Origin of the sequence: Levilactobacillus paucivorans (assembly GCF_001437125.1) — a bacterium.
Taxonomy (GTDB): domain Bacteria; phylum Bacillota; class Bacilli; order Lactobacillales; family Lactobacillaceae; genus Levilactobacillus; species Levilactobacillus paucivorans.
Map to the genome: position 1 here is coordinate 1 of NZ_JQCA01000032.1, position 45,196 is coordinate 45,196.

A 45,196-nucleotide genomic window follows, 5' to 3' on the forward strand; every position below is an offset into this window, starting at 1 on the left:
CATAAATGAAACCCCCAAAATTGGATTTTTCTGTCCAACCTTGGGGGTTCACTTTAAGTAGTGATTTCTACACTGCTTGACGGTTTAACTGTTAAAAAGAGTTTACTTCAAATCTTCCTTGTCGAAGAAAGCGTCGACAACCCGTTGGCTAGCATGGCCGTCTTCCCAATTGTTAAAACGATCGCTGAAACGTTGGTAAGCACCGGCATATTCCTGTTCAACCTTAGGCAGGTTGTGCAGGGCCGACAACACATCGTCATTGGTCTTCAACAGTGGTCCTGGGAGATCTTTTTCCATGTCGAGGTAGAAGCCTCGCAAGACACTCCCGTACTTTTCGTAATCGTAAACGAAGTACAGAATCGGGCGTCTCAGGATGGCGTAATCGAAGAACACACTGGAGTAGTCGGTGATGAGTACATCGGCAATCAGGTACAGCTCGGCGATATCGTCGTAGCTGGATTCGTTATAAACGAAGTCCCCGAAACCGGTCGTGTCCAAGTGTTCCGTGATGAAGTAGTGGGTCCGTAAGACCAGTACATATTCGTCACCGAGTTCGCGCTTCAGACGTTCGATATCGAGCTTCAACGTGAACTTGTAGTCCCCGACACCATAGTAGTCATCGTCACGCCACGTTGGGGCGTAGAGGATGATTTTCTTGTCGAGCGGAATTCCCAACTGTTCCTTAATCTTACGAGCCCGGTCATCTTTGTCCGGGACACTTAAGATATCGTTACGTGGGTAACCTGACTTCAACATCTGACCTTCTGGATACATGAAGGCGTGTTCGAAGACGTCGACGGAGAATTGGTTAGCGGTGACCAGGTAATCCCATTGACGGGATTGAGAGAAGAAGATCGCCTTGTACATTGGATTGGCACTGGCCACGTTATCCATATCGAAGACCAAATGCTTCAATGGAGTTCCGTGCCAAGTTGACAGGAATTTGGTTCCAGGACGCTTGACGAACCATTGTGGTTGACGCATGTTGATGACCTGGTACTTAGACGTTGCCAGGTAGTACATGTAGCGCCAGCCAAACCGTTTGACCACGATGGTATCTGGTCGATCGGCCGGGGTGTCTTCGACGTCGGGATTCATGATCCAAACGTGCTTGAACTTGCCAGGATAGTTTTCCTGCATGTAGTTGTAAATGGCCTTAGGGCTATCCGAAAAGTTACGACCCAAGAAGGATTCGTAAATGATGACCCGTGGCTTGATGGGCATCTTGGTAAACCACCAGATGTAAGACAGACGGGTGAGACCCCGGCCGTGATGGTGGAGCACCCGGTTCAATTGCCGTAACCGCACTAGGCTGTTGATTCGGGATTGAGGGCAGGTTGGGCGTCGCCGGATGTGGTGCAAGATTTGCCGACTGAGGAGGGAGACGTCGCCATATGCGGCGGCATCCGTGTCCTTCAGGTAGCGGTGCAGGTCGTTCATCAAGGCTGGCACGTCGTCCACCGTGACCGGTGAGCTGGTAGCCAAGGCTTGATAGAGAAACCGGTGCATCCGTAGCAAGGTATAACGACTGAAGGCAAAGTGCAGATCATCATTCTTGATGAGATCCAGACTCGCCTGCCAGGCGGCTACCCGTTGTTGCCAACGGGTTCCAACCTCGAGTTGGTGAATTGAAGGTTGGTTGATCGGGTCGTTGTGCTTGACCCGGATGTAGTGAGGCGTGGCTAACCGCAGATACGAGCTGGTTAAGGCCATGACCTGAACTAGGAAGGGAAAGTCGGGGTAGAGTTGGTTGTCAGGCATGAATTGAATGTCATGATCCTGAACCAATTTACGGTCGATCACCTTACCGGTCAGTTTAATTTGACGGTTAAATTGATCCCAACGCGTGTCACCACGCAATTGAACGTACTTGTGTTCCAACCAGTTCAACGCACTGGCGTCAACCGCTGGAGCATCTGGCAATTGTTGGGTGACAGATGGATCGAAGTTTAAGGCAAAGTTCTTAGGTGCCCGCCGCTTGGCACCGCCCCATTTGGGCAGGGTGTCCAAGGCTTCCGTCTGTTCCAAACTATTGAGGAATGACGACTGGGGTTCGTAAGTGGGGTATTGGTTCAAGTCGCCCAGGGTGTCGGTAGCGGGATTGATCGCTGCCATTTCTGCCAGGGCACTGGGTACCAGGAAGTCATCGCTATCCACGAAGACTAACCAGTCACCGGTTGCCGCAGCCACGGCCGCATTGCGGGCCGCACCCATGGTGTTACCATCAAAGGACACTTGACGGACCTTGAACGGCACCTGCCACTCTGATTCAGTGAAGTCGAGGGGCGCGTTGAGCGCGATAAGCCACTCGAAATCGTGAGTCGTTTGGTGGACTAAGTTTTGCCGTAGGGCTAATAGTTGATGTAGTTCACCCGTTTGACAGGGTGTAATTAAACTAAATTTCATGACAACCTCCTAATAAAACAGCCGATGTGCCATCTGTGGTGACACCATCCGCAAGAGCCCTAACCGCGACCAAACTTTGGTTGGTGGGGTAATGAGTTCTTTAATCCGACTCAGGAGCTGGACATGATTGGCCGCACTGAGATTTTTTTTGCCAGCAGTGTCTAACAGAGTATTCAGCTGACGCTGGAAGTACTCTGTGAAGACGGGTTGCCACATGACACCCAATGATTGTACGTCGATGTGTTGGAGCTCATCGAGCCATTCGACAGGGGTGGCTTCCGCCCAGACTTGTCGTTGAATCGTTGGCACGTGGAGCCGTAAGACGTCTTGGCTGAGCTGGAGCACATGAAAGGCCTGCGCGATGGAAACTAGGGGCAGGTCGTGATCCAGTAACGTGACGGGTAACAATAACCCGGTTGGACGGATGCGTTGGGTCAGACGACCCACACTTTGTAAATCGGTTTGAATGCTGTAACTTTGACGGGCCCATAACGTCATTTGGCGTTCAGTGGGGGTCGTCGGTGTGGCCGAGGTTAGATTTTGAAAGGTCAGTTGAGTCGCAGATGAATCGTGTTCGGCGAGATAAGTTGAGATCTGTTCGTCAAGATCCTGCGTCGTTTCAAAGGCTGACAGACTGATCGGACTGCCGGGATGTTGCGTTGCCAGTTGATCCCATTGTTGCAGGGCACCCGGTAAAACATGATCCGTCTCGCGTAGATTAAGGAGATAGTTGTGGGGTGTCGAGGGCAAATTCAGGTCATTGACTGAGAGATGCCAGCTGGCGGCTTGGGCCTGTTGTTCGGCCGTTAGCGATTGTTCAGTTGGTAGTTGTAGATTCAGCGTCGTGGCGGCAAAGTTTTGGTTGGCGAGTTCCTCAATGAGGGAACTGAGCTTGGCCCAGTCCAACTGTGCTTGCGGCACGATGTTAACGAAAACGTGCATAATTTTTCCTTCTCCGTAATGTATGTAAGTTTAGTAGACAGTAATTTGGCAACGACTCCTATTATACCGAGATCTGGGAGGGTTGCCACCTAAAAATGCAAAAAGGTGAAATTCTTAACCCTAATATTGAAGGGTTTTAAACATCGTCGCGGCTTAAGAGTGTGATCGCCTCACCGTTTGCTTGCCGGCGATCGATGTTGTCTTCTCCCCAGACACAGAGTTCGTGGAGAATTCCTGAGAGGCTTTCACCATAATCCGTCAGGGCGTATTCAACCTTAGGTGGGACCTGGTGAAAGACGTGGCGCGAGACGATATTGGCAGCTTCTAACTCGCGAAGCTGTTGGGTCAACATCTTCTGCGAAATCTGAGGGATGGCCCGGGCTAGTTCGCCGGTCCGCATGGTGCGGTGACGCAAGTGACATAGAATGATTGACTTCCATTTGCCACCGATGATTTCCATGGTAGCCTCGACGCCAATGTGATAGGTCTTGGTGGGCATAAAACAGTTCTCCTCGTTGATGGTTACTTTTTGGTAAGTAGGGCACTTTAAAGTGGGTTCTTGTTCCCTAGTTATTAGCCAGTATAATCAATATTTATCACGTACGCAATCTGAGGAGGGTATTATGACAAAACAAAAACAAATTTCAGCAACCTTGACGTTACTAGCGCTCGCTGTGAGTGCCTTTGCCATTGGGTCAACCGAGTTCATTAGTGTCGGGTTGATTCCGATGTTGATTCAAAGCTTCCACGTTAGCATGGCGCAGGCCGGATTGACGGTTTCCGTCTATGCGATGGGAATCATGATTGGGGCACCCGTCATGACTCTCCTGACCGGTCAGATTAACCGTCACACCTTAATGGTCATCATCATGTTACTCTTTATCACCGGGAATCTGGTGGCGGCCTTTGCCCCAACGTTTGCTGTTTTGCTGGCAGGACGGGTGATTGCTGCTCTGGCTCATGGGATCTTCATGACGGTGGCCTCGGTGATCGCGGCCGATGTCGTGGCACCTTCCAAACGGGCTTCGGCAATTGCCGTAATGTTTACCGGACTGACGGTAGCCACGGTTACTGGGGTGCCAATGGGCACCATGATCGGGCAACTGGGTGGCTGGCGCTGGTCGTTCATCTTTATTAGTGTAATTGGGTTAATTGGCTTGATCGCCGACTATATTCTAGTGCCACGCGAGTTGCCATTACCAAGTAAGGCGACCGCAAAGGGGCTGTTACGCGTTTTGGGTAACCCACAACTCTTATTAGCACTCTTAGTCACGGCCTTGGGTTATGGGGGGACTTTCGTCGCTTACACCTACTTGTCACCTTTATTGGAACAAAAGATGGGCTGGTCGAGCAGTGCCGTCGTGGTGATTCTGGTCGTTTATGGTTTGATGGTGGCCTTAGGGAACACCCTGGGTGGCCGTTGGGCGAACAAGAAGCCCTTGGCAGCTTTATTGAAAATGTTCATGGGACTCTTCGTGACGCTGTTGGTCTTATCTTTGACGGCAAGTAGCCACTGGTTGGGTCTCCTGACCGTTCTGGCGATGGGTTTCTTCGCCTTTATGAACGTGCCTGGCTTGCAGTTGTATATCGTCCAGTTAGCGGAGAAGTACACGCCAGCTGACATTACGATGGCTTCGGCCTTGAACATCTCAGCCTTTAACGTGGGGATCGCTCTGGGTTCTGGCATCGGTGGTCAGGTCACAAGCCAAGTTGGGTTAGGGTGGACACCGTTCTTCGGTGCCGTGATGGTGGCCATCAGTATTGGCCTTACGGTCGGCCTGATTCGCTTAGCTCGTCCAGCCAAGCGATTGGTAAAAAAGTTTAATCGTTAGAGAGAATGAATGATTTAAGAGGTCCTCGACAGGTTGTCGGGGGCCTCTTTTTGGTGGGTGATGATTCGGGAGTCGTCATATTTCGAAGAAATCCCTGCTAAAGGTGCGTGGGAGAAGCGTTGTCCAGTTAAGGGCGAGGTAATAGGCAACGCTACTCGTAATATTAGTGATTTTATAGTGGATTGTGGCTGAAGACTAACGCGGGACACGATGTTCCAAACTTTTCCAGTATACTTTCAGAATCTAGATCAGAACTGGGGGGCTTACTTTGGGGCGTAAGCAGCTGTATCAATTATTTCTATTACTTGTGATCTGCGGTTGGGGCCTGATGGTCAGCAATTCAGCGCAGGCGGCCATAACCCGAGACGATGACATGCTCGCAGCAATTGCGAGTGCGCCGCCGGGATTTTCACTCGACCGGGGCTTTAGTCCCGGTCGATCATACGGTGCGGCAGACAGGTTATTGGATGGTCCCGCCATACCGAAACAGATTGCACAGTTAACCAATGATAATTTCAATCAGATGTACCGTCAGGTGGGGGTATTGTGGTCTAAGGTGCCAGGGACGCAGAGTCAGCCGCGGCGCATCCCGTTGACCCGTGATCAGCACTGGTCATTTTGGTTGTACTTTGGTAATAAGGGTGACAAGGCTGCGGATGGGATGACCTTTACGCTCCAAAATGCGGCGACCGGCACGGATGCGCTGGCGAGAGGTGGGTCCGGTCAGTCGCTGGGAGTTTGGGGCGGCGATACCAACGCCAGTGGGGATACGTCGTACATTTCTCAAATTGCCTTGCAGAAGAGCTGGACATTAGAATTTGATACCCACGTTAACAACGTCGTCAATAGCGTGAGTCAGGCCAATTACTTTGACTATGAGGCAGTTCCGAGCCAAGGCCCACACATTGCCAGTAATTATCCTGGTGAGAAGGGGAGTTATCAGATCTTTGGCAGTCGGGGGCATTACTATTTTGGATTGAAACACCGCCAGCCTAAGCTTATGGCTAATCCTTCGAATGGCCGTTGGCATCATGTGACCATGGATTGGCAGAAGGTCAAGAGTCAAATGACCTATGCCTACAACGACCGTGATCCACAGACTGGGCAGGCGCTCACGCCGGAGGTTCAGGACAGTATCTCGATTGACTTGACCAAATTGGGGACACCGGATCAACCAGCAACCAGTGCCGTCTGGGGACTGACTGGAGCTACGAGTTCAAGAGGTGAGAATAACTTGGCAGTGGTTGACCAGGAACCTGGGCAGATGCGTTTCGATGTTGACCAAGACACTCAGGTAGTCACCGCGGACGGGCAACGCCAACCGGTTCATGAGGGCGATCGGATTCCGGGAGATGCGGAAGTGTTCTACCATTTCAAGGCAACTGGCCAACCAGACGGCTTTCGGACGAGTGATACGACCGCGGTCGTTCTAAGTTCGGCACCAGCGCTTAAATGGTTGGCGGGAAGAGTCCAGCAGCCTGGGCAGTCAGCGCCACTCTATGCGTTTAATGCCGCGGAGTTGGCAGAGCCGCCGATGTCGCATGCCATTGGACAGGATGTCTTCACTAAGGATCAACCGACCGTCGAGACCGAGCTACAGGCCAAGGGGCAGTCGCCGGAGGAAGACACCTACGTTGCCCCACAGACTGCGATTTATTACGGCGAAAATCATTATGTGGCGGTCAGGTCCGTGGGTTATTATTTGAAACGTAAGCTGAACCTAAAACTCGAGAAGCTGGGCACACCTACCGCGGCGGTGGTGCCACAAGCGGATGCCGAAATAGCGGGTCGCTTAAGTAACAATGGCCGGACGATCCAGCCAGACGCTATGGCCGATTCTAGACTGAGTTTTTCGGTTAACGGCAAGTCATACACATTTACGCAGCTTGATGGGGCGTGGACGGGGACGGCCGGTCAGTTTAAATTGCGGGTACCGGCCGCACTATTGCATCAAGGCAAGAATAAGCTGACCATCGCGGCAACGAACCGTGATGATGTGGCCCCAGACCTCACGATTCCAATTATCCAGCTCTCTGGAGACCTAGTGTTTAGCGCCATCTCGCCGGAAAATGGTTTTGCCGGTCAGCTGACCGGGACGCAACAATTGATTAGCAGAGACAACGGTTGGAAATTGCGAGTGCGTGATGAACGAGCTGGCGAGAATCGTTGGAAACTTCAGGCAAGCTTGGCGGCGCCGCTACGAGATGAACGGGGGCATCTATTGCAAGGTGATATGGTGTATCAGGCTGGACACGAACAGAAAGTCATTGGCACCGATCCGGTTGTGGTTCACGAGCAACAGACGCACGGTTTGGGTGAAGAGACCGACGTGATCGGTGGCTGGCACCAGAACTCGGGAATGCTGATCCAGGTGCATGGTGGCGCGACGGCTGGCCGGTATCAGGGCGAACTCCGCTGGCAACTGGCGGATGCTCCCTAGTGTTTGTAATGGTTGGGGGAAATGTGCTTTGAATTGACTAGGGCGCACGGTGAAAATTTTGAAACTGACTTTTGTTTGACATATGTCGACACTTAAAAATTTGACTAGACGGTTTTAAATAACGAGGTCCCTAATTACCATTTTGACGGTGATTAGGGATTTTTTTAACAGGTCGTTCGGATGGAACGACGGTCATTCGACATGGTTCCATGCTTCCCATTATCTATTGGTTTTGTCATTTATGATCGGACACTGGGCACGATAGTCAGAACAAGACAGTCAGTCTTACTAGTCGCAGAGTTATTAGTAGTGGCCAAGATCAGTCAGATCCGGCGTAATCCCTGACAGCCGCAAGCGGGCTGTTTTAAGCCAATTTGGAGAATAAAAACCACGCCATCAACGAGTGATAGCGTGGTTCGGTAGATTATAGATTAAGGTAAATCGTTACCAGCAGCGAAGTAGACGTCGTACCATTCCTGCTTGGTCAAGGTAACATCGGCACCAGCCGCACTGTCCTTGATGTGAGCAGGAGTCATCGTTCCCAGTAAGACTTGTAAGTTGGCAGGGTGGCGTAGAATCCAGGCCACGGCAATCCCGTTCTTGGAAACACCATACTTGTCAGCTAACTTCTGTAATTCGGCATTTAATTCAGGGTACTTCGGGTCATTGATAAACATCCCAGCGAAGAGACCGTATTGGAATGGCGACCAAGCCTGAACCGTCACATGCTTACGGCGGGCGTATTCCAACATCCCCAAGTCATTGGAGGTTGGCTTGTCGTCCATGTTAACGTGCAGACCAGCGGCAACCATGCCCGCGTGAGCGGCACTGAATTGAAGTTGGTTAAAAATTAACTTTTGGTCGACGGCTTCTTGTAACATTTCGAATTGTTGAACGTTAAAGTTAGAAACCCCAAAGTGACGAACCTTACCTGCAGCCTGCAAGGTGTTGAAGGCATCGGCAATTTCTTCGGGTTCCATCAGTGGATCTGGCCGGTGAAGCAGGAAGGAGTCGAGGTAGTCGATCCCCATCCGTGACAAGATGCCATCAACCGCATCGATCAGGTGTTGCTTCGAGAAGTCATAACGCTTACCGAAGACCAGGTCGTCGTGACTCCGTTCGGGGTCGACGATGATGCCACCCTTGGATTGAATGTAGAAGTCGTCTCGGGATAGTCCGGAAGCCTTCAAGGCCCCGCCAAAGACTTCTTCAGACTTACCGTTGACATAAATATCTGCGGAGTCGATGTAAGTAATTCCGGCATCGTGAGCGGCTTCGAGGGCGTTCACTGCGGCTGGTTGATCGAGAACACCCATCCGCATGATTCCTAAGGCAACTGCGGAAGATTGCCAGTTTGTCCCACCTAAACGTAATTGTTTCATCAATAAAACTCCTTTATCAAACAGATTTACAAATCCACTAATAATCTTACCGCAGATTACCATAGATTTCGCGTGAAAGCCCTTTATTTATCAGAAAATGGTTGACTTTGTTCGGAGAACCGTTATAGTTAATTACACAAGTAACTAACCAACACACGTAATCAAACTTAATCTAAAGAGTAAGGGGATTTTAATCATGACAAGCAGTAACGCAGTGGTCGACGTACACGGCCTGGAAAAAACGTATGGAAAAGTCAACGAACGGCAGTATCAGGCCTTGAAGGGGCTAAACTTTCAGGTGGCCTCCGGTGAATTTGTTGGGATCATGGGCGCCTCTGGTTCCGGGAAGACCACGCTGCTGAACATGCTGTCGACGCTAGACGTCCCCACCAAGGGTGATGTGATCGTTAACGGTCACGATGTGACGAAGATGCGGGGAAATCAGCTCGCAGACTTTCGAGCACAAGAGGTCGGCTTTATTTTCCAAGACTTTAACCTGCTAGAAAGCCTAACAGCTGAAGAAAATATCGGTTTGCCACTGGCGTTGAAGGGGACCTCTTCCAAGATTATGGATCAGGCCATTCACGAAGTGGCGGAGACCCTGTCCATCGCTGATCTTTTACAGAAATATCCATCTGAGTTATCTGGGGGCCAAAAGCAACGGGTGGCGGCGGCCAGAGCGATCGTGCATCACCCTTCAATCCTGATGGGTGACGAACCCACGGGTGCCTTGGATTCTACGAGTGCCAGAGAGTTGTTAGATCTCTTGACGACCATCAACCAAGAACAACACATGTCGGTCTTACTTGTCACCCACGATCCGTTCTCCGCCAGCTTCTGTCAACGTATCCTCTTTATCAAGGATGGGTTGATTGGTTCAGAGATTCGGCGTGGCGATCAGGACCGGAGTGCTTTTTACCAGCAGATCTTAAATGAGCTGGGCACGTTTAACGAGTAGGGGGGAAACACATGTTAGGAAAATTAGCGCTAGCCGGAATTAAGAACCGGCGTCGCGACTATCTGGTGCTTCTGGCCGGATTAACCATGTCCGCGGCAATCTTCTATATGTTTGCGAACCTCGCTACCAACAAAGCCTTCGTTAAGGCCAATGGGGTGGTTGGCCAATCCATGCTCATCTTTGGTTTCGGGGCCGTTCTCTTGATTTTGATTACCATTGTCTACATTATGTATGCCAATAGTTTCCTACTTAGTATGCGGCAACATGACTATGGCCTCTTCATGATGTTGGGCGCTAAGAAACGGCGGATTGGCCAGTTGGTCTTCCTGGAAACGTTGATCTTAGGAGCGGTAGCGACAGCTATCGGGATTGTCCTGGGACTACTTATGAGTCGCTTCCTCGTCGGCTTCCTGCTAAATGCCTTGGGATTACATTTAGCACACCTGGAGTCCTTCTATTTGCCGGCGATCATCGCGACGGCCGTGCTGTATGTGGGCCTGTTTATCTTGGCCTCGCTATTCAACTTGGTTAAGTTGACGCGGACCACGGTTCTCAAGCTCCTGCATACCGATGAACAGGCCAATCAACCACAGGTTAAGCCCATCCGGCAGATGATTGCCGGTATCGTGGGGATTGTGTTATTAGCTGCGGGTTACTGGGCGTTAGCCAATATTAAAGCATTTCAGATAGCGGCTATTCCATTTGCCATCGTGACAATTACCTTGGGAACTTACCTGTTATTCAGAGCGACGCTGTTGACCATCATTCGGTGGTTACGCCAGACCAAGTGGGCTAAGAAGCACCTCAATGGGTTCCTGATGGGCCAACTGAACTTCCGGGTCTACAACTACACACGGATGTTGACGATTGTTTCTCTGCTCTTTGCCATGGACTTAGGTGCCATCACGGTGGGGTCCGGTTACCATCGCCAATTACCAATGATGGCTGATAGTCTGGGATCTTATACGGTAGCCATTCATGATAAGACAGCTAAGGAACAGCAGTTGATTAGCAAGCTGGACGTGGCACATCAAGCCACTTACACCCAGAAGCGCCAAGGGAAGACGGTATTTTACAATGCCGCAGAGTTCAAGCAACAACCTTATGAATTCAACGAAGGCGAAATGACCCCTAAATATGAAAAGAAGACGGCTGCACAGATGAAATCGACTGACCTTAACAGCCTCGATTTCTTGAACCTAGCTGTATTGGGTCAGAACAATCTGTACGCGCCGAAGATGTTGAGCGCGACCAAGTTTGCCCGGCAATCTGGGAAGACTGTTCCGGTGACGACGATTCGCGTCAAAAACATCGAGAAGGATCGTACAACCTTGAAGAAACTCAACCAGTTAGAACTGGCGCGCTTCCCACATGCCAGTGAACTGACCGTTGGGAATTATCAGTCTTACGAACTCATGCTGGCCTTCTTCGGTGGTCTCGAGTTCATGGGCTACTTCCTGGGAATTGCGTTCCTAGCAATGTTGGCTTCCTGCCTGATGTTTAAGATTCTCTCCGGTGCTCCCGGCGACAAGCGACGTTACCGGATGCTTTACAAGGTTGGGGTCCGCCACAACCTGATGCGTAACGGGATCGCAAAAGAAATTGGGATTTTATTCATGATTCCTGGTATCATGGGAGTAATCGATGTGTTGTTCGGTCTCCAAATGTTTAAGCCGTTGATGCCCAAGCCCATGAGTCCCTATCTGGGAATCGGGAGTACGTTTGCCATCTTCATCGGGTTGTATGCGATTTATTATCTCATTACGCTCGCCCTATATTGGCAAATTGTGTTGCCTCAGGCTCCGGCCCAAGCTCAAGCGGAACACAAGTGAGTTCATAAAGAATGTGGGAATGAAAAATGAAATTTAACTTCGATAGTCCGGAACCAATCTATCTGCAAGTCGCAGAACAGGTGGAGGAAGCCATCTTTACCGGAATCTATCGGGCGGGGGAACAGGTGCCGTCCACGACTGAGATGTCCAAAGAATTTCATATTAATCCGGCGACGGTTTTAAAGGGGATTAACCGACTCGTTGCGGCAGGTGTGATTGAAAAGCGCCGTGGCGTAGGGATGTTCGTCACCCCAGACGCCGAAAAGACGATACGTGAGAAGCGGCGGGCAGAATTCTACGACCGCTACGTCAGTCGTTTCACGAGTGAGGCCCGTAAACTCAATCTGTCGGAAGACGAGTTAATTGAATTGATTCGGCGCGGCTATGAAGCTTGAGGGTGTTAGGCGGAATTGACTGCCTGCTGACGCACGTTTCGACAATCTAAAATCAAAGAGGTAGGGGTCTGAGACAAAAGTCTCAGACCCCTATTGCGTTCCGAACGTTTATAGTTGAAACGACCGGCAAATGGCGACTGATTCCGCTTAACTCCGGTAGACAAGCAATCCAAGGCTGGAATTATTCATCTATCGACGTTAAGGCACATTGACTAATCGCCACTTGTCACACTCGTCTTTCATTTTCACCAGGGTGGGGGTTAAAGTCGGTTTAGTTTACAATTCTCAATTTTCCTCGTATAGTAGATTGCGTACAATTGATTAGTGCATTCATCCAAGAAAGAGGGAACGACTCATGAACATTACAATTAAGGACGCCGCTCAGGCTTATCTGGCGGCTCACGTTCAGCCCAATATGACGCTGTTACTAACCACGGATGACGGGTCCAATCGGTATTCGACGGTCGGGGGGACTTGTGCCATCGGTGACAAGTTCCAATTTGTCGCCTTGACCGAGGATGATGCTAACTATCCGTTAACTGTTGACAATAATGCCGGTTTGACGATTCGAACGAATGCTGACACGGCTCTGTACCTGGGTAATGGTTTAATCTTGGATCGGGTCTTTAATCAGTTATCATTGCGAGATGATACTGGTGTGCTGGACAGTGCCGTGGGCTTGATAACCTATACGGCGCAAGAGAAGTCCGACTTGGACCTGAAGCGAGAGATGCAGACGTTAGGTACCCGAATTTGCTAAGAAATTTGATGAGGTCTGGACAGTCGTCCAGGCCTTTTTAATTTGCGCTAAGTGTGCCCCCTCAGATCGATCGACTTGTCCCAACACTATTGCCAATTTAGTAGGCGTGCGCGTATACTTTAACTACGTAAATGTTGCGGGAGGGGATTTTTTTGACGAAGAACAATAAATTTTGGCGACTAGTTGTGGGGCTCGTTAGTTTAGCACTGCTCCTAATTGTCAGCCAAGTTGCCACGCCAGCTCAAGCGGCAACTAATCATAATGGGGCCGACTTTACCACGTCGGCTAGCGTAACCAATGGCCCAGATTTTAAACACAAAGATACGATTAAAGTTCAATACAACTTGGACTTTGGGAACACGCCGATTAAAAGTGGCGATACCATTACCCTGGATTTTCCAGAGAATCTGAAAGGGAAGACGCCAGGGGATACTTTCAAAGTCTATGATGAAAAGGGTGTTGTGATCGGGGAAGCGGTTGTTTCCGATACCGGAGTGGTCATCACCATGAATGATAAACTCGAAGGAAAAACCAATGACAAGTTGACCTTGAATCTCGACACGAAGTACCGTTACGAAGATACGGGAGAAAAAGATGTTAATTTCCCACTCGAAAACAATGGGAGTAGCACCTCACAAATTAACGTTGTCTCTGATGAAGCTAACTTGTCAAAGAAGGGCGTCATCCAAGATGATGGGACCATCAAGTGGACCATTTTGGTTGACCGCCGCGAAGTTGATCTGAAAAATCTAAAGATTAGCGATACCATTGGGAGCAATCAAGAATTGATCCCGGGTGTGACTGTCAGTGATGGTGAATGGTCAACGACGACGAGTTATAAGCGAAAGAAGCCAGCCTTGGTAGAGGGCAAAGACTATGACGTGAACTACAAGGACAATGGCTTTGATATGACCTTTAATGACACGGTAGATCACTTGATTGTGATTGACTACTACACCAAGATTACCGATCCGGCACTGATTGACTCCGGCTATAAATTTAAAAACAACGCCGTGATGAATTGGGGCGGTGGCGTCAATGGTGGGCCTAACTCCGAAGAAGCTAACGGCAATGTCTCATCTTCTAATGGGAACAGTGGGTCCGGTGGTGGGGACCACGTCGATCCCGATGGTAACCATGAAACCGACGAAGGAGATCCCGATGAAGAGACTGGTACCGGGACGGACGACGTCGATGGTGGTTTCGTTGAGGACAAGGTGACGACGGATAAGGACAAGAAGACACCTGCCAAGACGAGTCCAGCCAAGCCTAACAAGAAGGTGGTCGCTAAGGCTACGACAACGCAAACCGCTGGCAAGACGACTGCTAACAAGAACACTAAGTTACCACAAACGAATGACCGGAATGGGTGGTTCGTCACGGTTGCTGGATTCTTAACTTTGATTTCACTGAGTGCTGTTTTACGGCGTCGGTTCTAGTCATTGAATTGAATGAATTTCGAAAGCCTGAGCAAATTTGTTCGGGCTTTTAATTTAGAATGATTATTAAGTGGAAAACGGCACAAGCTCTGTTATACTCAGGGTAAAAGGAACGGTCGAGGAGGATGCGTGGATGAAACGATTACGACAATACAAGGAATTCTGGGCAGTGATAACGCTCGGAGTCATCGCATTAGGACTCCAATTTGGGTTACAGCGCGCTAACCTGGCTCAGATCTTAATTACGGCGTTTGGGTTACTACTGGCACTGCTGATGCTTGTGGAAATGGTTCAGACCCTACGTTCCGGAAAATTTGGGATTGACCTGTTGGCGATTACGGCGGTCCTAGCAACCCTAGCCGTCGGCGAATATTGGGCGGCGCTGATCGTGTTACTAATGTTGACTGGTGGGGACGCGCTGGAAGACTTTGCGGCGCGTAAGGCCAACAGTGAACTTCAGGAGCTGCTAAATAATTCGCCCCAGATTGCTCATCGAGCCGGGGACGAATCCTGGGAAGACGTTGCTGTCGGTGAAATTTCCGTGGGCGATCGCCTCCTGGTTAAGCCTGGTGAGGTGATGCCCGTGGACGGAACATTGCTGACGGGGCCAACCTCGGTCAATGAGTCCTCACTGACGGGGGAAGCTCGGCCAATAGACAAGCAAGTCGGAATGACCGTGATGTCCGGGAGCTTGAACGGTGAGGCTGCGGTGGAACTTAGAGCCGATCAGACGGCCGATAACAGTCAGTACCAAAACATCGTCCGGCTGGTTAAACAAGCCGAGGAACGGCCGGCAAAGTTCGTTCGGTTGGCCGACCGGTATGCAGTGCCCTTTACCCTATTAGCTTATGTGATCGCGGGGATTGCCTGGGCGGTGTCAAAGGACCCCGTGCGGTTTGCCGAAGTCTTGGTCGTCGCTTCACCTTGCCCACTGATTTTAGCAGCACCGATTGCTCTGATCTCGGGGATGAGTCGGGCTAGTCGAAATGGAATTATCGTGAAGACTGGGACGACGTTAGAAAAGTTAGCCAAGGTTAAAACGGTGGCCTTCGATAAGACCGGAACGATTACCCAAGGACGTCTTGTGGTGGATCGGGTGGTGCCCGTCACTGCGCTCAGTAGTGATCGACTCCTCCAGTTCGCGGCGAGTGCTGAACAGCACTCGGGTCACGTCTTGGCGCAGTCGCTAGTTGCCGCTAACCAGGAACCACTTCTAGAAGCCAGTGGGGTCAATGAGACCACGGCTCAAGGAGTGGCGGCGACGATCGACGGGCAAGCGGTCCGCGTCGGTAAGCGCAGCTTTGTCACCGAAAATAAAGTGGAACAGCCGGACCAAACAGCGGTATACGTAGCCGTGGCTGGTATTTATCAAGGGTACGTGAGCTTCACCGATCGCGTTCGGCCTGAGGCACAAGCGACTATGGGCGTTTTGCGTGACACCGGTGTGGAACACCTCCTCATGATTTCCGGGGACCGCCGTGCCGTAGCGGAAATTATCGCTAAAGAAGTTGGGATCGACCAGGTTCACGCGGAGTGTTTGCCGGCCGATAAAATTAAGGTGTTGGCGGATCTCCCAGTCGAACAGTTACCAGTCGCGATGGTTGGAGACGGAATTAACGATGCCCCATCACTGGCAACGGCCGATGTTGGCATTGCCATGGGAGCACACGGTGCCACGGCGGCCAGCGAGTCCGCCGATGCGGTGGTCCTCAAGGATGATTTGACGCGGGTCAGTGTGGCCAGAAAGATTGCGCAGGATACGATGCGGGTGGCAAAACAAGCCGTCTTGATTGGAATTTTTATCTGTACCGGATTGATGCTGATTGCTAGCTTTGGGGTGATTCCCGCCATCGTTGGGGCTGTCTTTCAGGAAGTTGTTGACACCGTCACCATCCTCTATGCCTTGCGGGCCCGAGTGGATCGCTAGGCACCCACTTGGAGAGAACGTTACTTTCCTAAGCCAGGTCGATTGCGGTATGATAAAGCTGTAAGTGGTTTCAATTAAATCGAAGAGGAGCCTGAAAGATGACAAAATCTATCTACACCGATTATTTCTTTGATGAACCGGCTTATAACACCCACGATGGTGGCTATGTTCCTTTGGAAGAACCCACCACGCCTGAACAACCTTTGCGGATTCCACCGTTATTGAAACCAGATAAGGAAACCGCAACGGATACTTACTACACGGTCGAAGCCCAAGCAGGAGAAACACAACTCCTACCAGGCAAGAAGACCAAGACCTGGGGCTACAATGGGAGTCTGCTGGGTCAAACGATCGTCTTCGCTAAAGGCAAGACCATGCATATTGATTTGAAAAATAGTTTACCGGAACTGACCACATTCCACTGGCACGGTCTGAACGTTCCCGGTCCTTACACGGACGGTGGCTGTCACGCGCCCGTATATCCTGGGAAGACCCGCCACATCGACTTCAAGGTCGATCAACCCGCTGCGACGCTGTGGCTACATGCCCATCCATGTCCATCAACGGCCGAACAGGTCTGGCATGGACTCGCTGGTCTGGCCTTGGTTACCGACGATGTCGAGGCTAAATTGCCATTTCCACGTCACTACGGGGTCGACGACATTCCGTTAGTCTTACAGGACCGGCGCTTCCACGAAGATAATCAGTGGGACTACGATGCCGACTACGATCCCGATGGGGTCCAAGGACCAACGGCGATGATCAATGGGACTATCAATCCTTACTTTGATGTCACCACGCAACGGCTCCGGCTACGGATTTTGGATGGGGCCAACCGGCGTGAATGGCGGCTTCACTTTAGTGACGACTTACCATTCACGCAGGTCGCTTCCGATGGTGGGGTCTTGCCAAGTCCAGTTGAATTTACCCATTTGATGTTAACCTGTGCCGAACGGGCCGAAATCATTGTCGACTTCGGGAAGATTCAACCTGGGAAGACGGTGACGCTTTACTCGGATGACGTGCCGCTGGTTCGGTTCCGGGTTCACGACTTCGCCGCAGATGATGTGACGTTGCCAGAGCACTTGGTCGACATTCCTGATCCAGAAGTCACGCCCGATACCCCAGTCCGGAAGGTTGTCATGTCCGGGATGGATGAAGCAGTCATGATGGATGGCAAGAAATTTGAAATGCAACGTATCGACGCCCGCCAGAAGGTTGGCAATGTTGAATTGTGGGATATTACAAACACGAATGATATGGATGGCGGAATGGTTCACCCATTCCACATGCACGGGACGCAATTCAGAGTGTTATCCAGAAATGGCCATGAACCTTATGCCAATGAGCACGGATTAAAGGATACGGTTGGGGTCAACCCCGGCGAAACGGTTCGCATCAAGGTCTGGTTCGAACACACTGGGGTCTACATGTATCACTGCCATATCATTGAACACGAAGATGGCGGGATGATGGCGCAAATCGAAGCGTACGATCCCGATAATCCGAAGACTTATAAGTTAATGGATATGGACACGTTAATGAACGCGATCGCTGAAGAACGTGGAATTGACGTTAAGGATCTCCGTTTAGCGGGGATGAGTTCCTATGAGAAGATGGGAATGAAAATGTAAGAGAGTGCGAAAAAGGGCGATTAGGTCCTGAGCATTAGAGGAATAAGGTGTTTCTGTTCGGCTACGCCGAGCAGGAGCACCTTATTTTTCTAAGCGCAGGGACCTAATCGCCCTTTTTCGCACGTTTCAGAGGCCGCAAGTTTCCGGATCTAGTGGCGAGAGCCAGTCAAATGATTGCTAGTTCAGGCAGCAACGGCTAAGCGCAGGAGTCTGGCTCGCGTAGCACGTTTCAGAAGCAACAAGTTTCCGGATCTAGTGGCGAGAACTAGTCAACTAACGCAAGTAAGTCGGCCCAACAATAACGATTGAGCGAATACCTTTTTCGCGGCAGAAAAATTAACAAGAATCAATGTATAAGTACCAAAATAATTAGGCAGTGTTCGGCTAGTGGAAAGTATTGTTGACCGCAAATGTTTGTGCCATAATTACAATGTACATACTGAATGATTTTCTACAGGAGGATATTCATGAAATTAGGACGGTTCGGTGTCTGGCTAGTCACAGGATTATCGTTATTCATTGGCGTGGGTGTTGCGGCTGCCAGTCCAGCACAAGTTGTCCATGCGAAAGCCAAGACGACGTTAAAGACTTTTCCAAAGAGTATGCGGGGAACTTGGTATTCTTATCAATACAACACGATGTATAAGTATAAGATTACAGCGACTAAATTTATCAATAATGGTTTCGTAGAGCGTTTGCATTCACGAAAAACATCATACGTTGTCAAACATACGATGAACTCGAAACATCCATCTTGGTTTATTGCGAAGAACGCGAAGGCCAAGAAACAAACTTGGGTTACCGTTTGGGGCTGGGATCAATGGGGTGGCGACTGTGCTGCCTATCGTGTGACGACGCATAAGCTTGACGGCCATAAGGTGCCAGTCTTACAAGTAGCTGGTGGTCCGGCCACCGGGTATTGGACGACGGGTCATGGTTATCATACGAAGAAGTTAGCAAAAAAGTATGGCAATCACTACTACAAGGGTGAACGTAAACACAGCTTGAATTAGCACATGTATTTAGTGGCAAAATAGGGACTAAAAAAGCGTTTGGAATTTAAATTCCAAACGCTTTTACTGTCCATGTTTCTTCCCCCGCAACACGTGATCCACGTGTGCCAGAGTTTCATTCACGATATCCAAAATATGGGGATCGTCGAGTTGATAGAAATTTTGTTTGCCCACCCGGCGAGAAGTCACGAGTTGTTCCTTCTTCAGGAGTGCAAGCTGGTGGGAGATAACGGATTGTTCAACAGACAGCAGGTTGCTGAGCTCACTGACGTTGAGTTTCCTTTGCTCTAAGAGATAAAGGATCTGTAGCCGCGTGGTGTTGCTCAGGAGTTTGAAGATATCCTGAGAAGCATTGAGTGCGGGTTCCTGGATTAATTTGACATTTTGAGTGGTTGCCGACATGAAAAAGCTTGCTCCTTTCATATGATCATGATAACATATGTTACGAACAACATATGTGGGGAGATGCGTCATGATAAAAACAATTTTAACAGGAGTCACAGCGTACATTTCAACCGGACTCGACTACTTAATTATTCTAATGGTAATCTTTGGCCGCGTAAAGCATGAAGACCGCTGGTTGGTCCTAATTGGGGACTTTTTAGGAACGATTGCCTTAGTTGGGTGCTCGTTAGCTATCGCATTTTTCCTAGGATTTGTACCGGCACCATGGTTGTTAGGCTTGCTGGGATTAATTCCAATCTTCCTGGGAATCAAGTTGTGGGTTGCGGGGGATGATGACGATACTGACGCCATTGCGGCCAAGGTGGCAGACCCGAAACGGCTAATCGGGAGTGTTGCCCTGATCACCATAGCAACCTGTGGGGCGGATAACGTGGGGATTTACGTGCCGTTGTTTACCACGGTGGCGCCAAGTACGATTCCTCTGATCCTCCTGACATTTGCTGTCATGGTTGTGATTTTCTGGGAGATTGGGTATCGGCTGGCGTGCTTACCTAAAGTGGCGGATATCCTCGAAAAAGAGGGACGCTACATCACCGTGGTCGTTTACATCCTAATCGGCCTGTATATCCTATGGGATAGTGGTACGGTGCCCCACCTGATTCATCTATTATAAATAAAAAATGCGATCGGGAGGCTATCCTGATCGCATTTTCGAATTTAGAAGAATAATTTGCTAGCAATGGTAACCCCAGTCATGAGCACGACCGAAGAGAGGGTGGCGGCGAGAAAGGCATTGCCCCCGCGTTGGAAAATCACCCGGAAGTTGACGCTCATCCCCAGAGCGGCCATGGCCATCCCCAGAAAGACGTAGGCTAACTTAACCAACCCGGCCAAGGTAGCGGCACTCAGTGGCAACCAGGTACCAAGAATACTGGTCAACAGGAAGCCGGCCATGAACCAAGGAATTGGTAGCTTCGTGTGCTCAGAAGTCGTGGCAGTGGTCGTTTTTTTCTGATACCACCAGCCAATGATGAGGGCAGCCGGTGCGAGCAACAGGACCCGGGAAAGTTTGGTGATGATGGCTGTGTCAAGGCTGACGGGACCGCCAGCACTGCCGGCGGCGACGGCATGGGCGATCTCGTGAAGTGATCCGCCGGTCATGACGCCAAACTGAACGGCAGTCAAGTGAAGCAGGGGCTTCAAGCCAATTTCAATCAACGTGAACACGGTTCCTAGGATGGCCACGATGGCCACGGCCAGGACTTCGTTTTCTCGTTGCCGTTCGGCCTTGTCGGGACTGACCTTGATCTGTGGGGAGACGCCCATGACGGCGGCGGCCCCACAGATACTGGTCCCAGTGGCCGTGAGAATTGCGAGCTCGCGGTCAACGCCGAGTTTACGGCTGAGGTTGTAGGTCAGCAGGACCATACCCGTGACGACGACAGCGGCCAGGGCAATGGTCTTGACACCAGCTTGGGCTAATTGAATCAAATTTAATTTAAACCCTAAGAGAATAATACCTAAACGCAAAAATTTATTACTGATAAAACCAATGCCATCCCGGCTGACGGCGATGGTGCGGGGACTCAGCTGACAGAGCATGCCCAGCAAGAGGGCCAGAACCAGGGCGCCCACCAGGTTTAAGTAAGGGAGTTGGGCGAGTTCACTGCCTAAAACCGCACAGATGAGTGTGGCCCCGGCCGCGAACCAGAAGCTGCGGGTGCTAAGGGTTGTTCGAATATCCAAGATGTTCTCCTCCTCGAAAATGATAAGTCTTAGTTTACCGGAAATTGGTTATAAGTTAAAATTGGAATGAATAATAGCGTCATAAGAACGACTTATATAAGAGAGAGGGAAAAGCCATGCTCGACAATCGCTATCAAACGTTTCTAGTGCTCGCAACGACGAGATCCTATACGCAGACGGCCCAACAACTCTACATTACCCAACCGGCCGTTTCCCAGCAGATCAAGAGTCTGGAGGCAGAACTTGGGGTAACACTCGTCACTTATCGGCGGCCGCATCTGACGATCACTCTGGCCGGACGGGAGCTCGCAGATTTGGTTCAGCGGGTCCAAGTTCAAACGGATAAAGTGTTGGACCATCTCAAACATCCGCGAACGCCGAAGCACTTGACCTTCAGTACCACGCTGTCACTCAGTGAGTTCCTCGCACCGCAACTGATTGGTCACCTCCAGCAAGCCGGACCCTACCAGGAGATTACCTGTCGCGTGACGAATACGCAGGCTGCCTTGGCGGCGTTGACCACGGGGGCGAGTGATTTCGCCTTGATTGAAGGAAACTTCGATAAAAGCCAGTATGACTACCAGGTCGTTCGGCAAGAACCGTTTGTGGGCGTGGTAGCGGCTGACCATCCCCTGGCGGCCTTACCTACAGTTAGTTGGACTGACCTCCTCAACTATCCCTTAATTATCCGGGAGACGGGTTCCGGTAGTCGCGAGATTCTCCGGCATCTCGCCGCGGCAGCTAACGTGTCGTTCGCCGAATTTCCACAAATCGTGACCGTCAATAATCCTACGGCCATCCGAGAACTGGTGGCCCAGGGAAGTGGCATTAGCTTTGTCTACCGCTCGGTGGTGGCCACGGCCATTGCCCGAGGAGACCTCCATGTCTTACCATTAGAAGCAGGGCAACTCAAACATGACTTGGACCTGGTTTATCCTCACGACAGTTATCTGGCTGGTGCTTACCAGAGCTGGGGAGAGTGGCTAAGGGGACAACAAGGGTAGTAGTGTTTCTTGATTTTTATATAGTTGAAACGTGCGAGAACAGGCAGCCGGCTCCGCTTAACCCCAATAACCAAACGACCCAAGCCCAGGGTCATTCGGTTATTGACGTTAATGCTCGCCGGCTAAACGCCTGTTCTCGCACTCTTACTGAGCAGATGATTAGACAAACACCGTCAAATATTGATATAGTAGTACTATTGTCGTCAAAAATCAGAGAAGGGGTGAGCCACCGTGACGAAAAAAACGAAACGGGCCATTTTTATTTTAATTTTTAGTGAATTCCTAGTCTGTCTAGGAATTAGCTTAGTGATTCCGGTCATGCCATTTATCAAGAATGAGTTGCATCTGACCGCCACCGATATGGGGATTATGAATTCCCTCTTTGCCTTTGCCCAGTTCGTGGCTTCGCCAATCATTGGGCGGCTCTCCGATCGCATCGGACGGAAGCCGGTATTAACTGCAGGACTCCTGCTATTCATGGTGTCCGAAGTGCTGTTTGCCTTGACCAACCGGTTAATGGTCTTCAACATTTCACGGTTAATCGGTGGGTTGGCCGCCGCCATGGTGGTGCCAACGGCGATGGCCTTGGCCGCCGATATTACCACGAAGCATCAGCGAGCCAGAGTTATTGGCTGGCTGTCGGCCGCCTTTAGTGGGGGACTCATCTTGGGACCTGGTATCGGGGGAATTCTGGCGGGTATCAGTTATAAGACGCCATTCTGGGCCGCTGGTGCCCTAGGGTTAGTCAGTGCAATTGTCCTGATCAGCCTGTTACCCAGCGATGCCGAAACCAAGAAGACCATGGCTGAGGTTGATGATCCCATCGCAGAGCCTTCAGCTCATCCCATGAGCCGAGCTTTCTGGACGGTGCCGATTATCATTCTCTTTACCATGATTCTGGTTTCCTCGTTTGGTCTGCAAGGGTTTGAAAGTATTTACAGTATCTACGTCAACGAAGTGTTCCACTTTAGCTTAAGCAATATCGCGTTAGTGTTGACCCTTAATGGATTAATCTCATTATTCCTGCAAGTGGCGATGTTTGATACCCTGGTGAGTCGATGGGGGGAACGGCGAGTTATTCGGGCCTGCTTCTTCCTGGCAGCCATCTGTGTGGTCTGGATTACTCAGGCTCACGGGAAGATTGCCGTGATGATCGCGACACTAATTATCTTCTCCTCATTTGACCTATTACGCCCAGCGATTACCACGCTGTTAACCAAAGCCAGTGAATCCAACCAAGGCTTGATTAATGGATTGAACATGTCGCTTACCAGTATCGGTAACATTGTCGGCCCCATCATGTCGGGGATGTTACTAGACATGAACCCCCACTACCCATACCTCGTGGTAGCGGGTTTCCTCATCGTTTCTTACCTGATGGCGTTTCTGTTGAAACGGCCCGAAGCGATGCAATCGGTAGAATAGAAAAGAAAAAGAGTGTGGAAAAGGGCGGTTAGTCAGCGAGCATTAACGGTGATAACCAGATAATCCTGGCTTTGGATTATTTGGTTATCAGTGTTAAGCGGAACTGACTGCCCTTTTTCACACGTTTCCACCATATAAATACCAACGACAGAAGAGCCTGGGACTAGTTTCCAGGCTTTTTTTATTCACCTATAAAAGATTAAGCGAAGGGGCCAAACACGCTGCCCCACTAGGTTCTAAACGGCTTTTAATTCCACCGAGAACACAAAAAGCAGCTAGCAAAGCTAGCTGCCTCCCCCAAAGCCTCCGATTGGCCATGGCCTATTCTGTTGGAACAACCGTATCACTGGTCTCTTCCCCAAGAGAATCAGTGATCCAGTAATAAATAGTTGGTTGGTGTCAGCCACATTGTCCCTCCCCAAAGGGACAACGTGTGGTCATGAACCAGGATGGCGCCAGCTGTTGAGTTACGGCTCGAACAAACTAAACGGTCGCGGTATTTATGCGTTACCCCCCAGTAGCGCACAAACAAGTTGAAGCGGCAAACAAAGCATTTTGACCCCGAATTGGTCTCGTTGGAAAGACCTATCAGGCATCAAATGATTTGTATCCATCCGGATGTTACAAGTACATTATATGGGGGATTATGGGTTTGGTGAATCCCGTAATTTAAGGAGTGAGTTACTAATTTTAACCTAGTTGGTCCTGTACGTGGTATGCTAATACTAAGCGTAATTGAGAAGATTGGTCTAGTTAAATCATGACGCCAGAAATGGCTGGGTTTGTTCAAAGTTTGAAAGGGAGGAATCACCATGCCACAGCCGTATCACGAACGACTGAATTATACGATGGCACTGCCGCTGAGAGTCATCGATCACGGCACTTGTGGACCTAAAATGGTTTTGCCGCACTGGCACAATTCGGTGGAATTGGCCTATGCTTATCGGGGCCATCCAGGAACCGTTCACATTGGGAGCTCGACGTTTGAAATGCAGGATCACCACCTCTACGTGGTTAACTCTGAAGTGGTGCACAGTTATGAAACGTATTTGGATGAGGATAATCAAATTGTGACCCTTCTCTTACCCGCAGCCTGGCTACGAAATGTGGTTGAGGACGAACAGCTGCCGATCTGGGGGCCTTTAGACCTGGATCTGAGAGCAGACCATATAGTGACTTAGGCCGCGCTGTGGACACGCTAGCCACCAATGCCGTGACGGAACCCGATCAGCGGGCAGACTATCTCGCGAGTTTAGGTGCGGAATATCAATTGGTGGGTCAATTGTTAAAACACTTACAGGTTAACGGGCAGGTCAGCAATGACCAACTGCCCCTACCAGAGCCACTGCGTCAGGCAGTGACCGAGATTCAGGAGAAGTATGGCACGGCCTTTTCGATTGCTGATTTAGCCGAACGACTGAATTATTCCAGCGTTTATTTCTCCCGCTTCTTCAAGGAATACATGGGGGTGGCCCCCAAGGCCTATCTGGGTCAGATTCGTTTGGAACGGGCCACCGAGCTCTTGATGACCTCTCAGGATTCGATTCAAACCATTGCGACCAAGACGGGCTTCCGGACGGAAAAGAATTTCTTCGTGACGTTCAAGCAACACTTCCAAATGACCCCGATGACTTATCGCGAACGCTATGCCGCACAACGGGCTTGGTCGTAGCATAACCATTGCTTGTATGGGGTATTTATGGTAGACTGAGCCAACATAACACAACGAATACGAGTGCAGAGCCAACGTTGCCGTTAATTGACACGTTGGTTTTTTACGCGAAAATCACAGGAGGTATCGTTCATGTTAACCGTCAATAATGTCAGTATGCAGTTCTCCGACCGGAAGCTCTACGACGAAGTCAATCTTAAGTTCACCCCGGGGAATTGTTATGGAGTCATTGGCGCTAACGGCGCCGGCAAGTCCACGTTCCTGAAAATCATTGAGAACAAGCTCAAGCCAACGACTGGGACTGTGTCCATGGGCCCGAATGAACGGATGTCCAGCTTGAACCAAGATCACTTTGCGTTCGAGAATGAAACGGTTTTGAACACCGTGATGCAAGGGTACAAGAAGCTCTATGACATCATGACTGAGAAGAATGCCATCTACATGAAGGCCGACTTCAGCGACGCAGATGGGATTCGTGCCGCCGAACTCGAAGCCGAATTTGGCGAAATGGGTGGTTGGGAAGCCGAGGCCGAAGCGAGTCAGATGTTACAATCCTTAGGCATCGATGAATCCCTTCACCAGTTGCCAATGAGTGAATTGACGGAACCGCAAAAGGTGAAGGTCTTACTGGGCCAAGCCTTATTCGGTCATCCCGACGTCTTGCTCTTGGACGAACCGACCAATGGGTTAGATGTCCAATCTATCAGCTGGTTGGAAAACTTCTTGGCAGGTTACGAAAACACCGTCATCGTCGTTTCCCATGACCGACACTTCCTGAACCAGGTCTGCACGCACATGTGTGACGTGGACTTTGGGAAGATCACGTTGTTTGTTGGGAACTACGATTTCTGGATGGAATCTAGCGAATTGGCGGCTAAGCTGAAGGCTAACGCCAACGCTAAGAAGGCCGACCAGATCAAACAATTGCAAGAGTTCGTGGCCCGGTTCAGTGCCAACGCCTCGAAGTCTAAGCAAGCCACTTCACGGAAGAAGCAACTTGAAAAGATCACGTTAGATGACATCAAGCCATCCTCCCGTAAGTACCCGTTCATTTCATTCAATCCAGAACGTGAATTGGGGAACGACTTGGTTCGTGTGGAACACTTGAGCAAGACTATTGATGGCGTCACGATTCTTGACGACGTGAACTTCACGCTGCGTCCCGGTGAGAAGGTGGCCTTCATTAGCCGCAATGACTTAACGACCACGATTCTGATGCAACTCATTTCCGGTGAGTTGGAACCCGACAGTGGGACCATTACCTGGGGTCAAACGACCAGCACGACCTACCTGCCAAAGAACGTCAACGACTACTTCGCTGACAACGAGATGTCTGTGATCGACTGGTTACGGCAATTCGCATCCAAGGAAGAAAGTGACAACACCTTCCTTCGTGGGTTCCTGGGGAAGATGCTGTTCTCCGGCGACGACGTTAACCGTGAAGTTGACGTGATGTCCGGGGGCGAAAAGGTCCGGGCAATGTTATCCAAGATGATGTTGAGCAAGGCAAACGTCCTCTTGTTAGACGATCCTACCAACCACTTGGACTTGGAATCCATCACGGCGTTAAACGACGCACTGGTTTCCTTCAAGAGTAGTATTCTCTTTACTTCCCATGACCACGAGTTCATTCAAACGATTGCTAACCGCATCATTGAGGTCTCACCAAAGGGAATCGTCGACCGAGCAGATACAACTTACGACGAATTCTTGGGCCACAAACAGGTTCAGGATCAGGTCGCAGCGTTGTACGCCGAATAGAGTGTGATAGAAAGCGGAGTTGGCTGCCTTCTAGCGCACGTTTCGACCATCTAAATTCAAAAAACCAAAGGGATGACAGCCGTCATCCCTTTTTTTATCCCGCAATCAACGCCGTTTAGTTCCCATTAAGCTCCCAATGCTAGACTGGTTTTCATGAACGAAGCCACGAGCTTCCGAAAGGATGAGTGCGTCATGAAATCAAGTCATCAAGGCCCCAAGCGTTGGTTAATCTTTGTTATGGCAGGATTCCTCCTGTTTGCTGGCGGTGGGGGAACGGGTTACCTTCTGGGTCAACAACAGGCCAAGTCGACCCAAACTCAGCAGATGAAAAACGCCCCTAAGGGCATGAGTGGCAAGCGTCCTAGCAAGCCGAATGGCCTGCCAAGTCAGAGTGGATCGAGTAGTCAGTAAATGAAAGTTGAAATCGGCGGCTCGAAAATTGAGCTGCCGATTTTTTTAGGTGCTGCGGACCAGTTGCCCGGTATTAACTTAGCAATAGCGGATTTCATTAAATTTAGGAACCCCCTAAACTTATTGTTACAATTATGTTACAATGGGGCAATCATCAGAGGAGGAGATTCGCTATGGATTCACAGGATCGCATTGATTTCAAACTCGGGGCCAAGGCTCAGGTGTTGGATCATTTTAAATTCTACTTTTTACTGACTATTCTTTGGTTGGCCTTGGGTTTCATTGGGGGCCTGACCTACCAGCGCAGTATGAATTGGATTATGGCCGTGAACAATAATTCTGGATTTGTCTTAGGTGGAGGCCTGTCGTTGGCCGGAGTTCTAACGATTGCGTCTGCGATCATGCGGGTGGGGTCCCAATTGACCATGATTGACTTGGACCGGGGTAAAATTACCATGGATAGCCCGCTTCAACGGAGTTTTGCCTTATTTGATAAAGGACAGTACTTCTTAGGCTGGCTCTTTATTGCCATCCTGGTGGGGATTTTTACCTTCCTGTGGAGCCTGTTATTTTTTGTTCCCGGTATGATTAAAGCCTATGCGTATTCGCAATCCTTTTATATTTATCGTGACGCCATCGACCGGAACGATCCGATCACACCGTTAGAAGCGATCACGGAATCTCGTCGCCTGATGGACGGCAACAAAGCCTTTCTCTTTATCATGGACCTGAGTTTTATCGGATGGATGATGTTGCAAGGCATTACCTTTGGATTCGCCGCCTTGTTTGTGCAACCGTACTATGATCAGACGCGGGCCAAGTTCTATAACCAGCTTGTGATCAGAGATGAAGACCAGCCGGCAGCGGATACCTTCGATGGAGATCAAGGGCCAGAAGCTTAATTTTAAAATAAACAAAACGTGAGGGTGGCGCGGTTTAGCGAGCCCTCTTTCTTTTGAAAATGGGGTTGGCTCGGGATTTTTCGTCTCGGGGGGTTGCCTTTTTAACTGTACTAGGTATAATAGTACACACAGAACAGGCAGCCATACCAAGGGGTGAAGAGCATGCAAGTTAACGATCAATCCAGTTTGCCATACTACGAGCAACTGGTATTGCGGGTAAAACAGCAAATCGTTCAGGGAATCTTGCGACCGGGAGACCGGTTACCGTCGGTGCGTGAAATGGCGCGCCAGGAACAGTTGAATCCGAATACGGTGAGCAAGGCTTATAAACAGTTAGAATCCCAGCACGTCATCTTAACGGTCCATGGTAAAGGGACCTACGTGCGGGAGACCACGGCACCGGCGGGAGATTCCGCCCAAGTCGTCGCGACCAAGAAACAATTATTAACGCTACTGACGGAAATTCAATATCTCGGCGTGCCTTTAGAAGACGTCGTGAGCTGGATCAAAGTGGCCTATGAGGGGGAAGCACAGTGACTTTAAATGTAGCAGGACTGAGTAAAGAGATTGGTGGTCGGCAGATCATCCAGGACATTACGTTTGAATGGGCACCGGGAGAAATTCTGGGGTTAGTCGGCCGAAATGGGGTCGGGAAGACCACGCTGTTCCGGAGCATGATGAATCACTACGTCCCAGAGGCCGGACAGGTCACGGTGGATGGTCAGAACGTCCAGCAGGTTCCCAGTCGGCAACAGCAATTATTCTTTATTGACACGCAATATAACTTTTTAAATAATTATCGGTTGTGGGAACTGCCGGACTTCTTCATGGCGGTTTATCCCCGCTTTGACGAGCAGCGATTTACATCCTTGTTAGCCGAGTTCAAACTCGACCGGAATAGCCAATATCGGCGTCTTTCTAAAGGGATGCGCGCATTGGTTAACTTGGTGTTGGCCTTGACCTCTAACGCCACGTATATCATTCTCGATGAACCTTTCGATGGCTTAGATGTGATTATTCGTGAAAATATTGCCTCGATGGTCATTGACGAGGTGGCCGACCAACAGAAGGGCTTCCTGATTTCATCACATGACTTGAATGAGCTCGATGGGTTGAGCGATCGGGTGTTGTTATTAAAGGACAGCAAACTGGTTCACGATTACAACCTGGAAGACATCCGGGCTAAGGCTAAGAAGATTCAGTTGGTCCTAAACGACCGGGTGATTCCGGCCGTCTTAAAGGAACACAGCCAGTTGATTCGCGTTTCTGGTCGGGTTTTGGTGGTGGTCATTACCAATTACACGCCGGAAGTTGATCAGGCCTTGAAAGATTTGAAGCCCGTGTTGTTTGAAGAATTACCATTAACGTTGGAAGACCTGTTCCGGGCTAACTTAGCTCACGAGACTGGTTACCAGATGATGAAGTAGGAGGGGCAGACATGTTTAGCAATAAATTAGATCGTTTAATTTGGCGGCGTCATCGCAAAATGATGGCCGTGATTGGTGGCATTGCCCTGTTGGGGACCGTCATGATGACGTTGATTCTACTGCACGCGCTGAAGCAGAATCCGGAACCCAATATTCACATTGTTTCGGGGTCAATTCACAAGTGGCAAGTGTATAAGGGAAACTACTTTAGCGCTTATTCCTGGTGGCTCATCTTTGCCTTCTGGCTGGGTGGGTTGGAAATCATGCACCTCGACCTACGGGACCACTTCAATGAGTTTCTCTTTAGCAGTGGCTTCAGTCGCTTGAAGGTCTACTGGGCTAAACTGCGGATCGCTCTGAGTGCGCTGTTGGGAATGTCAGTGGTGATCTTGGCCGTTCAATATCTCCTTTACTGGCTCAGCAAGCCGAATGGCACGACCTTCACGCTGGCCTGGCCAGGACTGATCACGTCTTGGGCGATGGGATTGGCTTTCTCCATTGGGATGTTCTCCCTGAGCTGGTTTGCCGCACTCATTGTCGGTCAGACCGGGTCGCTCATCGTGACGATCTCAGGCTTTACTCTTTCTTTAGTTGGTTTAGGTGGAATTGGTGGTAGTATCTTAAGTGGGTCCTGGTTCAAAATCTCCCAAGCAACCTTACCATGGATTGGTGCGGGCGTTTGGCTGATTACCGCGGTTGTCCTCTTTATCTGGGGAGCCGTTCTATATCCACACTTGTCACTCGAACATAATGGGGAATATCTCCTGTTCCCGCGCTTGCGGGTTCCGGTATACATTGTCTTTGTGGTGTACGTCACGTGGCTGTACAGCTACGATTCCGATGCCGCAACCATGTTGGGCGCATTTATCTTAGCAGCCCTCTTCGGTTACGGTTGGCTCTGGCGGCCCCGTTTGGGTGAAAAGTGGCATCAATGGCGAGAAAGTAAACAGGCTAGAGAGTAGGAATTTAAAATAGAAACATCGGATGGGCATGGCTTGGGGAAGTCAGTCATCCAGGGGGAGCGTTTGACCGTTGGGGAACGGTTGGACGACAAAAACAGGCATCGCTGACAAGTTTGTCGGCGGTGCCTGTTTTTTGATCTAGCGGTAGATTTGGTCGAGCGTCTTGCCGTGGGCGAGTTCGTCGATCAGTTTATCCAGGTAGCGAATGCGCTGCATGGTGGGATCGGCCACGTCCTCGACTCTGACGCCGCAGATGGACCCGGTGATTAGACTGGCTCGTGGATTGAAGGCTGGGGCCTGATCGAAGAAGGTCTGGCAATCAACGTTGGCCTGTAGCTGATGGTTGAGACCAGCCTGGTCATAACCAGTGAGCCACAAGATCGGTGCGTCAACTTCCTCAGCTGATCGGTTCTTTTTTTCGGCTTTACTTAGATAGAGAGGGTAGACCTTGGCAAAAGGCATGGTAAAGATTCGCTGTGTGGACATAACGAAAACTCCTTTCAAATGGCGTTCGTGCGGTACCAGTCGTAGATAGACTCGGCTTGATTGGCGGTTAAGTAACGCAAGGCAATGGCCTGATTACGATTACCGTGACGGACGTTAACAGTGAGGTGCATCAGGTGAGTGCGTTTCATCCAGATTGACTGACGTAAACGAACCGACTGAATTTTAGCCAGGGGCACCAAGTAGGTTTCACGGGTCCACCAGTGGCCGGTGCGCAGGACCAAGAGCTTGTGTCCGACTAAGCTGCCGCCGGTATTATTGGCTGCGAACAGGCCCTGACCAAAGGCAATGACTAAGACGAGGTCAAAGAGGGCGTTCCAGGTCGGCCAGAACCAAGTAGCAATGGCCACCGGAACTACAGCGATAAGCAGCGCGTTGCGGACCAGTAGCCACCGACGACCATTGGTCACACTCAGGGCCGATAGGTCGGGTGAGGTGGCTGGTGTCCAGTCAACGAAAGGTCGCAAGGCGGTATAGCTTTGTGGCAGGGTGACAGCCGGGAGAAGCACCAGGTCGTCATTGTTGTCCTCGGCCGCCGCACGGGAAGCCAGGAGGAGTTGGGCCGTTTGGATCCCAATCCATTGGCGGAAGACGTTCTGTTTGAACCGAACCGCCTGAATGCGTTGCAAGGGGACGGTGATGGTGTTGCGTTGAAAGAGGCCCTTGGCGACCTGAATTTGGTCACCAATCCGGGTTGCCCGGAAATGAAAGTAGCGAATGAGTAACATGACCACCGTAAAGAGCCAGGCGGCGACAGCAATCGCCAAGCCACCAATGATCAGGAACAGGCCGCTCAAGTGGGCCAAGTCCGATCCTAGGCGTTCGATGAGATTGTGAGGGAGCTTACCGTAGATCCCCAAGGCCACCAAGAGAATGGGGATAAATCCCGTCGATGTCAGGACAAATTGCCACCTAGGTCGAGTCGTCAGGGCGTAGGTGGCCTGTACGGCAGGAGCGATAACTGGTTCCGCGGAATTCGCTGTAGAGCTATCAGTCGGGACAGTGTTGGCCGCTTGACGATAGTGTTCGATGAGGGCTGCGACGTCCGGCGTTACCGCGGCCAGCCGGACCTCTGGTTTGCCATCTTCGTGGCTGGCCGTTTCAACCGAGACCTCTTCTAAATGAAAAGGTGCCAGATAGAACCATTGTTTCCGTTGCACTGTTTGAATGCGGGCATAGGGAATGTGTTCATGATGACGAACTAGAATGCCGGAGTGAAATTCCAAGGCCGTTGGGGTGACCCGATAGCTGATGGACCACCAGCTGATCAGAGGCCAAATGACGAAGATGAGAATCGCTGCGGGGATGAGAAGCTTGCCCCACCAGGACTGACTCTGAGCCAGAATAATAATCAAAAGAGGCCACCAATTTTTAACCGATTTGGCAAGGTGGTCGAGAAGGCCTAAGGGGTGCGTGCGTTTAGTTTTGGTCATGGCGGGCCTCCCGGGCGAGCTGCATGATCTGATCGCGCAGCTGTTCGGCGGTCGTCAGCTCCAGTCCTTCGATGGTGTGGGTCGTGGAGGCCGTAGCTACGGTGACCTTAGATAGCTTACGCCATTGGAGCAGCGGTCCGGCGTTGAGCGTCACATTTTGGACGCGGGCAATGGGGATGGCGACGCGCTTCTTGAAGATGAAGCCGGCCTGCATCTCAACGGCGGTGTCGGAAATCATGTAGCGGGTAAAACGATAACGATAGGGAATAAGAGCGGTTTCAATGATGGGTTCACCGATGGCAACGACCAGCATGGTGACGGTCAGCCAAGCAGCCCAATCCCAGTAGGTCTGAGCCAGCCAGAATAGGCCGGTTACGACGAGTAGAACCAGTAGGCTACCGATAGCGCTGATTCCCCAAATCAGCTTAATTCGGTTGGGTAGCGGGTGTTGTGATTGTGACATGAACTAACTTCCTCTCCTGTTAGAAACAGTGTAGCAAGGACCGCGGGAGGCGGCAACCCATCCGGAGGAGAAAAAATATTTTTGAACAGTGATCTAGACCAGTTACTGCGGCAGGTGAAACGATTAACCTAGTGGCGAAGACATCAATTTAGGGTTTGACGATTGGATTAGGAGTCCGTATAATACTCTCCAATAAGCAAACAGTCCTTTGAAGTTAGTCCCGTGAGGCTAGCAAAGGTACGGTAGAAACTACTGGGAAACCAGTGGGTGCTAGCGGCTGGAATTCTCGCGGGATTCGGCCGCTTTTTTTGTGGGCCCGGGGACTGAATACACCTACTTGGAGGAATTTATCATGGCACAAATCTATGTTGCAAGTCCGTTCTTCAGTCCCGAACAAATCGACCGCGTTCAACGGGTTGAACAAGCTTTAGAGGCCAATCCCACAGTCGTGGATTTCTATTCGCCACGCCTGCATCAAGACGCCGAACACGAACAATTCACGAAGCCCTGGGCAACTGAGATCTATCACCGTGACATGGACCAAATTGCGGCGGCTCAAATTGTGGTAACGGTGATTGACTTCGAAGCTGAAAATGTGGATTCCGGCACGGCCTATGAGTTGGGCGTGGCCACAATGAGTCACAAACCTATCATCGTCCTCCAAGAGAAGACGGAACAGGTCAACTTGATGATTTCGGAAAGCTTGCACTGGTACACTCAGGATGTGAAGGCCCTTGCTACTTATGACTTCCAGCAATTACCTAGTAATGAATTTACCGGGAAAGTGCTGTAATTCACGACAATCAAGGAGGGACTAACACATGGCACAGGAAATTAAAACGCTGGTCAAAGCACCAGCCAAGACTTATGGACGCGTCGATGCGGTCCCACGTGAGAGTCGCCGCATGGGAAATTGGGATTTATTTGCGACCTGGATTGGCGCTAATGCTAACAATGGGACCTGGTATATTGGTGGCGTGATTGCGGCGTGTGGTTTCTTGACGGCCTCGACAACACTGATGGTGGTGGGTGTTCTGGCCTACGTTCTGCTGGCCGCGGCTAGCTACATGGGTTATCGCACCGGGTTGCCGGCGATGGCGCTAACGCGGACCTCGTTTGGTCTACGAGGGAGCATTGTACCGTCGATTATTAATGTCGTTCAGTTCATTGGTTGGGCCGCGGTGAATACCTTTATTGCCGCGACGTCCATCAGTTACATATTTGGGGAGCTCTTCGGATGGCCCCTCTATGGCAAGCCGGGTGGTAACTTTGGCCTCATCGTGGGGATTATCATCATGAGCGTGTTGCACCTCCTGAGTATCTCGATGGGGGAACGGTCGGTGCGGTTGATTGAACGGGTCGGCATTATCCTGGTTGTGGTTTTCGTTCTTTGGGAGTCGGTCGTGGTCTTTCAGACGGTGTCATTCCATGATATCGTGAGCTGGCAACCACCGCATGCCTTGAAGATGTCTTCGGGCGTCGCGGCGGATACCCTAGCGGCCTTTAACCTGGCCTGGGTGACGGCGGCCTCCGACTTCAGTCGTTTTACCAATAAACGCTCGGCAGCCACAACCGCGTCATTTCTAGGGGCCAACATCGGTCTCTTCTGGTTTGCCTTGATTGGACTTTTTGCCACGATCGGGACGGCGGTATCGCTGAACCACTTTGACCCGAACAACTCAGACCCCAGTACCGTGGCTGCTAAATTAGGACTTGGGGTGATTGCCCTGCTGGTGATTGTTTTGACGAGTACGACGGCCAATGCCGTGAATTTGATGTCGGCCGGGTCAGCCTTAACGAACATCACCCATCGCCTTTCCTTAAACGTGAGCCTGTGGGTGGTGACGATTTTGGCGACTGCAGTGAGTTTTATTCCCGTTTATCTCGCTAGTTTTCTGGACGTCTTTGAAACCTTCCTCGATGGGATTGGCATGTTTCTGGGACCCGAGATTGCCATCTTCCTGCTTGATTACTTCGTGCTGAAACGGCGTCGCTACCACCTGAAGGAATTTACGGCCGTGCGTGGCGCCTACTGGTACGCGCATGGGGTGAACTGGGTGGCCGTCGCCAGCTGGGCACTCGGGGTCGCCGCATACTGGGGTCTCAAACAGGTCAGTGTGATTGCGGATACTGTCGGAGCCACATTTATCGCCATGGCTTTGACGGCTTTGATTTACTGGATTGGGATGTCGGTGACAACTTCTGAGGCTGGTAGTGAAGAACAAGTAAATTAGTTTAAATTGTCCGCCTGCGGCTGCCAGGGATTACGCCTGCTGTGGGGACGCTTCAGCCCGATGGGCTTCTCGCTCGATTTGAAGCCCCGCCAAGAGCACGGGTCTTCAAAGTCGCCCAGAATGTAAGGCCGAGATAAACCGCTCGGTCTAACATTCTCACCACGGCCGGCTCCATCCCTGGCCTCCTCCGGCTAAGATTCGACTTTTACCACTATACAGAAGAACCTGTTGTCATTAAATTAATGAGTAGTCTAATTGAATAAAAATGAAATTAAAAACTGGTAACCATCGCTTGGGGACTTCCAAGCCATGGTTACCAGTTTTGTTTTGTCGAAATGCATTTCCGTGGACTAGCCGTTGGTGTTTGAGATGTGACCCTAATGACCAGCCGCGGCGCCGCTGGCTGCGGCTTCTGCTTGCTTCTTGACATAGTCGATGGCAATGACTAAGCCAACTAACAGGAGCTCCTCCTGGTCATCAAAAGTGGAGATTTCATATTTGTCACCGACACTGAACCAACGTTTACGAATCTGACCGACGACGGTCCCTTGCCGCGAGACGTCAAAGTTCATGTCCCAGAAATCACCGGAAACTGTGAGGCCGGCCGCATTCAGGTCGTAGTGGGGTTTCAAAAAGGTGAAGCGCTTTTGAATCGTTGCCACCGAACGACCGCCAATCTCCAGAGTGAACTGAGGCATCAAGGTGAAGGGCTTCTTCGTCACGCTGGCCACGACGCGGTCGTTGAGATCGAGAATATCGAAATGTTTCGGAATCCGAAAGACGCTCCCAACCGCGTGATAGACGGGGTTGTCACGTTCATCGAGAATATCGAACTTATCTCGTAAGGACAAGACTTTTTGATTTAGGTAGAGTTTAGACATCGTGTTTCCTCCGATCCGAGTTGTGGTTGAGCTGATTTGAATGGCAGAATGGTTTGAGTAATTGACTCTATTCTAGTTGACTATTCGAGCTAAGGGAAGCCATTTGCAGAAACAAGAAAGCTAGGCACCCACGCCTCAAATGTGCAGGGAGGGGGCCTAGCTTTGTGTGGTTTGGTTTAGGATAGCCACGTCTTCATGGACGGCCAGCTCTCTTGGTTCACCACGATTCGTGGGGTCGCGTTGAGATCGGTTTGGTCGGTGACAATTCCGGAGTTCAGGGTGGCGACCCAACCGAGACGTTGACTCGCCAGAAACTGATTAATTTGGGTGGTACCCGAACCGTAAGGAAAGGCAAATGACGTGGCAGAAACGCCGGTATGTTGCTTTAGTTCGCGTTTAGACAATGCAAAGTCGCGCTGGAAACGACCCACAAAGTGTGGCTGCATGAACACCGGCTGAAAGTGGGCGTTCAAATGATGCAGGTTGTGGGTGTGTAACCCCAACGTCATGAGGGATCCGGCAGACTTTTGAGCCGTCCGAATCTGACGCCAGGTTGCCAGTTGCGTTCCCTCACGGTATTCGCCGGTATTCCCGGTGATAATGAACGTCGTGAAGGGGAAGTTGTAATGTTTCATCACGGGGATGGCATTGTCAATCACGGTGCGGTCGATGTCATCGAAGCTCAGTACGGCATATTTACCGTGGATCGGCTTTCCTGACCGTACCATCTGCGTCATGGTGTCGGCGGAGATGACCTGCACGTGATGCGCCTTCAGAAACTTCATTTGTGACTTGAATTGGTCCAGCGGCACGTTAAATTCGTGGAGTTGGGAGTTATTTGAAAGTCCTTGGACCAGACGGGTGGGCAGGCTATCCTGAAGCACACGGTGGTAGCAAAAGACCATGATGCCGTTCTGTACCTTTTGATACTGGGCGGGTAACGCGTAGCCGGCTTGCATGTGTTGTTGTTGATCGGCCTGTCGATGAGCGGTCCAGCCTAGGGTGAAGAACAGGGTTACCAGGAGGGTCACTAAGAGACCCTTACGAAATAAGCGTGACATTAGCGTTCCTCCTTTTTCAGACAGGCCCACCGCCAGCCAGCGTAAATGGGAACGAGGATCAGCAAGAGGCCGATCAAGGCCAACAAGTGATCATCGGCGTGGGCTTTCAGATTAAAGAGGAGGTACAGACTGACCAGCGTATCGCTGTACCAGCCAGCTTTAAAACTAATATTGTCCAAGACGATCATCGCGACAAATCCCCACAGGGCGGTTAGCACGAGCCCGCGAACGTAGCGACTGAAGCGACTCGTTTGGTGGCGAATGATGGGATCGATTGGTTGTTTTTGCATGTTAAATCCCCCGATCTGGACTGCGCCAAGTGCCAGTCCGTTGTGGACTAATGAAGTAGGAGCCAATCGCTGAAAGACAGCTGATTAGGTTGACCATCCAATAGTACAGGACGTAGACCGGTACGAGTAACAGTTCTGGCACCGCAAGCTTGGCGGTCACTTGCGAGGACAGAAAGCCCACAGTAAATTGGATCCCGCTTAATAGCAGCAGGATCACAAGAAGGTTTCCATCTAGCGCCAGTCCGTGTAGAAAGAGCAATTGAATGGCGTAACTGATGACGCTTAACGCCGTGAGGACCGCCCACAAATTACTGACCACTGTCTCCAATAACAGGAAACGTTGGCCCCACGGGTTACGATAGAAGCCACGCCAATTGGTAACCAGAACTTCAAGACCGCCGCGTGACCAGCGCTGACGTTGCTTAATCAAGCCGCGTAAGCGTTCGGGAACCAAGATCCAGCAGATGGCTCGTGGTTCGTAAGCGACGCGCCAGTGGTGCCGATAAAGGCGCCAGGTGACGTCGATATCCTCGGTCATGACATCGGGATTCCACCCGCCAACAGCAACCAGTGCTTCACGTCGAAAGGCCACGATGACCCCGGAAACGGTGGTAATGCTACCGGTTAAGTAGGCCTGAGCCTTCTTGATGAGATCGATCACCCCAATGTACTCCAACAGTTGGAGACGACCTAGCAGATTAGAACGGTTACGGACGACGGGTTTTCCCGTCACGGCGCCGCAGTCCGGTTGGGCGATCAGCGTGGTGATTAATTGGGTAACGGCATCCGGCGACAGCAGTGAGTCGGCATCAATGGCCACGAGATAGTCTCCCCGAGCGACTCGTAGACCTTGATTCAGGGCATTGGCCTTACCACGATTCACCGGCAACGCCACAATGGTCATGTCAAGCTGACCACGCCACTGTTCCTTGAGTGAGGCCATGAGGTCTCGCGTGGCATCGCTACTACAATCATCAATTAAAACCACCTCATAATGGCTGTAATCCAACGCTGCTAAGGACTGGATGGCCTCTTCTAGTGTCGCCACCTCATTGTGAGCTGGAACTAGGATTGAGACGAATGGGGCCTCAACGGGCTTGACCAAGGTGCGCGATTGTTGCCGTCGATAGAGGCTTGAAAACAGGCAGCCGGTAATCCAAATGATCGAAACGAAGATGGGATAGCCGACCACAAAGGCCGTACTTAGATTGTTAAACCACATAACTTTAAAATTCTCCCCCAATATTGAACATAAACGATATTAACTAGCTTGACCTAGAGCATAGCATGCTAGGAGGGGCGGTGAAATGGGGGAATTGAATTGTGGTAAAAACGTAAGCTTTAATAATTATATTTATTTTTAATTGTTCTTGGCCGAGCGGTCGACGGGAATTATTGCGGGTCACCGTGGTAGAATGAGGAGTGGAAAGATAAGAATTGGAGGGTGATCGGAATGATGCAAAAGATGCCAATTTTACCATTAGTGGACCGGTTGGTTGCGGGCGAAAGCGTAACGCTATCCACGGACGTTGGTCAGGATGTCTTAATTCAGCCAGAAGTCGTTGAAGGCCGGATGACAGGAAACTACCTGAGCAGTGCCTTACCAGGTGTGCGTTACGATGATCCACGGATTATCTTAAAGGAAACGTTGACGGACTTTGATGAACGGAACATTACCATTACCAGCATCGATTAATCCGGCTGTTAAATAAACAGAGCAGACCCCCTTCAGCCCATCGGGCAAGGGGGCCTTGTCTATATCCTCAAGCCGATTGAAAAGTGAAGTGAAGTAAAGTGAAGATTGACTTTGCGATGTTAACAGCGCGTGAGATTCTGAAGATCCGACTGTTAACCTTTATGAATGACCACGGGCGCCACTTTAATTTGACCGACTTTGCGGAATCGACGTCCGTGAGCTACTCGCGAGCTTACCACGTGTTGTTGAGTCTACGCGCCGACTTAAAAGTCTTAGATGCCCAAACGACGTTGACTAAGGATGACCTCCAGACGGCGGTTACGATGGATGGCTATCGGCACTGGCTGTACACGACCAGTTTGCCCTATCAAATGATGATGGCGACCTTGACGCAGAAGTATCCGACGATTGCCGCTTTTTGCGAGGATCACCAGATCAGCTCATCCACCTTTAACCGGCGGATTCGACCGATGAAACAGCAGTTGGCGCAATACGATTTACAGTTTGCGGCGAATCCATTGCGGTTGACCGGGAATGAAGCGTTGATTGAACTGTTGTATTTTATGCTGTTTAGTACCACGATCACGGCGGTCGGGGAACTGCCGGCAATTCCGGTTGCCTTGCAACCACTGCGTCGGGCGTTGATTGAGACCTATACGAATGATGAGTTGTATCAAGAATCCACTAGTCTGGCCCAACGCCGGGAACTTCTGATTACGGTAGCTGTTTTGCGCTGGTCACAGGGTCACCGGTACAAATCATTGCGGTTTGCCATTGGCCACCTGGTGGATCTCCGGCAGTTAGCGGGGATGTTGCAGGCATCGCTGGGGGTTACGCCTCAGGTGGCGTTGCGACAGTTGGCGCCGTTAGACTATCTGCTGACCAGTTCACCATATTTCGTCCGTGCCTTGCAGCCCCATGCGATGGTGCGTCTGTATCTAGCGTTGAAGCAGCACGTTGGTAGCTATGAATTAGCACCTGGCGTGCCAGCACTCAGTGACTATGCGACCGGCCGGAACTGGTTTGCCAACTGGTTATTTGCGTTATGTCAGTTCATGTTACTGTTTCGGGTGGACCCGTTGCTCCGACCGGAAATTACTGCGCTTTACCAGCCAACCGATGAATCAAAGGCTGCGGCGTTGGCGATTGCCAAATCCATGCAGCGGCTGTATCCCCAGCAGGTGATCCCGGCCGACTTGCGGCTGGTTCAACGTTACCTGAGTAAGTACACCAATGGCTTGACGTTGACGGCCGCCAAGGTAGAGATTCTGGTTACCTACGATATGATTGGGGTTACCACGGATATCTTTAACCGGTTGCTCAGTGGGATCGTCCATCTGAGTCTGCTGACCGATCAGACTGTGATTGAACCCGATCGACGTGATAATTACTTGGTCATTTATGGCGTGGATCCGCTAGCGGCCGGGTTTGCTGAGCAACATCAGTTGGAGTCTTTCCACTGGGTCAAGGAGATTGCCTATGGGGAGAACTTGGATCGATTGATTGGCGTGTTGCGGCATCACGATCTGTCGTTATTTGCCTTAGACTTTAATAATCGCAGCCACCAACCAGATTAGGAAGTGGCGACCAAGGATTCGGGTGCTTGCTCGAGTCCTTTTTAAGTGGTCGGCGATTCCAAGCTGCCGGGGAAAGGGCATAGAGCACAGTCCCTATTCGTGGTACAATGAAAGCGGATACATAGATAAAAATTGGAGTGGAAAACGATGGTGGAGGAAGCGCAATTACGCCAGTTAACACAAATCTATGGGGTGGTGACCAAGTGTTACAACCAGCCCCTAGCCAGCCTTGACTTGAACTTGCCCCAGTGTGAGTTGTTGAATTATGTTGCTGTCGATCAGCTGACCGTGGCTCAGGCCGCGGAAAAGCTGGGATTCTCTGCGACACGAACCTCTAACTTAGTGGTGGATCTCTGTAAGCGCGGCTATTTGAGTCAGCGCGTCATTTCACGTGACCGGCGTCGGCGCTACTTGGCGTTGACACCTGCGGGGGAGAGTCAACTGGCTGTGATTCAACGGGAGTTGCCCGATCAGCTGGCGGGAATCCTTCAACATTTAAAGAATACGACCGTAGAAGAAAACCGGCAGACCAGTTAAGGTCTCCCGGTTTTTTGTTGATCATTCAGGGAATGTGCGGCCGTTTGGGAATGTGCCCAAAGGTCGGCGATGAGGCCACTTATCACGGTTATGGCGAGGCCGGCCACGCCTAAGCTAACGAGTCCGACGGTCGTTGCGGTCACGCGACCAGCAACCCAGGCACTGAGGCCAGCGATAACCAGAACGGCAATGAAAATAGGGGCGAGCATTTTTAGAAAGAATCTCGTGTGATTCATGCGTCAACAGCACCTTTCCGAAAAAAATAAGACTTTGCCTATTATCCGCGCGCCCTGGTTGAATTGCAAGGTTCGGGGGTATTTTTAGGTTTAGTTATTTATCGGGTAATATAAAATAAAAGTTTGGCTAATCAAAATAAATCTTTACAACCCCTGTCGCGTCAGTATAATGGTGAGATAGCTAAAGAGAAAGAGAGCGTGAAAAAAACATGAGCGACAATGTTTCAACGGAAAACACCGGGGTGACCGGTTACGCAAACGGGCCGTCCTTGCAAGAAATCAATGGCACGGTGGCCATTCCGAAGAGTAAAGGATTTTGGAAGAACCTGATGGCCTTTTCTGGACCGGGAGCTCTGGTTGCCGTGGGTTACATGGATCCAGGTAATTGGGTAACGTCAATCGGTGGGGGTGCACAGTACGGGTACCTGTTAATGTCTGTGATCTTGATTTCGAGTTTAATCGCGATGTTATTACAATACATGGCGGCTAAACTGGGAATTGTGACTCAAATGGACTTGGCCCAAGCGACGCGGGCTCATACGACCAAACGCATTGGGGCCATCCTCTGGGTGGTAACAGAATTAGCCATTATGGCCACGGATATTGCCGAGGTGATCGGGGGCGCCATTGCTCTGCAATTACTCTTTGGGGTACCGCTGATCTTGGGGGTTTCCCTGACGGTCTTTGACGTGTTACTTCTATTAGTATTAACCAAGCTGGGTTTCCGAAAGATCGAAGCCATTGTGGTTTGCTTGATTACCGTGATCCTCGTGGTCTTTGCCTATGAAGTGATCATCGCCCAACCTAACATGGGAGAAGCGGTGGCTAACTTGGTTCCACGGACGGAAATCATGCATACGGGGCAGTTGACGATGGCTTTGGGAATCGTCGGGGCGACTGTGATGCCACATAACCTTTACCTGCATTCTTCCATCTCGCAAAGCCGGAAGTTCGATCGCACGGACCCAGATGAGATGCGACGGGCAGTGAAGTTCACCACCTGGGACTCTAACATTCAGTTGTTCGGGGCGTTCGTCATCAACTGTCTCTTGTTACTGTTGGGAGCAGCCATGTTCTTCGGCAAGGCGACCGACCAGTTGGGCACGTTCGGAAACCTGTACGCAGCCTTACAGGATAATCGACTGGCTGGGGCAGTGGCTTCACCACTCTTGTCGACATTGTTTGCGGTGGCTTTATTAGCCTCCGGACAGAACTCGACGATTACCGGAACGTTGACCGGACAAGTTATTATGGAAGGCTTCATCAATATGAAGGTCCCTTTGTGGGTTCGTCGATTGGTGACCCGACTGGTTTCCGTGGTTCCCGTTGTGGTCTGCACGATTATCTATGGGGGTAATGAAGCAGCGCTAGATCATTTATTAGTAAACTCGCAGGTCTTCCTGTCGATCGCCTTGCCGTTTTCCATGATTCCACTGACGGTCTTCACCTCTTCTAAGAAGATTATGGGTGAGGAGTACGTTAATAAGAAGTGGGTTACCATTCTGGCTTGGGTTTGTACCGCAGTTTTGACTATTTTGAACCTCCAAATTGTTTGGGGAAGTCTCAGCGGGTTATTTTAACCCCGCCATGTATTGACTTTTCGGGGATGGGCCGGTATGATCACATCATAAGCGATGAAGCAGTACAGTAGTGAGGGTGGCACCGGTTAAGAGACCTAACGGCGCTGGAAGTTAGGACGACCATCATCACGAATTACCCTGTGGAGCGGCCGAGTGATCGGCGGGTCATTCCGTTAACAATGACGAGCGGTTGTCAATTGACAACAACTTGGGTGGTAACGCGGATTTCAATTCGTCCCTGATGACTATTAGTCATTGGGGACTTTTTTATTGGAAATAAACCTTAGGAGGACTTGCAGATGTCAATTATTGATGAACTAAAATGGCGTGGTGCCATTAACCAGCAAACGGATGAAGCCGGGCTGGGTGAACTGGTAAATGAAAAGGCAGTGGGTCTCTACGCTGGGATCGACCCCACTGGGGACTCCATGCACATTGGACACCTGATTCCCTTCATGATTTTGAAACGATTCCAATTAGCTGGCCATCGACCATACATTGTGATTGGTGGGGCTACCGGTTCAATCGGAGACCCGTCAGGTAAGAAGGCCGAACGAGTTCTTCAAACGATGGACCAAGTTCGTCACAACCAAGAGTGCCTGACAAAACAAATGGAACATCTCTTCGGACAGGACGGGACCTTTAAGATCGTGAACAACTACGATTGGTTATCCAAGCTCTCCCTCCTGGACTTCCTGCGTGATTACGGGAAGCTGTTTAACGTGAACAACATGTTAAATAAGGAAGTTGTGGCCTCACGGCTAGAAGTCGGGATTTCCTACACGGAATTCACTTACCAAATCTTACAATCGATCGATTTCCTTCATTTGTTCACGGCAGAAGATGTCCAACTCCAAATCGGGGGTGCCGACCAATGGGGGAACATCACTGCCGGAATTGACCTGATTCATAAGGAACAGGGTGGCGAAGCTAAGGCTTACGGGTTAACGATTCCATTATTGCTGAAGGCTGACGGGACTAAGTTCGGGAAGTCCGAAGGGGGCAACATCTGGTTGGACCCTGAAAAGACGTCACCTTACGAGTTCTACCAATTCTGGATTAACACGGATGACCGCGATGTTGTTAAATTCTTGAAGTACTTTACCTTCTTAGATGAAGATCAAATCAAGGAATTAGAGACGGCTGTGGCGACGCACCCAGAGAAGCGGGAAGCCCAAAAGCGGTTAGCTGAAGAAGTGACGGCCTTTGTTCACGGGGATGAAGCCGTGGTTGAAGCCGAACATATTACCAAGGCCTTGTTCTCTGGTAATGTGGCTGACCTGTCTGCTAGTGAAATCGAACAAGGTTTCAAGAAGATGCCATCCGTAACGGTTAGCGCCGAAACGAAGAACATCGTCGAATGGTTAGTTGATGACACCAAGATTGAATCTTCACGGCGTCAAGCCCGTGAAGACATCACGAACGGTGCGATTCGGGTTAATGGTGAAAAGGTCACGGATGTGGCTGCTGATGTTGACCTTAAGAGTGCCTTTGACGGTAAGTTTGTGATTATTCGTCGTGGGAAGAAGCGTTACTTCTTAGTCCGGATTGCCGATTAAGGATTGAATAGATGGAGCCCAATTGCCAGTAATGGTAGTTGGGCTTTTTTGGCGCCAGAATAAAGGCGAATGATTGCCAAGGAAAAGGTAGGAAACACACGGCCGTCAGTTAACAATTCACGAGCTTTCAACCATAAGATTTGCCTTTGAAAAAAGATACGTTTATTTTCAATTTTTAGTTGACGGTGGGGGTCTCTGGTTGGTATAGTTATAGACGTTGTCACAGCGAGTCACCAACTAGACCAATTTAAGCATTGAAAATAGTTGTTGACAGAGCAGATGGCAAGATGTTATATTGGTTGAGCTGTTGCATTTGTGGCAGTCAATTGCAACGAAATATTGATACATCAATATTTCGTTGACAGCATACTGATAGAATGGTATGATAATTAAGCTGATTGCTTCGGCAAACAGCTGGTAGACCTTTGAAAACTGAACATTGTTTCGACAAACCAAATATGTGTAGGGCG

At 50.4% G+C, this 45,196-nt stretch carries 42 protein-coding genes and 1 other annotated feature; of the genes, 28 read left to right on the forward strand and 14 right to left on the reverse strand.

Annotated elements, in window-relative coordinates:
• Window positions 1-102 precede the first annotated feature (102 nt).
• The 3 genes from IV54_RS02645 to IV54_RS02655 form a co-directional block, all read right to left on the reverse strand.
• A complete protein-coding gene (locus tag IV54_RS02645) occupies window positions 103-2,406 on the reverse strand; it encodes a CDP-glycerol glycerophosphotransferase family protein (RefSeq protein WP_057877850.1) in 2,304 nt (767 codons plus the stop codon).
• 9 nt (window positions 2,407-2,415) lie between these two features.
• Entirely contained in the window at window positions 2,416-3,348 is a 933-nt protein-coding gene (locus IV54_RS02650; RefSeq protein ID WP_057877851.1) for a hypothetical protein, read from the reverse strand.
• 136 nt (window positions 3,349-3,484) lie between these two features.
• Window positions 3,485-3,847 (reverse strand): winged helix-turn-helix transcriptional regulator, encoded by a 363-nt coding sequence (locus IV54_RS02655; RefSeq protein ID WP_057877852.1) that lies wholly within the window; start codon window positions 3,845-3,847, stop codon window positions 3,485-3,487.
• Between the two features lie 124 nt (window positions 3,848-3,971).
• Between IV54_RS02655 and IV54_RS02660 the strand changes: the two genes are divergently transcribed.
• Together IV54_RS02660 and IV54_RS12295 are read left to right on the forward strand one after the other, a co-directional pair.
• On the forward strand, window positions 3,972-5,180 hold the full coding sequence (locus tag IV54_RS02660; protein ID WP_057877853.1) for an MFS transporter: 1,209 nt from the start codon (window positions 3,972-3,974) through the stop codon (window positions 5,178-5,180).
• Window positions 5,181-5,448: 268 nt separating this feature from the next.
• On the forward strand, window positions 5,449-7,620 hold the full coding sequence (locus IV54_RS12295; protein ID WP_057877854.1) for an L-type lectin family protein: 2,172 nt from the start codon (window positions 5,449-5,451) through the stop codon (window positions 7,618-7,620).
• 431 nt (window positions 7,621-8,051) lie between these two features.
• Here the strand turns inward: IV54_RS12295 and IV54_RS02670 are convergent, their stop codons facing one another.
• Window positions 8,052-9,002, reverse strand: a complete 951-nt coding sequence (locus tag IV54_RS02670) for an aldo/keto reductase (protein ID WP_057877855.1) — start codon at window positions 9,000-9,002, stop codon at window positions 8,052-8,054.
• Window positions 9,003-9,198: 196 nt separating this feature from the next.
• Between IV54_RS02670 and IV54_RS02675 the strand changes: the two genes are divergently transcribed.
• The 8 genes from IV54_RS02675 (at window position 9,199) to IV54_RS02710 (ending at window position 18,960) form a co-directional block, all read left to right on the forward strand.
• Window positions 9,199-9,960, forward strand: a complete 762-nt coding sequence (locus IV54_RS02675) for an ABC transporter ATP-binding protein (RefSeq protein ID WP_057877856.1) — start codon at window positions 9,199-9,201, stop codon at window positions 9,958-9,960.
• A gap of 11 nt (window positions 9,961-9,971) precedes the next feature.
• Window positions 9,972-11,792 carry an FtsX-like permease family protein gene (locus IV54_RS02680; RefSeq protein ID WP_057877857.1) on the forward strand — a complete coding sequence of 607 codons (1,821 nt, stop codon included), beginning with the start codon at window positions 9,972-9,974 and terminating at the stop codon, window positions 11,790-11,792.
• Between the two features lie 26 nt (window positions 11,793-11,818).
• Entirely contained in the window at window positions 11,819-12,187 is a 369-nt protein-coding gene (locus IV54_RS02685) for a GntR family transcriptional regulator (RefSeq protein ID WP_057877858.1), read from the forward strand.
• Between the two features lie 355 nt (window positions 12,188-12,542).
• Window positions 12,543-12,947: an iron-sulfur cluster biosynthesis family protein gene (locus IV54_RS02690; RefSeq protein ID WP_057877859.1), complete on the forward strand. Its 405-nt coding sequence runs from the start codon at window positions 12,543-12,545 to the stop codon at window positions 12,945-12,947.
• Between the two features lie 152 nt (window positions 12,948-13,099).
• Entirely contained in the window at window positions 13,100-14,386 is a 1,287-nt protein-coding gene (locus IV54_RS02695; protein WP_057877860.1) for an LPXTG cell wall anchor domain-containing protein, read from the forward strand.
• Window positions 14,387-14,519: 133 nt separating this feature from the next.
• Complete coding sequence (locus IV54_RS02700) at window positions 14,520-16,313, forward strand: heavy metal translocating P-type ATPase (protein ID WP_057877861.1); 1,794 nt, start codon at window positions 14,520-14,522, stop codon at window positions 16,311-16,313.
• A 98-nt stretch (window positions 16,314-16,411) separates the two neighbouring features.
• A complete protein-coding gene (locus IV54_RS02705) occupies window positions 16,412-17,947 on the forward strand; it encodes a multicopper oxidase family protein (protein ID WP_057877862.1) in 1,536 nt (511 codons plus the stop codon).
• 467 nt (window positions 17,948-18,414) lie between these two features.
• The gene (locus tag IV54_RS02710; protein ID WP_057877863.1) at window positions 18,415-18,960 is read left to right on the forward strand and encodes a hypothetical protein; all 546 of its coding nucleotides are present in this window, start codon (window positions 18,415-18,417) and stop codon (window positions 18,958-18,960) included.
• A 63-nt stretch (window positions 18,961-19,023) separates the two neighbouring features.
• Here the strand turns inward: IV54_RS02710 and IV54_RS02715 are convergent, their stop codons facing one another.
• Window positions 19,024-19,362 (reverse strand): ArsR/SmtB family transcription factor, encoded by a 339-nt coding sequence (locus tag IV54_RS02715; protein WP_057877864.1) that lies wholly within the window; start codon window positions 19,360-19,362, stop codon window positions 19,024-19,026.
• A gap of 70 nt (window positions 19,363-19,432) precedes the next feature.
• Between IV54_RS02715 and IV54_RS02720 the strand changes: the two genes are divergently transcribed.
• A complete protein-coding gene (locus IV54_RS02720; protein ID WP_057877865.1) occupies window positions 19,433-20,038 on the forward strand; it encodes a cadmium resistance transporter in 606 nt (201 codons plus the stop codon).
• 44 nt (window positions 20,039-20,082) lie between these two features.
• Here IV54_RS02720 and IV54_RS02725 read toward each other — a convergent pair whose 3' ends face one another.
• On the reverse strand, window positions 20,083-21,111 hold the full coding sequence (locus IV54_RS02725) for a YeiH family protein (protein ID WP_057877866.1): 1,029 nt from the start codon (window positions 21,109-21,111) through the stop codon (window positions 20,083-20,085).
• Window positions 21,112-21,227: 116 nt separating this feature from the next.
• Between IV54_RS02725 and IV54_RS02730 the strand changes: the two genes are divergently transcribed.
• The 10 genes from IV54_RS02730 (at window position 21,228) to IV54_RS02770 (ending at window position 30,675) form a co-directional block, all read left to right on the forward strand.
• Entirely contained in the window at window positions 21,228-22,115 is an 888-nt protein-coding gene (locus IV54_RS02730; RefSeq protein WP_057877867.1) for a LysR family transcriptional regulator, read from the forward strand.
• A gap of 231 nt (window positions 22,116-22,346) precedes the next feature.
• A complete protein-coding gene (locus IV54_RS02735) occupies window positions 22,347-23,540 on the forward strand; it encodes an MFS transporter (RefSeq protein ID WP_057877868.1) in 1,194 nt (397 codons plus the stop codon).
• 812 nt (window positions 23,541-24,352) lie between these two features.
• Window positions 24,353-24,721, forward strand: coding sequence for an AraC family ligand binding domain-containing protein (locus tag IV54_RS12055; RefSeq protein ID WP_237756655.1), 369 nt, complete (start codon window positions 24,353-24,355; stop codon window positions 24,719-24,721).
• A gap of 8 nt (window positions 24,722-24,729) precedes the next feature.
• A complete protein-coding gene (locus IV54_RS12060; protein ID WP_237756656.1) occupies window positions 24,730-25,212 on the forward strand; it encodes a helix-turn-helix domain-containing protein in 483 nt (160 codons plus the stop codon).
• 132 nt (window positions 25,213-25,344) lie between these two features.
• A complete protein-coding gene (locus IV54_RS02745; protein WP_057877869.1) occupies window positions 25,345-26,973 on the forward strand; it encodes an ABC-F family ATP-binding cassette domain-containing protein in 1,629 nt (542 codons plus the stop codon).
• Window positions 26,974-27,165: 192 nt separating this feature from the next.
• Window positions 27,166-27,384, forward strand: a complete 219-nt coding sequence (locus IV54_RS02750) for a hypothetical protein (RefSeq protein ID WP_057877870.1) — start codon at window positions 27,166-27,168, stop codon at window positions 27,382-27,384.
• Window positions 27,385-27,557: 173 nt separating this feature from the next.
• A complete protein-coding gene (locus IV54_RS02755) occupies window positions 27,558-28,286 on the forward strand; it encodes a DUF975 family protein (protein ID WP_057877871.1) in 729 nt (242 codons plus the stop codon).
• 162 nt (window positions 28,287-28,448) lie between these two features.
• The gene (locus IV54_RS02760; RefSeq protein WP_057877872.1) at window positions 28,449-28,823 is read left to right on the forward strand and encodes a GntR family transcriptional regulator; all 375 of its coding nucleotides are present in this window, start codon (window positions 28,449-28,451) and stop codon (window positions 28,821-28,823) included.
• A complete protein-coding gene (locus IV54_RS02765) occupies window positions 28,820-29,713 on the forward strand; it encodes an ATP-binding cassette domain-containing protein (RefSeq protein WP_057877873.1) in 894 nt (297 codons plus the stop codon). The genes IV54_RS02760 and IV54_RS02765 overlap by 4 nt, the downstream gene beginning before the upstream one ends.
• 11 nt (window positions 29,714-29,724) lie before the next feature.
• Complete coding sequence (locus IV54_RS02770) at window positions 29,725-30,675, forward strand: ABC transporter permease (RefSeq protein ID WP_057877874.1); 951 nt, start codon at window positions 29,725-29,727, stop codon at window positions 30,673-30,675.
• Between the two features lie 138 nt (window positions 30,676-30,813).
• Here the strand turns inward: IV54_RS02770 and IV54_RS02775 are convergent, their stop codons facing one another.
• Genes IV54_RS02775 through IV54_RS02785 form a run of 3 tightly spaced genes read right to left on the reverse strand, consistent with a single transcriptional unit; the run spans window position 30,814 to window position 33,075 of the window.
• The gene (locus IV54_RS02775) at window positions 30,814-31,161 is read right to left on the reverse strand and encodes a DUF2200 domain-containing protein (RefSeq protein WP_057877875.1); all 348 of its coding nucleotides are present in this window, start codon (window positions 31,159-31,161) and stop codon (window positions 30,814-30,816) included.
• A 14-nt stretch (window positions 31,162-31,175) separates the two neighbouring features.
• Entirely contained in the window at window positions 31,176-32,612 is a 1,437-nt protein-coding gene (locus IV54_RS02780) for a PH domain-containing protein (protein WP_057877876.1), read from the reverse strand.
• Window positions 32,599-33,075, reverse strand: coding sequence for a PH domain-containing protein (locus IV54_RS02785; RefSeq protein WP_057877877.1), 477 nt, complete (start codon window positions 33,073-33,075; stop codon window positions 32,599-32,601). Before IV54_RS02785 ends, IV54_RS02780 begins: the two co-directional genes overlap by 14 nt.
• A 352-nt stretch (window positions 33,076-33,427) precedes the next feature.
• On the opposite strand from IV54_RS02785, the gene IV54_RS02790 reads away from it, so the two are divergent.
• Together IV54_RS02790 and IV54_RS02795 are read left to right on the forward strand one after the other, a co-directional pair.
• Window positions 33,428-33,868 carry a nucleoside 2-deoxyribosyltransferase gene (locus tag IV54_RS02790; RefSeq protein WP_057877878.1) on the forward strand — a complete coding sequence of 147 codons (441 nt, stop codon included), beginning with the start codon at window positions 33,428-33,430 and terminating at the stop codon, window positions 33,866-33,868.
• Between the two features lie 28 nt (window positions 33,869-33,896).
• Window positions 33,897-35,309 carry a cytosine permease gene (locus IV54_RS02795; protein ID WP_057877879.1) on the forward strand — a complete coding sequence of 471 codons (1,413 nt, stop codon included), beginning with the start codon at window positions 33,897-33,899 and terminating at the stop codon, window positions 35,307-35,309.
• Window positions 35,310-35,686: 377 nt separating this feature from the next.
• Here IV54_RS02795 and IV54_RS02800 read toward each other — a convergent pair whose 3' ends face one another.
• The 4 genes from IV54_RS02800 to IV54_RS02815 form a co-directional block, all read right to left on the reverse strand.
• Entirely contained in the window at window positions 35,687-36,190 is a 504-nt protein-coding gene (locus IV54_RS02800) for an LURP-one-related/scramblase family protein (protein WP_057877880.1), read from the reverse strand.
• Between the two features lie 176 nt (window positions 36,191-36,366).
• Window positions 36,367-37,251 (reverse strand): polysaccharide deacetylase family protein, encoded by an 885-nt coding sequence (locus IV54_RS02805; RefSeq protein ID WP_057877881.1) that lies wholly within the window; start codon window positions 37,249-37,251, stop codon window positions 36,367-36,369.
• Window positions 37,251-37,541, reverse strand: a complete 291-nt coding sequence (locus IV54_RS02810; protein WP_057877882.1) for a hypothetical protein — start codon at window positions 37,539-37,541, stop codon at window positions 37,251-37,253. The genes IV54_RS02805 and IV54_RS02810 overlap by 1 nt, the downstream gene beginning before the upstream one ends.
• Before the next feature lies 1 nt (window position 37,542).
• Window positions 37,543-38,763, reverse strand: a complete 1,221-nt coding sequence (locus tag IV54_RS02815; RefSeq protein WP_057877883.1) for a glycosyltransferase family 2 protein — start codon at window positions 38,761-38,763, stop codon at window positions 37,543-37,545.
• Between the two features lie 231 nt (window positions 38,764-38,994).
• On the opposite strand from IV54_RS02815, the gene IV54_RS02820 reads away from it, so the two are divergent.
• From IV54_RS02820 to IV54_RS02830, 3 genes are all read left to right on the forward strand, one after another.
• Window positions 38,995-39,237, forward strand: a complete 243-nt coding sequence (locus IV54_RS02820) for a hypothetical protein (RefSeq protein WP_057877884.1) — start codon at window positions 38,995-38,997, stop codon at window positions 39,235-39,237.
• Window positions 39,238-39,335: 98 nt separating this feature from the next.
• A complete protein-coding gene (locus IV54_RS02825; protein WP_057877885.1) occupies window positions 39,336-40,814 on the forward strand; it encodes a helix-turn-helix domain-containing protein in 1,479 nt (492 codons plus the stop codon).
• Between the two features lie 147 nt (window positions 40,815-40,961).
• Complete coding sequence (locus IV54_RS02830; protein ID WP_057877886.1) at window positions 40,962-41,351, forward strand: MarR family winged helix-turn-helix transcriptional regulator; 390 nt, start codon at window positions 40,962-40,964, stop codon at window positions 41,349-41,351.
• Here IV54_RS02830 and IV54_RS02835 read toward each other — a convergent pair.
• Window positions 41,348-41,587, reverse strand: coding sequence for a hypothetical protein (locus IV54_RS02835; RefSeq protein ID WP_057877887.1), 240 nt, complete (start codon window positions 41,585-41,587; stop codon window positions 41,348-41,350). The two genes, IV54_RS02830 and IV54_RS02835, sit on opposite strands and share 4 nt — an antisense overlap.
• A gap of 209 nt (window positions 41,588-41,796) precedes the next feature.
• Between IV54_RS02835 and IV54_RS02840 the strand changes: the two genes are divergently transcribed.
• Entirely contained in the window at window positions 41,797-43,167 is a 1,371-nt protein-coding gene (locus tag IV54_RS02840) for an Nramp family divalent metal transporter (protein WP_057877888.1), read from the forward strand.
• Window positions 43,168-43,212: 45 nt separating this feature from the next.
• Window positions 43,213-43,410: a binding site (T-box leader), on the forward strand.
• 56 nt (window positions 43,411-43,466) lie between these two features.
• Window positions 43,467-44,726 (forward strand): tyrosine--tRNA ligase, encoded by a 1,260-nt coding sequence (gene tyrS / locus IV54_RS02845; RefSeq protein WP_057877889.1) that lies wholly within the window; start codon window positions 43,467-43,469, stop codon window positions 44,724-44,726.
• Window positions 44,727-45,196 lie beyond the last annotated feature (470 nt).

Bases quoted from the DNA above. Each gene is read 5' to 3' on its own strand.
- IV54_RS02835 (WP_057877887.1), bottom strand. From the start codon at position 41,587: ATGAATCACACGAGATTCTTTCTAAAAATGCTCGCCCCTATTTTCATT.
- IV54_RS02775 (WP_057877875.1), bottom strand. From the start codon at position 31,161: ATGTCCACACAGCGAATCTTTACCATGCCTTTTGCCAAGGTCTACCCT.
- IV54_RS02805 (WP_057877881.1), bottom strand. From the start codon at position 37,251: ATGTCACGCTTATTTCGTAAGGGTCTCTTAGTGACCCTCCTGGTAACC.
- IV54_RS02705 (WP_057877862.1), top strand. From the start codon at position 16,412: ATGACAAAATCTATCTACACCGATTATTTCTTTGATGAACCGGCTTAT.
- IV54_RS02685 (WP_057877858.1), top strand. From the start codon at position 11,819: ATGAAATTTAACTTCGATAGTCCGGAACCAATCTATCTGCAAGTCGCA.
- IV54_RS02660 (WP_057877853.1), top strand. From the start codon at position 3,972: ATGACAAAACAAAAACAAATTTCAGCAACCTTGACGTTACTAGCGCTC.
- IV54_RS02770 (WP_057877874.1), top strand. From the start codon at position 29,725: ATGTTTAGCAATAAATTAGATCGTTTAATTTGGCGGCGTCATCGCAAA.
- IV54_RS02760 (WP_057877872.1), top strand. From the start codon at position 28,449: ATGCAAGTTAACGATCAATCCAGTTTGCCATACTACGAGCAACTGGTA.
- IV54_RS02680 (WP_057877857.1), top strand. From the start codon at position 9,972: ATGTTAGGAAAATTAGCGCTAGCCGGAATTAAGAACCGGCGTCGCGAC.
- IV54_RS02715 (WP_057877864.1), bottom strand. From the start codon at position 19,362: ATGTCGGCAACCACTCAAAATGTCAAATTAATCCAGGAACCCGCACTC.
- IV54_RS02755 (WP_057877871.1), top strand. From the start codon at position 27,558: ATGGATTCACAGGATCGCATTGATTTCAAACTCGGGGCCAAGGCTCAG.
- IV54_RS02670 (WP_057877855.1), bottom strand. From the start codon at position 9,002: ATGAAACAATTACGTTTAGGTGGGACAAACTGGCAATCTTCCGCAGTT.
- IV54_RS02815 (WP_057877883.1), bottom strand. From the start codon at position 38,763: ATGTGGTTTAACAATCTAAGTACGGCCTTTGTGGTCGGCTATCCCATC.
- IV54_RS02655 (WP_057877852.1), bottom strand. From the start codon at position 3,847: ATGCCCACCAAGACCTATCACATTGGCGTCGAGGCTACCATGGAAATC.
- IV54_RS02730 (WP_057877867.1), top strand. From the start codon at position 21,228: ATGCTCGACAATCGCTATCAAACGTTTCTAGTGCTCGCAACGACGAGA.
- IV54_RS02795 (WP_057877879.1), top strand. From the start codon at position 33,897: ATGGCACAGGAAATTAAAACGCTGGTCAAAGCACCAGCCAAGACTTAT.
- tyrS (WP_057877889.1), top strand. From the start codon at position 43,467: ATGTCAATTATTGATGAACTAAAATGGCGTGGTGCCATTAACCAGCAA.
- IV54_RS12055 (WP_237756655.1), top strand. From the start codon at position 24,353: ATGCCACAGCCGTATCACGAACGACTGAATTATACGATGGCACTGCCG.
- IV54_RS02690 (WP_057877859.1), top strand. From the start codon at position 12,543: ATGAACATTACAATTAAGGACGCCGCTCAGGCTTATCTGGCGGCTCAC.
- IV54_RS02645 (WP_057877850.1), bottom strand. From the start codon at position 2,406: ATGAAATTTAGTTTAATTACACCCTGTCAAACGGGTGAACTACATCAA.
- IV54_RS02785 (WP_057877877.1), bottom strand. From the start codon at position 33,075: ATGTCACAATCACAACACCCGCTACCCAACCGAATTAAGCTGATTTGG.
- IV54_RS02810 (WP_057877882.1), bottom strand. From the start codon at position 37,541: ATGCAAAAACAACCAATCGATCCCATCATTCGCCACCAAACGAGTCGC.
- IV54_RS02720 (WP_057877865.1), top strand. From the start codon at position 19,433: ATGATAAAAACAATTTTAACAGGAGTCACAGCGTACATTTCAACCGGA.
- IV54_RS02840 (WP_057877888.1), top strand. From the start codon at position 41,797: ATGAGCGACAATGTTTCAACGGAAAACACCGGGGTGACCGGTTACGCA.
- IV54_RS02650 (WP_057877851.1), bottom strand. From the start codon at position 3,348: ATGCACGTTTTCGTTAACATCGTGCCGCAAGCACAGTTGGACTGGGCC.
- IV54_RS02675 (WP_057877856.1), top strand. From the start codon at position 9,199: ATGACAAGCAGTAACGCAGTGGTCGACGTACACGGCCTGGAAAAAACG.
- IV54_RS02700 (WP_057877861.1), top strand. From the start codon at position 14,520: ATGAAACGATTACGACAATACAAGGAATTCTGGGCAGTGATAACGCTC.
- IV54_RS02745 (WP_057877869.1), top strand. From the start codon at position 25,345: ATGTTAACCGTCAATAATGTCAGTATGCAGTTCTCCGACCGGAAGCTC.
- IV54_RS02750 (WP_057877870.1), top strand. From the start codon at position 27,166: ATGAAATCAAGTCATCAAGGCCCCAAGCGTTGGTTAATCTTTGTTATG.
- IV54_RS02820 (WP_057877884.1), top strand. From the start codon at position 38,995: ATGATGCAAAAGATGCCAATTTTACCATTAGTGGACCGGTTGGTTGCG.
- IV54_RS02710 (WP_057877863.1), top strand. From the start codon at position 18,415: ATGAAATTAGGACGGTTCGGTGTCTGGCTAGTCACAGGATTATCGTTA.
- IV54_RS02800 (WP_057877880.1), bottom strand. From the start codon at position 36,190: ATGTCTAAACTCTACCTAAATCAAAAAGTCTTGTCCTTACGAGATAAG.
- IV54_RS02790 (WP_057877878.1), top strand. From the start codon at position 33,428: ATGGCACAAATCTATGTTGCAAGTCCGTTCTTCAGTCCCGAACAAATC.
- IV54_RS02830 (WP_057877886.1), top strand. From the start codon at position 40,962: ATGGTGGAGGAAGCGCAATTACGCCAGTTAACACAAATCTATGGGGTG.
- IV54_RS02780 (WP_057877876.1), bottom strand. From the start codon at position 32,612: ATGACCAAAACTAAACGCACGCACCCCTTAGGCCTTCTCGACCACCTT.